33 protein-coding genes and 1 pseudogene (2 of these 34 only partly in view) are annotated in these 57,671 nt (G+C 59.3%); 11 read left to right on the forward strand and 23 right to left on the reverse strand.

Annotated features, from left to right (window positions below; all coding sequences use genetic code 11):
- A protein-coding gene (locus tag CHR62_RS14120) for a bifunctional diguanylate cyclase/phosphodiesterase (protein ID WP_123661345.1) crosses the window boundary here: on the forward strand, window positions 1-1,634 show its 3' portion. It extends 904 nt beyond the left edge of the window; the window shows 1,634 of its 2,538 coding nt (coding positions 905-2,538); the start codon falls outside the window, past its left edge; its stop codon occupies window positions 1,632-1,634.
- 197 nt (window positions 1,635-1,831) lie between these two features.
- Here the strand turns inward: CHR62_RS14120 and ccsB are convergent, their stop codons facing one another.
- From ccsB to CHR62_RS14135, 3 genes are all read right to left on the reverse strand, one after another.
- The gene (ccsB, locus tag CHR62_RS14125; protein ID WP_123661346.1) at window positions 1,832-3,184 is read right to left on the reverse strand and encodes a c-type cytochrome biogenesis protein CcsB; all 1,353 of its coding nucleotides are present in this window, start codon (window positions 3,182-3,184) and stop codon (window positions 1,832-1,834) included.
- Window positions 3,185-3,194: 10 nt separating this feature from the next.
- The gene (locus tag CHR62_RS14130) at window positions 3,195-5,180 is read right to left on the reverse strand and encodes a cytochrome c biogenesis protein ResB (RefSeq protein ID WP_123661369.1); all 1,986 of its coding nucleotides are present in this window, start codon (window positions 5,178-5,180) and stop codon (window positions 3,195-3,197) included.
- A 151-nt stretch (window positions 5,181-5,331) separates the two neighbouring features.
- Window positions 5,332-6,030, reverse strand: a complete 699-nt coding sequence (locus CHR62_RS14135; RefSeq protein ID WP_199722960.1) for a c-type cytochrome — start codon at window positions 6,028-6,030, stop codon at window positions 5,332-5,334.
- A 97-nt stretch (window positions 6,031-6,127) separates the two neighbouring features.
- Here CHR62_RS14135 and yihA point away from each other — a divergent pair, with 97 nt between their 5' ends.
- On the forward strand, window positions 6,128-6,751 hold the full coding sequence (yihA, locus tag CHR62_RS14140; protein WP_093971097.1) for a ribosome biogenesis GTP-binding protein YihA/YsxC: 624 nt from the start codon (window positions 6,128-6,130) through the stop codon (window positions 6,749-6,751).
- A complete protein-coding gene (hemB, locus tag CHR62_RS14145) occupies window positions 6,748-7,764 on the forward strand; it encodes a porphobilinogen synthase (RefSeq protein WP_093971096.1) in 1,017 nt (338 codons plus the stop codon). Before yihA ends, hemB begins: the two co-directional genes overlap by 4 nt.
- Before the next feature lie 31 nt (window positions 7,765-7,795).
- Here the strand turns inward: hemB and CHR62_RS14150 are convergent, their stop codons facing one another.
- From CHR62_RS14150 to CHR62_RS14165, 4 genes are all read right to left on the reverse strand, one after another.
- A complete protein-coding gene (locus CHR62_RS14150; protein ID WP_123661347.1) occupies window positions 7,796-10,483 on the reverse strand; it encodes a DNA topoisomerase III in 2,688 nt (895 codons plus the stop codon).
- A 124-nt stretch (window positions 10,484-10,607) separates the two neighbouring features.
- Complete coding sequence (gene gluQRS, locus CHR62_RS14155; protein WP_093971094.1) at window positions 10,608-11,477, reverse strand: tRNA glutamyl-Q(34) synthetase GluQRS; 870 nt, start codon at window positions 11,475-11,477, stop codon at window positions 10,608-10,610.
- 14 nt (window positions 11,478-11,491) lie between these two features.
- A complete protein-coding gene (locus tag CHR62_RS14160; RefSeq protein WP_093971093.1) occupies window positions 11,492-11,953 on the reverse strand; it encodes a DUF494 family protein in 462 nt (153 codons plus the stop codon).
- Window positions 11,954-12,098: 145 nt separating this feature from the next.
- A complete protein-coding gene (locus tag CHR62_RS14165; protein WP_093971092.1) occupies window positions 12,099-13,280 on the reverse strand; it encodes an acetyl-CoA C-acyltransferase in 1,182 nt (393 codons plus the stop codon).
- Between the two features lie 176 nt (window positions 13,281-13,456).
- Between CHR62_RS14165 and CHR62_RS14170 the strand changes: the two genes are divergently transcribed.
- Window positions 13,457-14,530, forward strand: coding sequence for an MBL fold metallo-hydrolase (locus CHR62_RS14170; protein ID WP_093971091.1), 1,074 nt, complete (start codon window positions 13,457-13,459; stop codon window positions 14,528-14,530).
- 82 nt (window positions 14,531-14,612) lie between these two features.
- Here CHR62_RS14170 and CHR62_RS14175 read toward each other — a convergent pair whose 3' ends face one another.
- Window positions 14,613-15,242, reverse strand: coding sequence for a LysE family translocator (locus CHR62_RS14175; RefSeq protein WP_093971090.1), 630 nt, complete (start codon window positions 15,240-15,242; stop codon window positions 14,613-14,615).
- Between the two features lie 136 nt (window positions 15,243-15,378).
- On the opposite strand from CHR62_RS14175, the gene metC reads away from it, so the two are divergent.
- A complete protein-coding gene (metC, locus tag CHR62_RS14180) occupies window positions 15,379-16,575 on the forward strand; it encodes a cystathionine beta-lyase (protein ID WP_123661348.1) in 1,197 nt (398 codons plus the stop codon).
- A 120-nt stretch (window positions 16,576-16,695) separates the two neighbouring features.
- On the opposite strand, the gene CHR62_RS14185 is transcribed toward metC, so the two are convergent.
- The 4 genes from CHR62_RS14185 to CHR62_RS14200 all read right to left on the reverse strand — a co-directional run bounded on the left by CHR62_RS14185 (window position 16,696) and on the right by CHR62_RS14200 (window position 23,813).
- Window positions 16,696-17,325, reverse strand: a complete 630-nt coding sequence (locus tag CHR62_RS14185) for a thiol:disulfide interchange protein DsbA/DsbL (protein WP_093971088.1) — start codon at window positions 17,323-17,325, stop codon at window positions 16,696-16,698.
- A 45-nt stretch (window positions 17,326-17,370) separates the two neighbouring features.
- On the reverse strand, window positions 17,371-18,090 hold the full coding sequence (locus tag CHR62_RS14190; RefSeq protein WP_123661349.1) for an SPOR domain-containing protein: 720 nt from the start codon (window positions 18,088-18,090) through the stop codon (window positions 17,371-17,373).
- Between the two features lie 12 nt (window positions 18,091-18,102).
- A complete protein-coding gene (gene argS, locus CHR62_RS14195; protein ID WP_123661371.1) occupies window positions 18,103-19,788 on the reverse strand; it encodes an arginine--tRNA ligase in 1,686 nt (561 codons plus the stop codon).
- A gap of 80 nt (window positions 19,789-19,868) precedes the next feature.
- Entirely contained in the window at window positions 19,869-23,813 is a 3,945-nt protein-coding gene (locus tag CHR62_RS14200) for a phospholipase effector Tle1 domain-containing protein (protein ID WP_123661350.1), read from the reverse strand.
- A 92-nt stretch (window positions 23,814-23,905) separates the two neighbouring features.
- Here CHR62_RS14200 and CHR62_RS14205 point away from each other — a divergent pair, with 92 nt between their 5' ends.
- Window positions 23,906-24,250, forward strand: a complete 345-nt coding sequence (locus CHR62_RS14205) for a DUF1840 domain-containing protein (RefSeq protein WP_093971085.1) — start codon at window positions 23,906-23,908, stop codon at window positions 24,248-24,250.
- A 78-nt stretch (window positions 24,251-24,328) separates the two neighbouring features.
- Here the strand turns inward: CHR62_RS14205 and leuA are convergent, their stop codons facing one another.
- Window positions 24,329-26,023 carry a 2-isopropylmalate synthase gene (leuA, locus tag CHR62_RS14210; protein WP_093971084.1) on the reverse strand — a complete coding sequence of 565 codons (1,695 nt, stop codon included), beginning with the start codon at window positions 26,021-26,023 and terminating at the stop codon, window positions 24,329-24,331.
- 318 nt (window positions 26,024-26,341) lie between these two features.
- On the reverse strand, window positions 26,342-26,878 hold the full coding sequence (locus tag CHR62_RS14215; RefSeq protein WP_093971083.1) for a hypothetical protein: 537 nt from the start codon (window positions 26,876-26,878) through the stop codon (window positions 26,342-26,344).
- Between CHR62_RS14215 and rpoN the strand changes: the two genes are divergently transcribed.
- From rpoN to bfr, 3 genes are all read left to right on the forward strand, one after another.
- A complete protein-coding gene (gene rpoN / locus CHR62_RS14220; RefSeq protein ID WP_123661351.1) occupies window positions 26,877-28,298 on the forward strand; it encodes an RNA polymerase factor sigma-54 in 1,422 nt (473 codons plus the stop codon). The genes CHR62_RS14215 and rpoN overlap by 2 nt on opposite strands.
- Before the next feature lie 139 nt (window positions 28,299-28,437).
- Window positions 28,438-28,716, forward strand: a complete 279-nt coding sequence (locus CHR62_RS14225) for a (2Fe-2S)-binding protein (protein WP_370318066.1) — start codon at window positions 28,438-28,440, stop codon at window positions 28,714-28,716.
- Window positions 28,717-28,844: 128 nt separating this feature from the next.
- Window positions 28,845-29,324, forward strand: a complete 480-nt coding sequence (gene bfr / locus CHR62_RS14230; protein WP_093971081.1) for a bacterioferritin — start codon at window positions 28,845-28,847, stop codon at window positions 29,322-29,324.
- Between the two features lie 48 nt (window positions 29,325-29,372).
- Here bfr and CHR62_RS14235 read toward each other — a convergent pair whose 3' ends face one another.
- The 9 genes and pseudogenes from CHR62_RS14235 to CHR62_RS14270 all read right to left on the reverse strand — a co-directional run bounded on the left by CHR62_RS14235 (window position 29,373) and on the right by CHR62_RS14270 (window position 56,659).
- Window positions 29,373-30,044: a hypothetical protein gene (locus CHR62_RS14235; protein WP_123661352.1), complete on the reverse strand. Its 672-nt coding sequence runs from the start codon at window positions 30,042-30,044 to the stop codon at window positions 29,373-29,375.
- 100 nt (window positions 30,045-30,144) lie between these two features.
- Window positions 30,145-31,752 (reverse strand): peptide chain release factor 3, encoded by a 1,608-nt coding sequence (locus CHR62_RS14240; RefSeq protein ID WP_093971079.1) that lies wholly within the window; start codon window positions 31,750-31,752, stop codon window positions 30,145-30,147.
- A gap of 79 nt (window positions 31,753-31,831) precedes the next feature.
- A complete protein-coding gene (locus CHR62_RS14245; RefSeq protein ID WP_123661353.1) occupies window positions 31,832-33,325 on the reverse strand; it encodes an HlyD family type I secretion periplasmic adaptor subunit in 1,494 nt (497 codons plus the stop codon).
- Entirely contained in the window at window positions 33,322-34,989 is a 1,668-nt protein-coding gene (locus CHR62_RS14250) for an ATP-binding cassette domain-containing protein (protein WP_123661354.1), read from the reverse strand. The genes CHR62_RS14245 and CHR62_RS14250 overlap by 4 nt, the downstream gene beginning before the upstream one ends.
- Window positions 34,989-40,127: a Calx-beta domain-containing protein gene (locus CHR62_RS16015; RefSeq protein WP_370318067.1), complete on the reverse strand. Its 5,139-nt coding sequence runs from the start codon at window positions 40,125-40,127 to the stop codon at window positions 34,989-34,991. The genes CHR62_RS14250 and CHR62_RS16015 overlap by 1 nt, the downstream gene beginning before the upstream one ends.
- Before the next feature lie 195 nt (window positions 40,128-40,322).
- A pseudogene (locus tag CHR62_RS14255) lies at window positions 40,323-50,741 on the reverse strand (beta strand repeat-containing protein); the annotation flags it as partial.
- A 9-nt stretch (window positions 50,742-50,750) separates the two neighbouring features.
- A complete protein-coding gene (locus CHR62_RS14260; RefSeq protein WP_123661356.1) occupies window positions 50,751-52,115 on the reverse strand; it encodes a TolC family protein in 1,365 nt (454 codons plus the stop codon).
- Window positions 52,116-52,329: 214 nt separating this feature from the next.
- Window positions 52,330-55,065 carry a PAS domain S-box protein gene (locus CHR62_RS14265; RefSeq protein ID WP_199722961.1) on the reverse strand — a complete coding sequence of 912 codons (2,736 nt, stop codon included), beginning with the start codon at window positions 55,063-55,065 and terminating at the stop codon, window positions 52,330-52,332.
- A gap of 235 nt (window positions 55,066-55,300) precedes the next feature.
- A complete protein-coding gene (locus CHR62_RS14270; protein WP_370318068.1) occupies window positions 55,301-56,659 on the reverse strand; it encodes a DEAD/DEAH box helicase in 1,359 nt (452 codons plus the stop codon).
- A gap of 271 nt (window positions 56,660-56,930) precedes the next feature.
- Here CHR62_RS14270 and CHR62_RS14275 point away from each other — a divergent pair, with 271 nt between their 5' ends.
- Together CHR62_RS14275 and CHR62_RS14280 are read left to right on the forward strand one after the other, a co-directional pair.
- The gene (locus CHR62_RS14275) at window positions 56,931-57,551 is read left to right on the forward strand and encodes a LemA family protein (RefSeq protein ID WP_093971072.1); all 621 of its coding nucleotides are present in this window, start codon (window positions 56,931-56,933) and stop codon (window positions 57,549-57,551) included.
- An 8-nt stretch (window positions 57,552-57,559) separates the two neighbouring features.
- A protein-coding gene (locus CHR62_RS14280; RefSeq protein WP_233575020.1) for a YgcG family protein crosses the window boundary here: on the forward strand, window positions 57,560-57,671 show its 5' portion. Its footprint extends 827 nt past the window's final position; only the first 112 of its 939 coding nucleotides appear in the window; it begins with the start codon at window positions 57,560-57,562; its stop codon lies beyond the right edge, outside the window.

Below are 57,671 nucleotides of genomic sequence, written 5' to 3' on the forward strand. Positions count from 1 at the left end.
CGCTGTTGGCCATGCTGGGAGTAGCCAACCTCGAGGGCGAAAAGGCCTTATGGGAAAATCATTTCGGCCGCCAAGCCTGGATCAAGCTGGTTGATCATCTCGAGCGAGATGGCGAGGTTGAACTTGAAATGCAGAACCTGCGTCAGTCGCCCGACCAGAAGCGCAGCTCGTACCGGGTTAAAGCGGTTCTGGAAAATGACCAGATCGAAGGCTCACTGCAAGATATCACCGGCCATACCGATGCTATTTCGCAATTGCGTTTGCAGGCCAACCGCGACCCGCTTACCGACACCTTGAATCACCATGGCGTAGACGCCGAGCTGCGGGTCAGCCTTGAGCGCATGGCCGAGTGCGAGACGTACAAGTTGGGCTACCTTGAGCTGAACTCATTGAAAACCGTCAACAACCTGTACGGCAAAGCGGTGGGCGATGATGTGCTGAGGCAAATCTGCGATCGCGTTAAAGCAATATTAGGCCTGAACGGTCAAATGGGCCGGCTGACGGGCTCCGAGTTTTTGCTGTTTTTTACTAACGTTACCCTTGAGAGGGCCCGCGAACTGGCGCAGAAGATCATCGACGACCTTCTGGTTCGTCCGTTGATGATTGGCGGCGCGCCCTTCAAGTTCAAATGTTCTATGGGCTTGGTCGAGCTTGAGCATACTCAGCTCGAACCCGAAGATGCCATTGTGGTCGCCAAGCGTGCTGCCCGAATGGCGCGCAAGTCGCAAACCGGGCAGGTGCTGGTGCAGCGCCACGATGCCCGTCAATTGGCCGAGCAAGGCCAGGAGCTGCGGCTACTGCGCGAATTCAACAGTGGGTTTTCGTCCGATGGCCTGTCGCTGGTGATGCAGCCCATTATGTCGCTAAGCGACCCCTTTGGTTCGCTGAATTTTGAAGTCTTGCTGCGCAAGCACGACCGCAATGGCAAGCTGGTACCTACCGGAAAAATTATCGCGGCAGCCGAAGAAAGCGGCGTCATGAGTCAGATCGACCGCTGGGTGGTCAACACAACATTAAGCTGGCTTGACGAAAACTCAGGAAAACTCGACAACACTGCCTTTGTTTGCGTTAATTTAAGCGGCATGTCTCTTAACGACGAGCCCTTTGTTGAAGAGTTTTTTGCCACATTCGAGCGTTACGCCCATGTGGCCCGTAAGTTGCTGGTAGAAATTACAGAAACCGTAGCGTTGCACGATTTGGCCAGTACGCGCAGTTTTATTACGCGCTTGCAAAGCCTGGGGGCGCGTGTGGCACTAGACGACTTTGGCGCCGGTTACACGTCGTTTGCATACCTTAAGCAATTGCCGGCCAATGCCTTGAAGATCGATGGTGCGTTTATTCGCAGCATGAATGACCACCCTACCGATGTAGCCATCGTGCGCGCCATTGTGACCCTGGCGCAAAGCCTGAACATGTTCACCATTGCCGAATGGGCAGAAGATATCCCTACCTTGCGTACCCTGAAAGACTTGGGTGTCGACTACGTGCAGGGTTATGTCATTTCGCGGCCTCAGTCGCCCGACCTGATTCCTCATGCGTCCAGCAGCGCCGGCTTTATCGACGATCATAAAACGCGCCAGTTTGTGGGCTACTACGTACAGCCCAACACTGACGATTTCAGCCGAACGTTGTAGCGCTGGGTGACACGACCTGAGCGATAAAGCTACGTTCTATAAAGGCCGTGAAACACACGCGGTAGCAGTGCCACTACTCCGGTACGATATAAAGAGAAATAGCAACGCTAAGCCATAAAAAAGCCGGGGATACCCGGCCTTTTTGTTCATGCAAGTGGCGCGCCTGCGCCTGATGGAGCAGGCGCTTGATGGCGTGCTTACAGTTCGCCGTACGAGTGCAGCCCGGACAGGAACATGTTGACGCCCAGGAAGGCGAAGCTGGTAATGACCAGGCCCACCAGCGCCCAATAGGCAGCCATGGCGCCGCGCAGGCCTTTCATGAGCCGCATATGCAGCCAGGCCGCATAATTAAGCCACACAATAAGCGCCCAGGTTTCTTTAGGATCCCATTGCCAGTAAGTGCCCCAGGCGTCGGCAGCCCACAGTGCCCCCAAAATGGTGGCTACGGTAAAGAACGCAAAGCCAATCGCAATGGCCCGATACATGATGTCGTCGAGAATTTCGAGCGAGGGCAAGCTTTTGGCGATGGGGCCGCGAAACGCCAGAATAATGCCGACGATGACAGCACCCAAACCGAAGTAAAGCATCCAGGTGGCCGAAAGTTCGCGCGAACCGAACATGAGCGGCTCAGCGCACAGGATGGCGCCCAGCAAAAACAGTGGGATGAGCTTTTTACGCGACTTGGTTTCGCCGTGTTCTTTAACCAGGTAGGCAAAGCCCACCATGGCGGCCAGCGAGAAAGTGCCGTATCCGATGAAGTTAGCCGGTACGTGGATTTTCATCCACCAGCTTTTAAGTGCGGGTACCAACGGTTGTATTTCGAAGGCGTCGCGCGTGAAGGTGTACCACAGCAGGAAAATAACCGACGACGTGACCACCAGCAGCACGAAGCCCCCCAACGCGCGGGTGGCGTAGCGACGCTCGTAGTAGAGATAGAACAGTGCCGTGATAAGGGCGAACAGAACAAAGACTTCGTAGAGATTGCTGACCGGGATATGGCCGATATCGGGACCCAGCAAATGGCCTTCGCGCCAACGCACCAGCATGCCGGTAGTGCCCGCATAGACAGCGCCCCACGTTAAGGCCGTGCCCAGCCATGCTGCGGTTTTACTGAAGAACCCTGCCCAGTAGCAGACTGTGGCCAGCACGAACAGCGCACACATCCAGAGAATGGCGGACTGCGACGAAAACAGATACTTCAGGAAGAATACGGATTCGGCCCGCGTGATGTCGCCCTGGTCGATGGGCCCGCCGGCCGCATAAAGCCAGATGGCGAACAGTGCGCTGACCCCGGCAGCAATAAACAAGGTGCGCAACGGACGCCACAGCCACGCCATCCAGGCGACGCCGGGCACCGCGCCGACCAGAATGAACTTCTCGTAGATGTCCATGTTGTCGGGGAAGCGAACCAGCGCCCAGGCCGCGCCTGCGGCTAGCACCAGGAAAAACGCGATATCAGACCAGTCGGGTTTGCCGCGCAGCCCGCGGCCGTCGCCGCTGGCACTCATGGCGTCATCCCATGCAGGAGAAGAAACAGAAGTATCGGACATGGTGAGCCTCTTACGTAGACAGCTTTTTGATGGCTGCCTGGAATCGGTCGAATTCGTGGTTGAAATCGAGGTTACGGCGCTGGGATGTCATGGCGGCCAACCAGTGGCTGCCCGTACCCTGGGGTTGTACCCAGACCCAGATCCGGCGGTCGCGCACGTAGAACATTGAAAACACGCCAATAACCAGGAACAAACACCCTAAATATACGGTGTTTTTGCCCGGGCTGCGTGCCACCTGAAACACACTGGCTTCGATGTGGTTGAAGTTGGTGGGGGTAAGCAGTACGGGTGCGGGGTAGTCGGTCAGGTTAGCCAGGGCCAGCAAGGCTTGTTGCAGCCATTGGGTTTCGCGCGGGCCGTCGGTGCCTTCGTAGTCGATGGGCGCAAGCCCCCGTGCCGCGCGGTCGATATCGCGCAGTCGCGTGAGCGACAGCTGAATCATGGGGACGGCAAAGCTCAGGAAGCGTTCGCGTTCGGCGTCGGGTACACGCGCCAGAATGGCGTTGAAGCCGCCGGCAGCAAAGGCTTCGAGGGCGCCGGCCGCTGCGCTTTCCAGCAGCGCGCGTTGCTCGGGGTTGCTGGAATTTTCGGCGGCAAATGCCACCGCAGCTTCGTTGCGAAGCGCCGGATCGTTCAGGGCAGCGCGCAAGTCCATAAAGGCATTGAGCGAACTGTTGGTGTCGGCCGGAATGCGGATGTACTGGTAGTTGTCGGACGCGTTGCGACGCACTCCTGCCAGAAATACCGGCCCGCCATCGAGCACCATGGGCATCATGTAATTGTTGTATTCGTATGACTGGCCATCGGCACCAATAAGACGGTACTGGACGCTGGGCCCGACGTTGCGCAGGTTTTCTTGTCGGGTGCTGGTGGCGCTGCCCGTGACCGAAGCTACGTGCTCGAGCACGGCGCGGGGTTGCGGGTCGGCATTGACCTGCAGGTTTTCGACGTTGATGACGCGCAAGCCGGAGACTTCGAGGCGCAATGGCGTGGGCTGGGTGCTGGCATTAAGGGTGATGTCGGCGCGCTCGCCAACGGTTGACGATACGTCGAAGGTGTCGCGTGCCGTGCCGGTAAGCGGGAAAGCTTTGAAGTCGACGGAACTGCCGCCGTCGTCGAAGCTGGACTGATACACCGTGACGCCCTTGTAACGCAACGGTTCATTGACTTCGATTACACGTTCGAAACGCTCGTCGGTCTCGGGGTCGTGGACTTCGACGTAGCTTTTGAAGCTGCTGGGCATGCCCGTGGAGTAGTACTCGACATCGAACTTGGCCAGTTTGATGGAGAACGGCAGCGGCTGAACAAGAACGCCCTCGCCTGTTGACACGATGCCGTGACTGCTTTGGCCGCCTTCGGGGACCAACATGTTGGCCCGATAGCTGGGGTTGGCTGCCGATAGGCGCCCTGACTCGGGGACATCGGCAATGAGCATGTTTTCGGTGATGGGGGCCTTGCCGCCGAGCCAGACTTGCAGGCGGACCGGAAGCTCGCTGTCGAGAATACCGCCGACACAAATGACGACGATGGAGGCATGGGCAAAAATGTAGCCCAGTTTATTGGAGCTGCCTTTTTTGGCGGCGATCAGGCGGCTGTCGCCGTCGGTGCGTACTTTGACCTTGTAGCCTTGTTTTTCGAGCAGTTGCCGCACGCGACCCGTGCTTGCTTCGACCGCTTGCTGACTGTCGGTCTCGATCTTGTGATGAAAGGCGCGCAGGCTGCTGCCACGGACATGCTCGCGAAACGAGCGCATGTCTTTGACCATTTTTGGCGCATTACGCAGCAGGCAAAGTGATGTCGACACGACCAGAAAGGCCATGATCAGCAAAAACCACCAGCTGTTGTACACGTGCCAGATGGCAAAGACGTCGAAGAGCGAGTACCAGAATGGCCCGAACTGATCGATGTAGGTTGCCGAGACCTGGTTTTGCGGCAACACCGTGCCGATAATGCTGGCCACGCAAATGAACATGAGCAGGCTGACGGCAAAGCGCATCGAGCCCAGGAGTTCGAAGAGGTCGGTGCCCCACTGGCGCAAGGAGGAAGCTTGATTCACGGGATGCAATTCATAAAAAAAGGGGGCGCCGGTAAGAGCCCCCCCTATGTGACCGTTTAATGCAGAATTAGTTCTGCATAAAGCGGTTCAGTTAGCGCAGACCAGCCGCGTAGTCGGCAACGGCCGAAATGTCGGAGTCGGACATGCGGTCGGCGATGTCGTGCATCATGGGGCTGTTAGCGCGGTCGTTGCTACGGAAGAGTTTGAGCTGGTCTTCGAGGTAGGTGGGGTATTGACCTGCCAGACGGGGGAACTGGCTGGGAATGCCCATGCCGTTAGGCGAGTGACATGCCGCACAGGCGGGTACGCCACGCTCCATCAAGCCGCCGCGCCAGATGTGCTGACCGCGCTCCATCGAGCCTTCTTTAGTGGCTGTGGCCGCTTTTTCGAAGTCGAGTTTTTGCAGCGACAGGTAGTAGGCAACGTTTTTGATGTCGTCTTCGGACAGCGGTGTGGCGATGGCTGTCATGACCGAATTGGCACCGCCAGCGGCGCGACGTGTGGGTTGGGCGCCATCTATGCCTTGGAAGTCGCGCAGTTGCTTGGCGATGTATTCGTGGGCCTGGCCAGCCAGGTTGGGGTTGACGGGCAATGTGCTGTTGCCGGCTGCACCGTGGCACGAAGCACAGGCAAGAATGCCGCGCGAAGCGTCGCCGTTGGCGTAAAGCTGTTCGCCCTTGGCGGCGTCGGGTTTTGAGACGATAACGTCAGCCGCGTGGCTGACGCCAAGAAGGGAAGAGCCCAGCAATAAACCACTGGCCACAAGCATTTTGGAAAGCGTACGCTTCATGAAGACCTCGATGGATCGCGATTTAAAAATAGCCGCAACAGTTTCAAACCTGCAATTATACAATAGCGTTTAAATTAAACCTGATCAGGTACCGCCATTGTCTATTCTCCATCGTGCCGCGTTCACCACGTCGGCTGCACGCCTCGACCAACTCCCCGAGCCGGGCGCCCCCGAAGTTTGTTTCGTCGGGCGCTCAAATTGCGGCAAGTCGTCGGCCATTAATGTGCTCACCAACCAGCGTCGACTGGCCTTTTCCAGCAAAACACCGGGGCGCACGCGCCTTATCAATATGTTCGGCATCCCCGACCCCATCACGCAGGGCGAAGCCCTGGGATACTTGGTCGACTTGCCGGGCTACGGTTATGCCGCCATTGGCCGCGAGGCGCGCGAAGAGTGGGCCGACGTACTAGGCGGTTACCTGCACGAGCGCCAGTCGCTGGCCGGCGTTGTGTTGTTGCTCGACATCCGTCGCGGCCTGACCGAACTCGACCGACGGCTGGCGCGCTGGATCGCCCCTACGGGGCGTCCGGTACTGGTCTTGCTGACCAAGGCCGATAAATTCCCGTACGGGCAGCGTATCAAGGCTGTACATGCCATTAAAAAAGAGTTGGCCGATATCGGTACACTCAAGGCGATTCCGTTCTCTTCCACCCACCGCATCGGGCTCGAAGAGGCGGCCGCCCATATCGAAAACTGGATTTCTCCGCAGGTGGTGCCATGACCTCATTTCTTGTTAATGCCGATTTCCCCGCACATCGTCCGCGCCGCAATCGCCGCGACGATTTTTCGCGCCGTCTGGTACGCGAAAATGTCCTGACAACCAACGACCTTATTTACCCGGTTTTTGTTATGGAGGGCCAGGGCGTGCGCCAGCCCGTGCCGTCCATGCCCGGTGTGGTGCGCTACTCACCCGACACGCTGCTCGAGGCTGCACAGGCTTGTGTTGACCTGGGCGTACCCGTGCTGGCTATTTTTCCCGTCATCGACAGCGCCCTGAAGACCCCCGACGGTATCGAGGCGACCAACCCTGACGGACTGGTGCCGCGCGTAGTGGCCGAGCTTAAAAAACGGTTTCCGGAATTGGGTGTGTTGACCGACGTCGCGCTCGACCCTTACACCAGCCACGGGCAAGACGGCGTGATTGATGATGCCGGTTACGTGCTGAACGAGCCGACAGTTGAGATCTTGACACGGCAGGCCCTGGTACAGGCTCAGGCTGGTGTCGATATCGTGGCGCCTAGCGACATGATGGATGGCCGCATTGGCGCAATCCGCCGCGCACTCGAGTCGCATCAGTTGATTTACACCCGCATCATGGCCTATTCGGCCAAGTACGCCAGTGCATTTTATGGCCCCTTCCGCGACGCAGTCGGCTCGGCGGCTAATCTGGGTAAATCGAACAAAGCCACGTATCAAATGGACCCGGCCAATCGCGATGAGGCCTTGCGCGAAGTTGCCGCCGATATCCGCGAAGGCGCCGATATGGTCATGGTCAAGCCCGGCATGCCGTATTTAGATGTGCTGCGCGATGTTAAGCAGGCATTTGGCATGCCCACCTACGCCTACCAGGTCAGCGGCGAATACGCCATGATCAAGGCGGCAGCGGCCAATGGCTGGCTCGATCATGACAAGGTCATGATGGAGTCGCTATTGGCCTTCAAGCGCGCCGGTGGTGACGGCATTCTGACGTACTTTGCACTGGATGCCGCACGCTTGCTGCGTGAGCAGCAATAAGGGGCGCCGCCGGAGCGGCGGTGCCTCTTAATTAAAACGGTGGGTCGTCGTCATCGGCCGTTGCGGCTACCGCCTTTGTCGCTTTTTTGACGGCAGTTTTTTTGGCTGCCGTTTTGCTTGCTTTGGTAGCGGCCTTCTTGGCTGCTGTCTTTTTGGCCGCGGCTTTCTTTACGGCAGACGTTGTCGTGCTGGCATCTTCGGCCGCAGTCGCAGCAGCGGTTTTGCTTGCTGTTTTCTTCGCGGCGGTCTTTTTGGCACCGGCTTTTTCGGGCCGAGCTTCAAATTCGAAGCCGATTTTGCCGTTAGCCTGTTTAACTAAAAACGCCTTGAACTTGCGGTTGGTGCGGCTGGAGACAAAGCCGTCCAGCAAGTCGGTTTTGCCATCAGCCAGCAGCTTTTGCATTTGAGCAGCGGCAATTTCTTGCTGCAAAATGACTTTGCCCGATCGGAAATCGCACGACTTTTCGGGGCCGATGGATTTTTCGCACACGTAGTTCATGCCATGTTCGAACACTTGGCTACCGCATTTGGGGCAAGCCCCCAGCGGGGTGTGGCCGGAAAAGTCCACCGCTTCTTCGTTCTCGGCATCGTTCTGGCCGAAATCGAACTCAAGCTTGTAGTCGTCGGTAATGCGCAAAAGCGCGGCAAAAGGCCGCCCCATTTTGCTGATGAAGCCAGACAGCGGGCCCAGTGTGCGCTCTTTAAGCAGTGCTTCGACTTCAGGCACCTCGAAGGTGCGGCCACCCGGATGCTTGCCGATAGAAAAGTCGCAGGCGGTGCAGGCGTACCGACGATAGTTTTCTTTAACTACCCCACCGCATTTCGGGCACGGTGTGCTTAGCGTAGCGTAGTCGCCGGGCACGGTATCGCGTTCGTACTCTTTGGCGCGCTTGACGATGATTTGCGTGATTTGCGCAATTTCGCGCATGAATTCATCGCGGTCGAGCTGGCGTTGCTCGATTTGTTTCAGGCGTTGTTCCCATTCGCCGGTCAGTTCGGGCGATGTCAGTTCGCTAACGCCAAGGCCCGACAACAGCGTCATGAGCTGGCGTGCTTTGGCGCTGGGCACCATTTCGCGCCCTTCGCGGCGCAAATAGCCTTCGTTCAATAAACCTTCGATAATGGCTGCGCGGGTGGCTGGCGTGCCCAGTCCGCGCTCGGACATGGCCTCGCGCAGCGCCTCGTCATCGATCAGCTTACCGGCCCCTTCCATAGCCGACAGCAGCGTGGCCTCGGTAAAGCGGGCGGGTGGCTTGGTGACCAGGTCGCGGGCTTCGATCTCGTCGGTTTTGACTGTTTCGTTTTGGGCAACGGCCACCAGGTTGGTGTCGTCACCTTGGGCGTCGCGGCCATAAATGGCCAGCCAGCCAGGCGACACCAGCACCTTACCCTCGGTTTTGAAGTGGTGTCCCGATACCTCGGTAATGCGCGTGGTGACGCGGAACTCGGCCGCCGGGAAAAACACCGCCATGAAACGGCGCGTGACCATTTCGTAAATTTTGCTTTCGGCCTCGCTGAGGTCTTTGGGAACCTGCAGCGTTGGAATGATGGCAAAGTGGTCTGACACCTTCTTGTTATCGAAGATGCGTTTGTTGGGTTTGATCCAGCCCGACTTGTGCAACTGCTTGGCAAACGGCTGCATGCCGGCCGCTACATTGGACTGGGCTTCAGCCAGCGCTGCTACGGTGTCTTTGACCGTGGGCAGGTAGTCTTCGGGCAGATAACGCGAATCGGTACGAGGATAGGTAAGCGCTTTATGACGTTCGTACAAGGTTTGTGCCAGAGCCAGCGTGGCCTTGGCCGAAAACCCGAAGCGCGAGTTAGCCTCGCGTTGCAGCGACGTCAGGTCGAACAGTGCCGGCGACATCTGCGTGGTGGGCTTGGACTCTTCGGTGACTTTGCCCGGTTGGTTGCGGCAGGCCGCCACAATGGTTTGTGCGGCAGTTTTAGACCACAGGCGCGAGTCGCGCTGTTCGGGGTCTTGTTCGTTTTTGACGAATTTAGGGTCGAACCAGCGGCCGGGGTAAAACCCTGCAGCGGCCACAAATGTGGCGTGCACTTCCCAGTAATCGCGCGACTGAAACTTGCGAATACGTTCTTCGCGCTCCATGACGATGGCCAGGGTGGGCGTTTGCACCCGCCCCACCGGTGTTTTAAAGAAGCCGCCGTCTTTACTGTTGAAGGCGGTCATGGCCCGTGTGCCATTGATGCCCACCAGCCAGTCGGCTTCGGCGCGCGAGCGTGCAGCAGCCTCGAGGGGCTTGAGATCGTCGTCGTCGCGCAGCTTTTCGAAGGCCTCTCGAATGGCCGATTGCGTCATGGATTGCAGCCAAAGCCGCTTGATGGGCTTGTTGACGCCCGCGTATTGCACGATATAACGGAAAATCAGTTCGCCTTCGCGCCCCGCGTCGCAGGCATTAATGATGGCCCCGACATCTTTGCGCTTGAGCAGCTTGACCAGCAGTTTCAGGCGCTCGCTGGAGCGCTTGTCGGCCGGGCCCAGTTCGAATTGCGACGGGATGACCGGTAAATGGGCAAAGCTCCATTTGCCGCGCACCGGATCGTTGGGCGCGACCAGGCTCAGCAGGTGGCCGATGCTGGACGCCAGCACATATTGATCATTTTCGAAGTAATCCCCCTCGCGCGTAAACCCGCCAAGGGCGCGCGAAATATCAAGGGCTACCGAGGGCTTCTCGGCAATAATCAGCGTTTTAGTCATTGTGTTCCAGTAACTGCGGGTTGGCAGCAATAGCGCGGATCATACGAGGGGTGGCGGGCCCCGTGCAAGTGAAGATGCCGCGAATGGGCCAATTTTGCCACGCCGTGGCAGGCCGCGAATGGGCTCAATATATCAAATGTTGAAATCTGGCTCGCCAGTGTTGGGTGGCTTTGGCCCAGAAATCGGCCGTGCTGGTGGCGTCATTCAGGCTGTCAAAGCCCAGCCGGACCCAAGCCCGGTTCAGTGTGCGCAACGGGTTGTCGCAATCGAAAGGCTCGGCATGGTTTTGCTTCGATAGCTTTAAGCCGTGAGCGTCGAGCACCAGTGGGACATGCATGACGCGAGGGGGGGTGACCCCCAGTGCACGGGCCAGCAGTATTTGGCGAGCGGTAGAGTCAAGCAGGTCTGCCCCGCGCACAATGTCGGTCACGCCTTGGAAGGCGTCGTCGACCACGACGACAAACTGGTAAGCCCACAAGCCGTCGGCGCGCCGGATAATCACGTCCCCAACGTCGTGGGCCACATTTTGCTGTTGCGGCCCCAGCCAGCGGTCGTTGAAGGGCACCACGCCCGGCTCGACCCGAAAGCGCCATGCCCGAACCTGGCCGCCAAAAGGAATGCCGTTTCGGCACGTGCCCGGGTAAGGGCCTTTACCTACTTGCTGACGGGTGCAGCCGCAGCCAAATACCCGGCCTTGGGCCTTGAGGGTTTCGAAAGCCGCTTGATAGGCAGGCAACCGCTGTGATTGCCATACGGGTTCGCCATCCCAGTGCATGCCCAGGGCCTGCAACTGGCCCATGATGACCTGGTCGGCACCGGGTACAACGCGCGGCGTATCGATGTCTTCGATGCGTAAGAGCCATTGCCCGTTATGCGCTTGGGCATCGAGGTAGCTGGCCATGGCCGCTACCAGGGAGCCGTCGTGCAGCGGGCCGCTGGGGCTAGGCGCAAACCGGCCGATGTAGCCGGTTGGCACGGAAGGTACTGCCGCCATGCAGGTAGCGCCGCTTAGTGCGACAGCCGGGTGTGCTCGTCGGTGAGCAGTTCTTCGAGCACCAGGTGATCGACCTCGGCTTCCTGGCTCCAGAGCACCATGAGGGTGAGGATCTTGAGCTTTTCGAGGGGAATGGGCGATTCGGCCGCAGCTTCGGCGCGCTCGATGAGGATTTCGCGCAGCGCGGCCGGCAAAACCCCCGAGCCTTCGAGGAAGCTGATAAAGCCGATGGCTTCGGTGCCCAGACTTTGGTATTCGTGGTCGGTGTAGACGCGGGTGCTGTTGCTTTGAGGCACCTGTGATAACTGAACGCAGTGCTCGGTTGTTTGTGCCAACCCGTAGAGCCACCCCAGGGCTTCGTCGATGTCTTCGTGCTCGAACCCGGCGGCAGCCAGCTTGTGCGCCAGAACGTCGGCATCGGGGCAGGCTTGTGGGGTGTAGTAGTTTTCGAAAAGGTAGACGAGGATATCGTACATAAGGTGCGGCTTAGAGGAAAAATCGGTAATACCGGAATTCACTGTACGCGGTTTTTACGACCGCTGCAAGCCGGGAAAAAGACTGTAGGCAATACGCTGCGGGCGCGTTAGAGGCGGCACCCGCAGCGTGGATGTGGCTAGGCGATCAGACCATTTCGATAGCCATGGCGACGGCTTCGCCGCCGCCGATACATAGCGTAGCAATACCGCGCTTGCCGCCGGTTTTGCGCAGCGCGCCGACCAGCGTGGTGACCAGGCGTGCGCCCGATGCCCCAATGGGGTGGCCCAGAGCGGTGGCGCCGCCATGAACATTGACCTTGGCGTGATCCAGATTCAGTTCGCGCATGGCGGCCATGGTGACGACGGCGAAGGCTTCGTTGATTTCGTAGAGATCAACGTCGTTCGCGCTCCAGCCGGTTTTGGCCAAGAGGTTTTTCAGTGCGCCGACAGGTGCTGTGGTGAACCACTCGGGAGCTTGCGAGTGCTGGGCATGCGCAACCACGCGGGCCAGGGGTGTAGCGCCCAGTTTTTTAGCCGTCGATTCGCGCATCATTACCATGGCGGCGGCGCCGTCGGAAATGGATGACGCGTTCGCAGCTGTGACTGTGCCGTCTTTTTTGAAGGCTGGTTTAAGCGCGGGAATTTTTTCGGGCATGGCTTTGGCGGGGCCTTCGTCAGCATCGATGACAGTGTCGCCTTTGCGGCCGGCGACGGTCACTGGTGCGATTTCCCATTTGAAGCTGCCGTCTTCGGTGGCAGCGCGGGCACGGCGCAGCGATTCGAGCGCATACGCGTCTTGTTCTTCGCGTGTGAAGCTGTATTTGTCGGCGCAGGCTTCGGCAAATACGCCCATGGCAGTACCCCGCTGGTAGGCGTCTTCGAGGCCGTCAAGGGCCATGTGGTCGTACACGGTAGAGTGGCCGTAACGGTAGCCTTGGCGACCGCGCAGCAGCAGGTAGGGGGCGTTGCTCATGCTTTCTTGGCCGCCCGCAACGACGACGTCGGCGCTGCCGGCGACCAGCAGGTCGTGCCCGAACATGGCAGCTTTAAGCCCCGAACCGCAGACTTTGTGGATGGTCGTGCAGCCAACGCCCTGGGGCAAACCGGCGCCCAGCGCGGCTTGGCGAGCAGGCGCCTGGCCCTGGCCGGCTTGCAGTACGTTACCCATGATGACTTCGTTGACGGCGTCGCCGGAAACGCCCGCACGCTCGAGGGCGGCTTTAATGGCAATGGCGCCCAGTTCGTGAGCAGCCAACCCGGACAGGCTGCCCATCATGCCGCCCATGGGCGTACGGGCTACCGAGACGAGGACGATGGGGTCAGACATGGTTGTGCTCCTTGGTAATAAGGTAAGAGGTATGGACAGAATACTTTAGGTTTTAAATGTTTATTTAAGTGTTTATTCTAGCGAAACCTGAAAATTTTAGTGTTAACACTGAGTTAAGATAAATCCAAACATCAGATCAAAGTGAAATTTTTTACGTTGTACCGGAGACACCCAGTATGAACCCAAACGAACAAAAACTCAGCTATCCCATGGGCAACACGATGCCCGATCCTGGTCACGCGCTGGCCGTGGCCGATGGGGTGCGCTGGGTTCGCATGCCTTTGCCTTTTGCGCTCGACCATATCAATTTATGGCTGATGCGCGACCAGATCGACGGACGTGAGGGTTGGACCATAGTCGATACCGGGGTGTCTCGCGAACCGGTAAAGGCACTGTGGGAAGACATTTTCAATACCCAGCTTGAAGGTCTGCCGGTGCTGCGCGTGATTGTGACGCACATGCACCCCGACCACGTGGGCCTGGCGCATTGGTTGTGCGAACGGTGGGGCGTGCAATTATGGATGTCGATGACTGATTTTGCGATTGCCCGGTTGTGGTCACGCCCGGCGGCGCCGGGTGATGCTGGTGCGGGTGGCGGAACAGGCGGTCACATTGCGCTGCAGCACTTCTTGCGTCATGGCTTGCAAGACCCGCAAGCCCAGGAAAAAATCCGCGAGCGCGGCAAGTATTACCCCAGTCATGTACCCGATATGCCCGCCTCGTTTATTCGCATCATGAACGATGACCGTCTGCAAATCGGGGGGCGGGAGTGGCGCGTCATTATGGGTTATGGTCATGCGCCCGAGCATGTTTCGCTGTATTGCGACACCTTGAAGGTCCTTATTTCGGGCGACATGGTATTACCGCGTATTTCAACCAACGTCAGTGTGTTCGACTTCGAGCCCGAGTCCAACCCCCTGCCCTTGTATTTGAAGTCGCTGCGCGATTACGACGAATTACCCCACGACACGCTGGTCTTGCCTTCGCATGGTCGCCCGTTTGTGGGCCTGCACGAGCGTATCGCCCAGCAATGCGCCCACCACGCCGATCGGCTCGAAGAAGTGTATGCAGCCTGTGCCCGCCCTACCACGGCCGGCGAAATCGTTCCCATGATGTTCAAACGAGAGCTCGACCCGCACCAGTTGTCGTTTGCCATTGGCGAGGCGCTGGCGCACCTGCATGCGTTGTGGTTTGAAGGCAAGTTGAAACGGGTCTTTGAAGACGGCGTTTACAGGTTCAGTCACGCGTGATGCATGCTGCATGCAAGCTGGCGCAGCAGGTACTGCGCCGCTGCTGCGCGTTTTGGCGCGCCTAGGGGCGTTGCCCGGGTGCTTATTGCCGCCCTGCCATCAGCAGCCTGATGGCCAGGCCGACAAACACCAGGGCCGAGCCCCGGTTGATCAGCCGTTGCGTGGTGGCCGATTTTTGCAAATGCTGGCTGAACCAGCCGGAAAACAGCGCAATGCAGGCAAACACCACAAATGCGGCCAACATGAACAAGGCCCCCAAGCTAACCGTTTGCAACGCCACCGAACCGCGTGCCGGCGACGTAAATTGCGGCAAGAAGGCCAAAAAGAACAAGGACACTTTCGGGTTGGTCAGATTCATGAAAATGCCCCGCCGGTACAAGGCACCGTACGATAGTTGCGGCGGACGGGCATCGGCGCGGGTGCTGACGGGGGCACGCCAGGCCCCCCAGGCCAAATACAGCAGGTAGGCGGCGCCAGCCAGTTTTAATGCGGTGAATGCAGCTTCAGAGGCGGCAAATACGGCCGCCAGGCCGACCGCGACGGCCAGCGTATGACCGACCAGGCCAGTGCACAGGCCCAGCACCACCATCATGCCCGACGTGCGCCCCCACAACGCCGATTGCATAAGCACGAACAGGTTATCGGGCCCCGGGCTCAGCGCCAGCAGTACGGCGATGCCGAAAAAAGACAGAGCAAGATCGAAGGTCAGCATAAGGCGATCCGGGTCGGGGTGAGGTAGTATTGAACCGGCCGATGTTAAATCATTTCTGAGTCGCCAATGTCGTTCTGCCGACGGTTGTTTGCGCAATCGTTTGTTTGCCGGGCGCCAGCGACCGTTCTACATACTCATGAGCGCTTCAAAAAACCATCATCTCGATACCCTATTAATGCACACGGGCATGGCGCCTTTCGATCCGGCAACGGGCGCTGCGCCGGTAGCCCTGCCTTCTGTGCGTACCAGCACGGTACGCTTTGAAAGCCTTGATGCCCTGGCTAAAGCCCGTGCTACCCAACTGGCTGGCGACCGTGGCGTGACATATGGCCGCATTGGCATGCAAACCCACGAAGCCCTCGAGTCTGTGGTGTGTGCGCTTGAAAGCGCCGAGCGTTGCTTTCTGGCGCCGTCGGGCTTGTCGGCCATGACATTGTCGGTCATGGCGCTGCTGGGGGCCGGCGATCATATGCTGGTGTCCGACAGTGTGTATGGGCCTATGCGTTATCTGGATAAAACCGTCCTGAAGCGCATGAATATCGATGTAACCTACAGCCGCGCTACGGTCGCTGACCTCGAGCCATTACTGCGTCCGGAAACCCGTGTGCTGTATGTCGAGTCGCCCGGTTCGCTGCTGTTCGAGATGCTCGATATTCCGGCGCTGGCCAAGTTTGCGCAGCAGCATGATTTGCTGCTGGTGACTGACAACACCTGGGGGTCGGGCTACCTGTATCGTCCGCTGGAGCTGGGCGCCCATGTGTCCGTCATGGCGGGCACCAAGTACATTGGGGGTCATTCTGATCTGATGTTGGGGGCGGTGGCGGCCAACGACGCCGACGTTATTGCGCGGCTGAACCAGACGCACTATGCCATGGGGTATTCGATCAGCGCTGACGATGCCTGGCTGGCCTTGCGAGGGGTGCGCACCCTGCCCATCCGCTTGCGTCAGCATGCGCAAAATGCGCTGCAGGTGTGCCAATATTTGGCCGGCCGCGATGACGTCGTCAATATTTTCCACCCCGCCTGGCCGGGCGACCCAGGCCATGCGCTATGGCAGCGCGATTGCCATGGCTCAAACGGCATGATGGCGGTCGAGCTTAAGCTGACGCCCACCCAGGCCGAAACGTTTGTTAACGCCCTGACCTTGTTTGGTATTGGGTTTTCGTGGGGTGGCTACGAAAGCCTGGTGCAGTTGGTCGAGCCTGGCGCTATTGCCGTACACAGCTATTGGTCGAAATCAGAGAACGCCATTGTGCGTCTGCATATTGGGCTGGAAGATCCTGCCGATTTAATTGCAGACATTCAGCAGGCGTTGGCCGTTGCCGGGAAGTGACTTTTAATCTGGGGCGGCGCTGTTGCTCGTGTCGAATTGTTTATGGCATGAAAAAAAGGGCGCCGACCGGCGCCCTTTTTATTTGCGGGGTGCACGCCCATGCAGCCCCGCCAATACTGCTTATTTTGCCTGCAGCACTTCGTCCAGAAGCTTCTGGGCCTGGGTGATAGTGCCTTCGTAGCTGCCAGTCATGCTAGGCGAAGTGGTGTATTTGCCGCCAACGCCTAGGGTGGGTGTGCCCTGGATATCGTAGGCTTTTTCAAGCTCTTTAGCGCGTGCGACCTTGGAGGTTACGCCAAACGAGCGAGCGGCTTCTTCGTATTGCTTGGGCTCAATACCCTGGGTGGACAGCCACTGCGCAATGGCCCCGCTGTCATAAATACGCTTGCGTTCGGTGTGCAGTGCCTTGAAAACTTTGGGATGAAGGTCAAGACGGTCAAGGCTTTCAAGCACGTAGTACAGGCGTTGCAGGTCGACCATCCCGGCATTGAACGCAACGGGTACGCGGCGCAGGACGACGTTCTCGGGCAATGTCTTTTCCCATTTCTCGACCATGGGCTCCATGGTGGCGCAATGTGGGCAGGCATAGGAAAAGAATTCGAGCACTTCGACTTTGCCGGGCGTGTCGGACGGTTGTTCGGGCGTGACTTTGGTGAAGGCGCCTTGTGCGCTTGCCGAAAGGGGCAGCAACGCTGCCAGGCCTAGTGCGGCGGCAGAAAGCAGACGGGAAACAAAGGTGTTCAATGCCATGAGTAGTCCTGTTCAAAAGTAAATAAAGGCCAAGTGGTGGCGGGTTTAGGGCTTGACCACAGTGGTGTCGATTTTGGCGTTGGACAACGTAACGCGCGATCGGTTCATGTCGTCGATGCCTTTGTAAGGGCCGACCCGAACGCGGTACAGGGTGGTGCCATTGATTTGTGCCGGCTGCACTTGCGCCTGTTCGCCCAGCAACAAGATGCGCGCACGCATGGCCTGGGCGTCTGCCTCGGCCCTGAATGCGCCGGCTTGCAGATAGTAGGTGGTTTGTGTGCCGGGTGCCGGTTTTGCCGCAGGTGCCTTGTTGCTGCCAGCTGCTGCTGCGGGCGCTGTCGGGCGTGCGGTGTTTGCGGCTGGCGCTGGGGGCGACGTAGCGGCGTCGGGTGCCGCACGGGGTGCGGCAGGGCTGGCGGCTGGTGCACCCAGTGTGGTCAGCAACGCCCCGATATCGTCTTGCAGCGTAACCCCGGGTGCGCTGCCCGGTAACGCCTGCGGCGGTGTAACCGCAGCGGCGTCGGCCGGTGCACCCGCGCCACCTCGGCCCATGAGGGCTTGGTTGGGATCGGGGGCGTCGCGTACGTCGGGCAACTGTGTAGTGGGTGCAGAACGACTGAACTTGTCGGTAAATGGCATGGGCACCTGGGTAACAAACCAGGCGACCCCGGCCGCAATGGCCAGGCCCAGAATCAGCCCGAACAGCAGCGTGAACAGCGAGCTGCCTTTGAACATTGATGCGTTGGATTTGCGACTTTTTGCCATAGGTGCCGGTAATTACATCTTTTCGGGGGCCGAAACGCCCAGCAGCGCCAGGCCGTTGGCCAGCACCTGTTGCGTACCCCGGGCCAAGCGCAGGCGCGCCATCTTCAGGGCGTCGTCGTCGACCAGGACACGTTCGGCGTTATACCAGGCGTGGAAGTCGGCGGCACAGTCGCGCAGCCAGAACGCAATGTGGTGAGGCGCCAGTTCGTTGGCGGCCAGCGTGATGGCCGCAGGGAATTCGGCCAGGCGCTGCAGCAGTGCGAACTCGGTGGGCGCGACCAGGCGGCTGATATCGGCCGAGGCCAGCTGTGCGGCAGTAGGCGCCGATTGCGCGAGCATGGAGCAAATGCGCGCATGCGCGTATTGGATGTAGTAGACCGGGTTCTCTTCGCTTTTTGAGAGCGCCAGGTCGATATCGAAGACGAATTCGGAGTCGGCGCGACGCTGGGCCAGGAAGAATCGCACGGCGTCTTGCCCCACCCATTCAATCAGGTCGCGCAGGGTAACGTAGCTGCCGGCCCGCTTGGAAATTTTGACTTCGGCGCCGCCCCGCATCACCTTGACCATTTTGTGCAGGATGTATTCGGGGAAGGTTTTGGGAATGCCCATTTCCAGGCCTTGCAGGCCCGCCCGCACGCGTGCGATGGTGCCGTGGTGGTCGCTGCCCTGAATATTGATGGCGCGATGGTAGCCGCGTTCCCATTTGGCGACGTGGTAGGCCACGTCGGGCACAAAATAGGTATAGCCACCTTCTGACTTGCGCATGACACGATCTTTGTCGTCGCCGGTGCCGAGCTCGGTAGTGCGCAGCCAGAGTGCGCCTTCGTTTTCGTAGGTGTGACCGTTGTCGATCAGCGTTTGGACGGCTTTCTCGACGCGCCCGGAAGTATAGAGTGAGCTTTCGAGATAGAAGTTGTCGAACTTCAGGCCAAAGGCTTGCAGGTCGAGGTCTTGCTCGCGGCGCAGGTACGCGACGGCAAAGTGGCGAATGTCGTCGAGGCTGTCAAGGTTGCCGGTGGCTGTGACCTCGTCGCCATCGGCTGCCTTGACGGTTTTGCGCGCGATGAAGTCGTTGGCAATATCAAGAATGTAATCACCCTTGTAGCCGTCGGCGGGAAACTCGGGCGCGTCGGGGGCGATACCGCGTGCGCGCGCCTGTACGCTGATGGCCAGGTTATCGATTTGGTTGCCGGCGTCGTTGTAATAGAACTCGCGGGTAACGTCGTAGCCTTGGGCGGTGAACAGGCGGCATAACGAGTCGCCTAGCGCGGCCTGGCGTGCATGGCCGACGTGCAGCGGCCCTGTGGGGTTGGCCGAAACAAATTCGACCAGAACCTTCTGATGATTGGCGGGCTGGCTGCCGTAGCGTTCGCCTTCGTCTTGCAGCACCTGCAGGACGGCCTGACGCGCAGCAGCGGTCAGTCGGAAATTAATGAACCCGGGGCCGGCGATTTCGGCTGTCTCGATGAGCGCAGCGGTTTCGGGCTGCCCCATCAGCGCGTCGACAATCTGCTGGGCCAGTTCGCGTGGATTGCGGCGGGCCGGCTTGGCCAGCTGCATGGCGATATTTGTGGCTATGTCGCCGTGTGCGGCGATTTTCGGGCGTTCGAGCGTGACCGCAGGGGTGGCGTCGGGGACGACTTGCGAGACGGCGCGCGTAATAAGCGCGATAAGGGTATGTTGTTGCCCGGGAAGCATAAATAAGACGTGATGGTGAAAAGAAAAAGCAAGTTTGAATGATAGCGTGATTTGCCCGGCGCTGTCGTGGCGGTCGTCGGTCAGGGATTGTCTGGCGGGGGCCATGCCATTACCGTTTCTAGCCAGCGGGTATAGGCCGCCATGTCAACGGTAGCCACTTCTTTGCCGGCGCTGCGGCGCCAGTTGTCGTAGCGGTCGATAAAGGCTTCGGCGGCCGCCCGGCTGTCGTGGCCCAGGCGCGCATGCTGGTCTTGGTAGGTGTGCCACAGCGTGCCTGCAGCGCGGTCAAGGCGCCGGTCGCTGTCTTGAAGGCTGCGCAAGGTGGCGCTGCGTTCGTCGTGCAGGTAGGGAGCGGTGACTGCCGTGTCCTCAGGGCTGTCAGCCAGCACTATCCCGGCGGCACGGGCCTGCCACAGCATCCAGTTCAAGGCAACGTTGTGCAGGTCGCCCCGGCGGCTGGGTTGGCCCTGGCTGTCGTACAGTACGCCACCACCAATATCGGCATGGGCCCCGACAAAAGGGGCTTCGACCACGTTGCCGGGTTGCGTGTCGGCGGCGCTGGCCAGCGGGAACAGTGCGCGCCGTTCGTGTAGGGCGATGGCATGCGCTACCCACTGCCATCCGGCGTTCACGGTCAGGTCGTAGGCGGCGTTGTGCTGGCCGTTCAGGCCGAACTGGGCCACCGTGTCGAACAAGCCCATAAAGCGCAGGTCGACGCAAGCTGTGACTAGGCCGCGTTGAAGATCATGAAAAGAAAACAGCCCCTGGTTGACGTACTGACTGATCTGATTGCCGAAATGCCGGGCCATGGCTGCGCCGCGCGAATAGCCAATAATGTCGATGGGTATGACTGCGTCGGGCGAAGCGGGCGCTGCGGCAAGGGTATTCAGCAACGATTGCCACTGGGCCTCAATAATGCGGGGTGCACTGTAGGCGGTGACCGCATCCCAATCGGTATTGTGCGGGTTGCCGGGGCCCGGCTGGTAAAACACGGCATCTTCGGTATAGCGTTGGCTCAGGCGCCAGACGTTGGTGTGGGTGCTCATGTCGTTGCGGGTGCCGTCAAACGCAAACAGCATGAGGCCCAGAGGGTCAACGTAGCGGCGGGGTTGCCCACCCGCGTACCCCAGAGCCGAGTTGCCCGGTACCGGCCCCAGAGGGTCAGGCTCGAGATAATGGCCGAATTCGGCGTCGTAGGTACGTAGCAGGTTGTCGTGCCAACCGGTCGTGTCGTCAAAGTATTGGCCGGGTGCGCGCAGGTTGAACGACAAGCTTGGCGTTGCGGTTGCTGGGCGGTTAACGATAACGGCTCTGCCCCATGGTTCGTAGCGGGCTTCCCAAATAATTTCTTGCTGCGCGTTGGTGACCCAGCGCGGCGTGCCTGTCAGGTCGGCTTGTACGTAAAACAATGCACCGTCGGGGTTGGCCGCCTGGTAATCGATGAAGCCAATCGGGACGTGGTGAGCATAGATATAACGCCGGGAAACAGGCGTCTTCGGGGCCATAGCATGCGAGCCATGGGCACTGTTAGTGGGTGTGGGCACGGCGGCGCTTGCTTTGGCTGGCCAGGTTTCTGCAGCCAGACGGCGGTCAAGAAACCAATAATGCGTGGTGCCTGCCGGGCCGCTGCGCCGTATGCGCTGGCCGAAGGCGTTGTGGGCGTAGCGCACGTCAAGCCCTTTGTCATCTTGTACTGCTTTCAGACGTCGGTCTGGGCCGTAAGTTAGCTTTCGGTCGCCAATGGTTGCAGGCAGGCCATCGGCGTTGCGGGTGATGCGGGGGTACTGCGTTTTGGGCAGGGCCGGCGTGTGTATGGCAGCGGTAGCGCCATTGTCGTCATGGGCATACCAAAATAGCTGGGCGGGCGTGGCGGTTGCCGGGCGTAAGTGCCCAGGATGCGCAGACCGTGGCGTTTGTGGCGCGTACAGCGCTGCGGCAATCAATTGTGAGGCCCGGTCGTACGCGTAGATATATCGCGTAAAGGGGGCGTGGCCCGCTGCTGGCGCGTTGCCCGCTGGCTGAAAAATGTCTTCTATGACCACCCTGCCTTGCGCGTCGTGCCGGTAGTGATGCGCCCGCAATATTTTTCGGGTTTCAGCACCCCCCGACATCAACAACCAGCTTTCGTTGGCCCGAAGCACAGTCAGGATATGGACCCCATTGCCAAATGAGTACCCTTTGGCTTGCTTCGCATTGCTCGTGTCTTTGGCGTTGGCGATAACTGCGTGCCGCTGACCAGAGCGCGTTTCCCAGGTAACAGTTAAAAGCTGCTGCCCCCAACCCCATGCGTAGTGCAATGCGCCACCTTCGGCCAGGTCATGACGAATCAGTCGGTGTTGTGTGTCGTACGCAAAGCGCTCTGTGAATGATTCGGGCCCGTGATCTGAACGGGTGAGCGTCCGTGCCGCCAGTCGGCCTTGCGCATCGTATTGACGGCTGTCGGTCTCGTTTGGGTGGCGCACCAGAGTCAAGTGCCTGCCCTGCCATTGCAGGTGCGTCTCGATGGCGGGTGTCTGCGCGTCTTTCTGGGCCAGTAGACGTGTGGGCCGTCCCTGGGCATTGTGGGTGTATTGCCAATAGCTGCCGCCGGCGAACCGGCGTTGCAGCGGTAGCCCGTGCGCGTCGTATACCAGGGATTCGGTACCCGTCAGGCTAGAAAGCCAAGTGTGGCGCTGCCCCTGGGCGTTGTATTTCAATGCCAGCCCGGCCCAACCCGCATGAGCGGGGGCAATTGCGCGTAAGCGTTGTCGGGCATCGCGTTGCAGCTTGGTGCCGTTAACCTGTGCCAGTTGCCCCAAACGGTCGTAGCTAGCTCGCGTACCGGGAGCGGGGCAACCCGGGCAGCCCGCCCCCGTAACGGCTGTCAGCCTGGCGATTTGCCCCTGCACATCAAAGTGGATTTGGGTGGTGCTTTCGGACGGATCAGCCCGCCAGGCCGGCGGTGAGCGCGCAGGGGGCGAGGTACTGATGCGCTGCACTTGTGTACGTTGCTGTCCAGGGCGTGTCTTGAAGTAGGTGACGGCGTAGGTATCGTTTTGATCGGTGTACCGGACAACCTGCCCACTGGCGTTATAAGCCCAGCGACCGCCCCGGTGGCGGGCGCCCAGGGGCGGCGCGCCGATATTGTCGATGCCGGTTAGCGCATAGGCGTTGCCCGCTTGTTGGGCCGGGTCGTAGTGATATTGCCGCCGCGATCCGTCGGGCCGCTGCATGGAAGTCAGCCGAAGATGAGGTTCGTCGCCTGCACGTTCGTAGTCATAAACAAACCGTCCGACCGGGCTATCGACCGTATGCAAATAGGCCCGGCCTTCGTGAAGGCGGTATGCGAAATGTAGGGTGGTGTCGCGTGGTGCGGCGTTGGGCCGACCTTGGGCTGGCGCGGTTGGGCTTGTGACGGTGACGCTTTTGATGGCCTGAAGGAGTGGCCCGGCGGTGGCGTGTCGTGCAATGTGCAGGGTGATGCCGTTGAGCTGTGTGATGTGGGTTAGCCAGCCGGCAGCATTAAAGCGTAGTTGTTGCTGGTTGGGCCACACCCACAGCCAGCCGTGGGCCTGCATGTGCAGTTTTCCATGGGCGGGTGCGGTAAAGCCGCCGCCCTTACGCACCAGGCGTAGCCGGGCGCCGCTGGCCTGGGTAATGATGGCAATATGGCCAAATGACTGTACACGGATGTCGTAGTCAAGGTGCCAGCCTTGGCCCATGAACGACCGGCGACGGTCATTGGCACTGTAGTGGCGCGTAAGTGCCGGCTGGGGGCGACCAAACCCGGGCAGCCAGTCGGTTTCATATTGATATTTATTGCCGCTGGCCAGGTCGATGGGGTTGCCTGCGCTGGCATTGACACCCGGTTCGACGGTGGGTGGGCTGATGCTGCCCGGCGCCGCACAGGGGGTGGCGTTGGTGGGCGTGCTGCAGGTGCCGTCATGCCCTTGCGCCAGACTTGTCCCGGCCACCCAAAGAAACACGAGTGCCACGGGCAGATAATGCAGGCGCCGCAACCCCGTGGCGATGAAAAATTGCCGCATATCCGCCCCTTGTGATTGGTTCGGTTATTGTGCGGCTTGGCAACCCGAAAGACTTGGGGTAGTGTATGAATATAGCCATGAGGAGAACTACCATGCTCGTTGTATTTCGTGCAAAGCCGGCCGCTGAGGTCTTGATGTTTGCCCAGCATGCCCGCGACATTCTCTCTGCCGCAGGGCGCCACTACGATACGCTACCCGAACGTGGCGTACTGACCGCCGCTCAGCTCGACGACCTGATTAAGGGGCTCGAGCACGCCATTTCTCATGACACCGCTTCGCCGTTTCAAGACGAAGACGACGAAGAAAACGATGTCAAAGAACACCCCATATCGCGGCCGGTCACGTTTCGTCAGCGCGCGTTTCCGTTAATGGCCATGATGAAAATGTGTCGAGACCAGAACGCCGATATCACCTGGGAGCCGGCGCCGGTCTGGTAACCCGCCTTTTAATTTGAGCCCCCAAAAAACAAACCCCGCTGCAAAAGCAGCGGGGTTTGTTTTTATGCGTAAGCTTTTTTAAGCAGCAACCTTGGCGGCCTGAGCTGCCATGGCGGCGTTGCGGTTGACCGCGCTTAAGATGGCCAGGAATGACGCGGTGACGATGTCGGCGTGAACACCTACACCAAAGCCCGGGCCGGCTTCGCCGACGCGCACTTCGACGTACGATGCCGCGCGGGTATCGGTGCCGATGCCAATGGCGTGTTCGTGGTAGTCGAGGATGCTGACATCCATGCCCAATGCATTGACGAAGGCCGAAATGGCGCCGTCGCCCTGCCCCTTAAGGTGGCATACCTTGCCATTGTGTTCGAGCTCGACTTCGATGGCAAAGTGATGACCAGCTTGGGCGCTGGGGTCGCCGGTAATACGGTGACGTACCAGTTTCCAGGGTCGTTCGAGGTCAAGGTATTCAGAGCGGAACAACTCGTAGACGTCGTCGGCGGTGACTTCGCGGCCGGTTTCGTCGGTCACGCGTTGAATGGCGCGGCTGAATTCGATTTGGAGGCGACGAGGCAAGACCAAGCCGTGTTCTTGTTCGAGCAGGTACGACACACCGCCTTTGCCCGATTGGCTATTGACGCGGATGACCGCATCGTAGCTGCGGCCCACGTCGGCCGGGTCGATAGGCAAGTAGGGGACTTCCCAGAGGGCGTCGGCCTGTTGCTGTGCAAAGCCTTTTTTGATGGCGTCTTGGTGCGAGCCCGAAAACGCGGTAAAGACCAGATCGCCTGCATACGGGTGACGCGGGTGTACCGGCAACTGGTTGCAGTACTCGACGCAACGACGCACTTCGTCGATATCGGAGAAATCGAGGCCGGGATGCACGCCCTGGGTGTACAAGTTAAGCGCCAAGGTGACCAGACATACGTTGCCGGTGCGTTCGCCGTTACCAAACAAGCAACCTTCGACACGGTCGGCGCCGGCCATGACGGCCAATTCGGCGGCTGCAACCGCAGTGCCGCGATCGTTGTGCGGGTGAACGCTCAGCACAATGCTGTCGCGGTTTTTAAGACGCTTGCTGATCCATTCGATTTGATCGGCATACAAGTTGGGCGTTGTAGCCTCGATGGTGGCCGGGCAGTTCAGGATGATTTTGGATGCGGGGGTTGGGCCCCAGGCCTCGACCACGGCATCGCACACTTCAAGCGCAAACTCGGGTTCGGTGGTGCTGAAGACTTCAGGCGAATATTCGTAGCGCCAGGAGGTTTCAGGGTGTTTGCCTGTGTAGGCCTTGACCAACTGCGTACCTTTTACCGCCAAGGCGCGCACTTCGTCTTTGGTCATGTTGAACACAATTTTGCGGAATGCAGGCGCGCAGGCGTTGTACAAGTGCACAATGGCTTGCTTGGCGCCGGCGGCCGCTTCAACGGTGCGTTCGATCAGGTCTTCGCGCGATTGCGTCAGCACAATAATGGTGACGTCGTCGGGGATACGGTTTTCGTCGACGAGCTTGCGGACAAAATCAAAATCGGTCTGCGAAGCGGATGGAAAGCCAACTTCGATTTCTTTGAAACCGATTTTGATCAATTGTTCGAAGAAGCGCAGCTTGCGCTCGACGCTCATGGGCTCGATGAGCGATTGGTTGCCATCGCGAAGGTCGGTGCTCATCCAGATGGGGGGCGCCGTGATGGTTTTGTTGGGCCAGGTTCGTTCAGAAAATTCGTGCGCGAACGGCACGAACGGACGGTATTTGTCGGAGGGGTTCGAGAGCATATTGCACCTGTTTCACTAAGTTTGTTGCTGCGCGTTACCCGTAAACATCGAATGAAGATTCGGCATCAACCCAAGGTTGGTAAATAACGGATAACGAAATACGGAATGGGGGCGTGGCTGAACGGCTGCCGGACTGCCACATGACGCTAGGCCCGGCAACCGATCGGTAGCAGCAGCGATAGCGAGAGAAGGGAGAGTGTGCTAGCCGTACCCGCAACCAAGCCGGCAACGGGGTTGCCGGTAGTGTTAAGAGGGGTAAAGGCCTGGGTGTTCATACCCCATAGTCAACCATATTTGCGCCAAATTGGCAAGTGTGGGCTAGGGGCCGTTGCGTGACAGCAGGGCGGCATGTTCTCGCGAAAGCTGGATTTTCGCGGCTCTGCCGCTGCGCAGCTCGGTGGCGGTTTGTTGCAGGTCTCCAACAGTAATGGGGAAGCGCGGGTCTTCCCAAACCCAGCGCAGCACAGTCAGGGCGGGTTCGGACAGCTGCGCGGCCAACCCGGCAATGACGTTGGCGTTGACCATGCGGGCATCGACCCGGCGCCTGCTGCTGCGCACAAAAGACACCAGAAAATAGGCCATAATAAGTGTGCACAGCGCTGCCAGCGCCCACCAGAAGAACGGGTTATAGCGCTTTAGCATTTGCGTAACCGGCCCGCCCAAGGCTTCAAGCCCCGAATAATCAATACCTCGGCCAAAAGCCACTAGGCGTGTCAGTAGTTCGAACCACAGCACGGCCACGACGACCACCACCACGGTACACACGATTTTGTGCGTTGCGGTAAGTTTGAGCAAGGTTTGACGTAGCGCGGCATGGTCGCGGGCGGTGGGCTGGTAGGCTGGATCTGTTTTCATGCGGGCTATTTTACCTATGCAATCGCGACATTCGTTAGAACTGCGGCAACACCAGAACCTGGCCCTGACGCCGCAGCTGCAGCAGTCGATCAGGTTTCTGCAGTTGTCGGCCCAAGACCTGGAGCAAGAAGTGGCCCAGGCGCTTGCTGACAACCCCCTGCTGGAGCGCGAGGGGGAGTACGACGCCGATGATAGCGAAGCCCGGGCCGATGCGCCATCGGATGAATACGTAGACGACAGCCCGCTGACGGCAGGTGTTTCGGGAACAGGGCGTGGCGATTTCGACGATGATGGCGGCCCGGAAATAGGGCAGGCGGTCACGTTGCGAGACCATTTGGTGCAGCAGCTGCGCCTCACGCGGGCAGGCAGGCGGGACCAGGCTCTGGTAGAGCTTTTAATCGAAGAGCTGGACGAGAACGGTTTGCTGGCGGTGTCTCTGGACGACGTGCGGGGGGTGTTGCCCGACGAGTTGGAGGTAGACGAAGATGAGTTGCTCGCCGCCTTGCGCTTGTTGCAGTCGTTTGATCCGGCAGGTGTGGGTGCCCGCTCAACGGCAGAGTGTCTGGTTTTGCAGTTGCGTCAGCGCGCTGCGTACGACCCGGAGGTGATGGCGTGCGCGATGGCGCTGGTTACGCAGCACCTGGATTTGCTGGCTCAGGGCAATGCCGCCCGTCTGGTGGCTGCTTTGGGATGTTCGCCCGACATCTTGCGCCAAGCCCATCAGCTTATTCTCACGCTCGACCCAAAGCCTGGGCGGGCCTGGTCGCAAAGTGTGGCGGACTATATCGTCCCTGAGCTGGTGGTCATCAAGAGCAAAAAGGGCTGGGAAGCGCGCTTGAACGGCGCGGCTGTGCCGCGTTTGCGCGTGAATCCGGTCTACGAGCAATGGGTGCGCGAAGACCGGAGCGGAGCAGACCGTTCAGAGATACAGGCGCAATTGCAGCAGGCGCATGGTCTGGTTAAAAGTGTCGCGCAGCGGTTTGAAACCGTCTTACGTGTGGGGCAATTTATTGTTCAGCACCAGCAGGCGTTTTTCGACAAAGGTGTACAGGCCATGCGGCCCTTGGTGTTGCGCGATATTGCCGAAGCCCTCGAATTGCACGAGTCCACGGTATCGCGGACGACACGGCAAAAGTACATGCAAACGCCCTGGGGCGTGTTCGAGCTGAAGTACTTTTTGGGTACCGCCCTGGGCGGTGAGGGGCTGGCGCCGGCGACGTCGGCCACGGCTGTGCGGGCCATGATCCGCGAGATGGTGCGCGCCGAGCCGCCCGCCAAGCCGTTGTCTGACGCCAAAATTGCCGATAAGCTCGCCGAGAAAGGCGTCGACGTTGCTCGTCGAACAGTGGCTAAATACCGCGAACTAGACGGCATCGAGCCGGCATCGGTGCGTAAGGCGCGAGCCAGTATGTCGGTCTGACCTGGGCCGGGGCTTTTGCCTGACTGTCGTGCTGCATGGGCGGCTGACGGGTTGTGTCTGCCCGCACGTCAGGGCATAACGGGTTACAAAATTATCGGTTTTTGTCGCATTCAGGGTATTGCACGCACAAAGAAACTAGATGATAATTGTTCTCATGTTCATTTGTATCTGTAACGCTATCACCGAGCGACAAGTCAAGGCAGCCGTTGCCGCTGGCGCTCACAGCATGTCCGACCTGCAAGCGCAGCTTGGGGTGGCGTCATGTTGTGGCTGCTGCGCAGACACTGCAGCCGAATACTTGCCAGGGGGCCGTCAGGCGTCGCATCAAACGGTTCATCCGTTGGGCGATCTGGTCGAACCCGCCGCCAACGACGCGGCACCCGCAGTATTCGTCGAAGTCATTGCCTGCCGGGCCTGACCCAGCGCCGCGCTCAATGTAACAGTCCCCGGGCGGTATGCGTCCCGGTGGTTGTTTTCTTCGCGTCTTTAATGAAATTCTCATCATGGCGTGGTAGCCTTTAGGTCTGCCCCCTCCAGGAGAAAAACATGAAAGGCGACGCCACCGTAATCCAGTTTCTAAACAAGCAGCTCAAAAACGAGCTGACCGCCATCAACCAGTATTTTTTGCATGCCCGTATGCTCAATCATTGGGGCTTCGATAAACTGGGCAAGCACGAATACGATGAATCTATCGGCGAAATGAAGCACGCCGACCGCCTGATCGAACGCATTTTCATGCTCGACGGCCTGCCCAATCTGCAAGATCTGCACAAACTGCTTATTGGCGAAGACGTTCCCGAATTGCTGGCCTGCGACCTCAAACTTGAGTCGGGCGCACAAGAGACCGTTAAAGAAGCCATTGCGTATTGCGAGTCAGTGCGCGATTACGTCTCGCGCGATCTGTTTCAAGACATTCTCGACGACACCGAAGAGCACATCGACTGGCTTGAAACCCAGATCGAACTGATCGACAAAGTCGGCCTGCAAAACTATCTGCAGTCGCAAATGAGTCACGACGCGTCGTAATTACGTGTCATGCCAATAAAAAAGCCGCCTAACCGGGCGGCTTTTTTGTTAAAAGTTTTTGGCTGGGCAATCTTCGACTTTGCCCCAGGCATTATTGGGGGTGCAGTACTTGTTGCGGGCTGCCCAGGCGCAACTGGGGCGGTCGAAGAAGCTTTGCGCATTGCATGCCTGCAGGTCGGATCGCAACTGCGCCAGCCAGGCCGAGGGGTGGCTTCCTTGCTGGGCAGGCAAGCTGCCGGTATTGTCGAGCGCAGGAGCGGGCGGTTGGTCGGGCATCTCGACGGGCTGTAGCGGTGTCCCCGATTGCCCGCCTTGTTTGCCAATAGAAGAAATCAGGTCGCCGACATCGGCGATGCCCATCAGACGCCCGCTTTCAAGGGCGGCAATTTGCTCGGCCTCGGCCATTGTGATGCGCGTTGTGGCAATAGAAATAACGTTGGACGCCAGCAGGTTGGTGGGGTTCTCGTTGACGACTTCCCAGGCGACCGATTCGAACGGCTCGGGGATGGCCAGACGCCCGCTGACCAGAGGCTGCGGGGGTTGAGCCGAAAACGGCCGGCCATCGGCGTCGAGTACGGGAACCGGGGCGATTTCAGGGCGACCGGGTGCCGCAGATGCCATGGGGCCGTTGGCCACCAGCCATTCGCCCAGGCGCAATCCGCCCCAGGCCGAGGCAGCCATAAAAAGGGCCAAAATGGCAAAAATGAAACGCCAGGACATCCTAAACCTTGGTAGCTGAGTTATCCGAAGTATAAAACGTTCGCTTCTAACCGAACGTGAACACATCTATTCAAACGTAAAAACAGGCTGAAAATTTGAACTACTTTGTAAACACCTGGCCACCATGTTCGCGCATGGTATGGAAGGTAATGTCGGGGTAAAGCTCTTGTACCACCCGCAGCTGCGCTTGCGATGATGCCAGAAATGCGGGCGCTTCGACCACGTCGTAGGCAATATTGCCCGCGTTGTTGTCGATGAATTTCTGCAACGTTTTGGCATCGCTGGCGGTTATCCAGCGCGCCAGACTGTAGCGCGACGACATCATCCGGGCTTCAACGCCATACTCGGTTTTGAGCCGATGGGCCACGACCTCGAACTGCAATTGGCCCACTGCACCCAACAGCAAGGCGCCGCCGGCGGCAATGGGCCGGAACACCTGAATGGCGCCTTCTTCGCCCAGTTGCGTCAGGCCGGTACGCAATTGCTTGGTACGTAAAGGATCTTTGACTTCAACGGCTTGAAAGAGTTCGGGGGCAAAGAAGGGCAGCCCGGTAAACTGCAGGTTTTCGCCTTCGGTCAGGACGTCGCCCAGGTGCAGTACGCCGTGGTTGGGGATACCGATAACGTCGCCGGCATAGGCCTGTTCCACCAGTTCGCGTCGTTGCGACAAGAATGACACCACGTTGTTGGGGCGAATTTCTTTGCCGGTGCGCGAAACCTTGAGCCGCATCCCCCGGTTGAATTCCCCCGAGCTGACGCGCACAAACGCCACGCGGTCGCGGTGGGCCGGGTCCATATTGGCTTGTACCTTGAACACGACACCGCTGAATTTGGGCTCATCGGGTTGCACTTGACGCTGTACGGCTTGGCGCGGGCCAGGTTGCGGCGCCAGGTCGACCAGGGCATCCAGCACTTCTTGTACGCCGAAATTGTTAATGGCTGACCCGAAGAAGACCGGGGTCTGCTTGCCGGCCAAAAAGGCGGCATGGTCGAACTCGGGGGCCGCGGCCTCAATCAGTTCGATTTCGTCGTTGGCTTTGGCAAAGGCATCACCAAAACGTTGGGCGATTTCAGGGTTATTGCGCCCTTCGATCAGGTCATCGTCGTCGTTGCGGCGCTCTTGCCCGGCGCGAAACACGCGCATGCGGTCGCGGCGGATGTCGAACACCCCCCCGAACGAACGACCCATGCCCACCGGCCACGAGAACGGCACGGCATCCATACCCAGGTGCGCTTCGATTTCGGACAGCAGATTCAATGGCTCTTGGACTTCGCGATCGAGCTTGTTGATGAACGTGATGATGGGGGTGTTGCGCGCGCGGCAAACCTGCAGCAGGCGGATCGTTTGGGGTTCGACGCCGTTAGCGGCGTCAATGACCATTAGCGCCGCGTCAACGGCCGTCAGCACCCGGTAGGTGTCTTCCGAGAAGTCTTGGTGCCCCGGGGTGTCGAGCAGGTTGATCACGCAATCGCGGTATTCCATTTGCATGACCGACGACGCGACCGAAATACCCCGCTGCTTTTCAATTTCCATCCAGTCGGATGAGGCATGACGGCTGGCTTTGCGTGCCTTGACGCTGCCGGCGATTTGAATCGCGCCTGCGAATAGCAGCAGTTTCTCGGTGAGCGTGGTTTTACCCGCGTCGGGGTGGGAAATAATCGCAAAGGTGCGCCGACGGGCGACTTCGTTGGCAATAAGGGATGACATGAATGAGTGAGTGCGGTTGAGCGCCGTCGCGCCAGGCGACGGCATGGGCAAAGCAAGCCCCCATTGTAGCCGGGGTTTGTCAGGGCTCAGTAAAGGCCTGGCTTATGCCCTCTAGCAAGGGGCTGGCCAAATAAGAGAACAGCGAGCGTTCCCCAGTGAGTATGGCCACGCTGACGGGTACGCCGGGCAGCAGCGGGTAGCGTAGTGCATGGTTTTCGAACGCTAGCGCTGCGGGCCTGATGCGTACCCGATAGTACGGTGTCTTCTGCTCGTCCATGACCGAGTCTGGGCTGATGTCGACGACCTCGCCTTGCATGGGGGTGTAGCCGCGGGCCACAGACGACATCAACTGGATGCGCGCGGGCTGGCCTTCGTGCACCATGCCCACGTCGCCCACGGGCAGACGCGCCTCGATGAGTACGGGCTCGTCGGCGGGGACCAGCGTCATCAGGGTGCCCCCGGGTTGCAGTACGCCGCCCTGGGTCACAATATTCAGCGTCAGGACGACACCGTCTATGGGGGCCCGCACTACCGAACGCGCCTGGCTATCGGTAAACTTGCGCTGACGCTCCTGCAGCTCTGTGCGTTGACGCTGCACATCGGCCAGCTCTTTCTGTAAGCCCTCGGTATCGCCCGACCCCAGTGTTTCAAGCGCCGCACGTTCTTGTCCAAGCGCGGCCTCAACGCGTCGCAGCGACGCTTCGATTTCGAGCAGGCTTCCGCGCGCCTGCTCTTCCTCTTTTAGCAGGTTAAGGTGTTCGTAGCGGTTGGCCAACCCTTCCCGCATCAGTCGGTTGCTGATACCGATCTGTTCGCGTAATAGTTTGAGTCGAGAGGCGGTGCTGGCTTGTCGGCTCTTCAATTCGGCCTGCTCGGCCAAGCGCTGTTCTATTTTTTGTTTTTGCTCTTCAGAAGAAGAGCCCAGCCGCGACTTCTGCGCCTTGAACAAGGCGCGCGCTAGTTCGACCTGTTCCGGAAAGCGGGTGGTCAGGTCGTCGGGGACCGCGAAGTCGTCGGCGTCGGCCAGTTGTGCCTCTAGCCGCAAGGCGCGAATTTGCAGCCCGGCGATGGCGGCTTCCAGCTCTCGCATTTCGGCATCGTTTGCGACGCGTTCGATTTCGGCCAGAGGCTGATTAGCCGTCACACGTTCGCCCTCGCGCACCAGAATGCGCCGGACAATACCGCCCTCGAGGTGCTGTACGGTTTTGGTTTGACCGGCATTAATCACCTCGCCAGTCGAGTGACTGGCAATGTCCAGCGTGAACAATAAAGACCAGATCAGCAGAACGAGCAGAAACAGACCCGTGAATCGAATGGTCATCCGACTGGACACAATTTCGTCGGTTGGCAAAGCCGGGTCGTCGCTGCGGGGAAGCAACAGGCGTCCCAACCACTGCGTTAGCCGGCTTTTCGACAGGCGCTCAAGCACAGGATGGGGTTTGGGCCCGGTCTGTGTGGCCGATTGCAGTTGCGCGAGCGTTTCAAGGGCGTCTTCGTTGCTACCGACTGTGTCGGTGCCTGCCGCCGCGCTCAGATCGGCGTGTTTTGTTGTGTCGGGGCGATTGGATGTCATGTCGCCGCTCCGTCCAGCGTGCTGCGTAGCGTTTTGGGTGTGGGCTTGGCGCCCAGGTCAACGACGGTTTGTGCGGCCGACACAATGAAAGATTCGTTACTCATGATCAGCAGAGTCCTGCCTTCGCGGGACAGGCGGTTCAGCAGGGCTGCCAGGGCTTTGCATCCCTCGGCGTCTACACCTTCAGAAGGGTCGTCAAGAATGACCAGTTGCCCTTGACCCAGCAGCGCACGCACCAGCGCCAGACGGCGTCGTATACCCACCGGAATGGTCGCGCCAGCGTTTCGCACAGGCATGTCCAGCCCTTCCGAGCCGGCTTCGATAAACCGGCCAATGGCCAGTTCGCGGCACAAAGCCAGAATGTCGTCATCGGTGGCGTCGGGCGCCAATACCACCAGATTCTCGCGCAGTGTGCCGTCGAAGAAGGCGGGTTCTTGTGGCAAGTAGGCAATTTGGTGGCGCCACCAGTCGGGCGCTGCTTGTCGCAGGTCCATGCGGTCGGCCAGAAGACGGCCGCGCGACGGCTCGAGCAGGCCAGCGAACAACCGGGCCAGTGTCGTCTTGCCGCTCCCGTTGGCGCCGCTGAATACCGTGACATGGCCGGCCGGTATATTCAGCCAGAAGTGTTCGAATATGGGGGTAGGTTGTCGGGGGTAGGCAAAGGCAAGATCTTCAAGGGCCATTGCGCCGTTGTACGTCGATAGCCGCATGCCGTCAGCGCGTTCTTTGGGAATGCTGCACAGTTGCCGGATCAGGCTGAGCGCCCGTTCGCCGCGGCCAATCTGCTCGCCCAGCCCAAGGGCGCGGGTCAGCGCGGCTAACGCGCGGCTGGCCAGAATATTGGCTCCGATCAGGGTGCCCACGTCAAGGTGTCCGGCCATGACCAGCTTCGCGCCCAGCCCCATGACCAGCATACTCATTAGCAAAGTGCCGGCGTAGGCGGCGTTTTGCATGATGTTCTGCAAGCGGTTGGTTTCTGCCCGTACTGCTGTCAACTCTTCGACCAAGGTGTCCCATTTTTGGGCCAGCGGTGTTGCGGCCGAAAACACCCGAACCATTTCGCCGTGTGTGGTCAGCGCATGCTGATGGCCGGCCAGTTGAATGCTGGCCTTGCTTTGGGCCTGCATGGGGTCGCCAAGCCGTTGCTGCGCCATGAGCGAAACCACGGCCACGGCGGCCATCAGCAACAGCGCCAGTACCGCCAGCACCGGGCTGATCAGCGCCAGCACGCACAAAAAGACCAATGCAAAAGGTGCGTCGAGCAGGGTAACCAGATTCGGCGCGCCATACACTTGTTGCAGAGTAGATTGCCCAGCGATGATTTCGCGCCGGGCTGCGGCGGGGAGCTGATCCAGCAAGCCATACTGCCCGCGCGCGGCACTGTCGAAAATCTCGACGGATAAGTCGCGGTCGGCCCGCGCGCACAGCCATTGCGCGATTTTTAATCGTGCCCCGCGCAATACCAGCTCGAAAACAACGGCAATCAGTGCGCCCAGGGTCAGGCTGATCAGGGTGGCGTCGACACCCAGGGCCAGATAGCGATTCAGTACCTGAATACTGTAAAGCGAACTGGCCAGCCCAAGTAGGTTGATCAATAGAGACGACACCAGCAGTTCGTTGCGTAACTGCCGGTGCCGTGAAAGACGCTTGAGAAACTCCTGCATTACGTACTTTGCGGTTGAATAGTGTCTTCGGGAAGGGTGTGCGCCGTCGGCTGGTTGGCCATTTCGGCCAGGGCCACCATTTGACTGCCATCGACGCCTGCAGCGGTGTCCGCGTCGTAATACAGTCGCGTAACATCACCGTCGGAAATCAGGAAGAAGGCCGCGCCGGTGTGATTGCCCCCGGTAATCGCCGCTTCCAGTTCGTCGAGCTCACCGTTGTCGCCGGTGCCGAACCGGAACTGGCCGGGTGCAAAACTGATGCGATAAACATCGGCATCGGCTTGGGCGGCCAGTTGGTTGAGCGTGGTGAGCACGTCGGTGTCGTAACCCTGAGAGATGGACGACAGCGAGGTCAGCCCGCCGAAATTGCTTGGGTTGAAGGTGATGGCATCGACCCCGGCCTCGAAGTCGAGAATCGAGTCCATACCCTCGGTGGGCGATTCGTAGTGGAAGCGGTCAGCACCTGCACCGCCTGTCAACACATCGGCCCCCATGCCGCCGGTCAGCACGTCGTTGCCCGCGCCGCCCAGCAACGTGTCAGACCCGTTACCGCCGAATAGTTGATCGTTGCCGCCCAGCCCTTGCAGGGTGTCGTCACTGGCCGTGCCTCGCAAGACATCATCGCCATTGCCGGCCACATCGTCATTAACCAGGGTTGTGGTGGTCGATACCAGTGCGGTGGTGGCGTCGGCCGTACGGGTGACAACAATGTTCAGCGACTCGTTGGCTTCGACCCAGTTGTCGCCTTGCACCGTAATGCTGAACGTGAGTTCGGTGGCGTTTGGTGCGAACGTCAGCACGCCGGACGGCAAAGTCCCGCCAGCCAGGTCATCGCCGTCAGCCCCTTGGTTGGCGCCCGAAAGCGCCTTCCAGTAGAAGGTTTCAGATTGGTCTGACGGGTTGCGCGTAAGGGTGTAAGTCAGCACTTGGGTGGTGGCTGCCGCGCCTTCGGTGACACTGGCCGGGCCGGTCAGGGCCAGCCCCAGATCGTCATCGCCAATAACGCCGCCGATGCTGCTGCTGCCGCCCGCCAGGGCCGGGTGCGTGAACGTAATGTCAAAGGCTTCGTTGCCTTCGCGTTCGGTATCGCCCCTGATAGGCAGGCTGAACAGCATTTCGGACACGCCTGCGGCCAGCGTAATGGTGCCGGTTAGCGGGATACCGAAATCGCCGGCGTTTACGGCGCCCGAAATAGCGTAGTTGATGGTGATGGCCTGGTTGTCGGGGCCGGCGCGCAAGATGCGATAGCTTAAGGCATTGTTGTCGCCGGGCTGGCCTTCAGGTCGCTCGCTGTCCAGCGCAATAATGGTCAGGTCGACATCGTCGCCGACAATGGTGGCCCGTGCGGTACCTTGCAGCGGGTTCACAATGGTGCCGGGTGCGGTGGCGTTTAACGTCACCGTGAACTGTTCGTTGGCTTCGCCGATGTCATCGCCGTAAACCTCGATCTCGATGGTTTTGCTGGTTTCGTTGGCGGCAAAAGACAGCGTGCCGCCAGGCAATACGCCACCTACGAAATCGGCTGCATTGGCCGGTTCTGCCCCCGTGCCGCCAACCGACCAACTGATGTCGGCGGGCAGGTCGGTAGCCCCGCTGCGCGTAATAGTGAAGCGGAATACGGTTGTGACGCCGTTGCTGCCTTCGTCTAGTGCGCTGTCAACCGCAACCACCGAGAACTGACTGTCGTCATTCAGTATGGTGCCGCTGGCGTTGGGGGTAATGATGGTGATGTCGACCGGGTTGTACAGCACCACATCAAAGGTCTGATCAGCGCCCAGCGTGCTGTCACCGGCGACCTGAACCACGATGTCTTTGTAGGTTTCGCCCGCAGCAAACGTGAGCGTGCTGCCGGGGTAGGCGCCGCCCACGAAGTCGCCGGCATTAGCGGGGTAGGTGCCCGTGCCTTCAACGCGCCATTGCACCGAAGCGGCGCTACTGGCATCGCCCACACGCTCTACCCGGAAGGTGTATTCGGTGGTCTGGCCGTCATTGCCTTCGTGTTTGTCAACGTTGCCCAGCGGCGTAATCACCAGGCCGGTGTCGTCGTTTTGAATGACGGTTTCGGCCTGGCCTTCAAGAATGGTGGCGCCTTGGGCGTCGGACAGTTGCACCGAGAAGGTTTCATCGCGTTCGCCGTCACCGTCCTGAGTGACGTAAATCGTGATGGTCTTCGATGTTTCGCCTACCCCGAAGGCCACGACCCCTGATGGGTAGAACCCCCCGAAGTCTTCGGCATTGGCGACAACGCTGCCCGAGGGGATGACCTCCCAGCGCACGCTGGACGTCACGCCGGTGTTTCCGCTTCGGGTGACTGTAAAGGTGTAGGGCGTGCCGTCTTCGTTGATACCGGCGCTGCCTTCGGCGATGCCGCTGGGGTGGTCGGCACGAATGAACAGGACGGGGTCGTCGTTACGTACAACAGCATCCACACGCCCGCCATTGACGCTGGTGTCGATGGTTGAGCCAAAGCTGGGGTTGGTCAGCCAGACCTGGAAGCCTTCGTCATATTCGCCCAGAACGTCGCCGCGGACTTCGACGGTAATTTCTTTGAAAGTCTCGCCATCGGCGAATGTGACGGTGCCCGTGGCATTGACCAGCTCGTCGGCAGACAAGGCATGACTGCTGCTACCGGCGGCGTTCCACTGAACGCTGGCTTCGCCGGTGGCGCTGCCCACACGATCAATACGGAATGTAAATTGGGTCGTGCCCACGTCGCCTTCGGGTTGGTCGGCAACCACGGCCACCAGTTTCAGCAGGTCATCGTCGTCGGTGATGGTGCCGGTGGCATTGTTGTTGACGACATCGGCATTGGCGGTTGCGTTCGATAACTGCAGAGTGAAGTTTTCGTTGCCTTCGTAGCTGCCGTCACCGTTAAGGTCGATGTAGATGTCTTTGACGGTTTCGTTGGCGGCGAAAGTCAGTTGACCCGACGGCAGTACATTGCCGGCAAAGTCGGTGGCGGTGGCCGTGCCGGCGATAACCGCCCAGTCGACCGTGGTTTCGCCCGACAGGTCGCCGGTACGCGTGACGGTGTAATGCAGGCGGCCGGCGCCGGCGTTGTCACCCTCAACGATATTGCCCACAACAGCGGTAACGGTCAGGTCGACATCATCGTTACGAATCGTGCCTGTGGCCGTGGTGGCGTCGGGGTTGAGGGTACTGCCAGCACCCGGGTTGTACAGTTCGACCGTGAAGTCTTCGTCCAGTTCGACGGTGCGATCACCGGCGGGCCGTATCGTAATGACTTTGGTGCTTTCCCCATCGGCAAACGTAACCGTGCCGGTATTGGCAACAAAGTCGTCGGCATCGGTCGTGCCGTGCACAATACGCCAGTCAACAGTAGACGTGCCGGCCAGGCTGCCGGTACGCGTGACGGTGAAGGTCAGTTCGCCTGCCGTACCCGAGCCTTCGGCCCCGTCGGGGGCCGTAGCCGTAATGGCCAAAATGTCGTCGTCATTGGCAATGATCGCATCAACACTGGTGTTGGCAAATGTGTGGTGCAAGCCATCGTTGGCGTCGTCGGGTACCGAGATGTTCACGGCAAAGCCCTGGTCGGCTTCCAGTACGCTGTCGCCCGAGACCCAGACGGTAATGGTTTGGGTCATTTGGCCCTGGGCGAAGCTGACCACTCCTGACGGGAAGGCCTCGCCCGCGAAGTCGTCGGCATCGGCCGGGTGATCCCCTTGCGGGGACACCGTCCAGGTCAGGCTGGTGGGCCCTTGGCCCCCCGTGCGGGTGATCGTGAAGGTATAAGCAGTGGCGCCGTTGTCGCCTTCGACCGGTGTCGAGGCCGGTGTCAATGTCCATTCAACATCGTCGCTAACGACCGTGCCTGTTGCCGAGCCCGTCACAATCTGTGAGCCCGTCGAAGCGTTGCTCAGGTTGATGCTGAAGCTTTCGTCGGGCTCGACGTCGCGATCGCCCAGTACGGTAATGGTGATGGTTTGGCTGCTGGCCCCGTCGGTAAACGACAGCTGGCCCGCAAGTGTCTGGCCGGCCTTAAGGTCGTCGTTTGTCAGTGCGCCTGGGTTAAATGCCCAGTCGACAGTGCTGTTCAGCGCCAGGTTGCCGGTGCGCGTCACGGTAAAGGTGTAAACGGTTTCGATGCCGTCATGGCTTTCAATGTGCCGGGCGTCGGTCGCGACGATGGCCAGCGCCACGTCGTCGTTCACGATGGTGGCGTCGGCCGTGGCGGTTTCAAACACGACGCTGTCTGGGCCGGTCAGCGTCAGGCGGAAGCCTTCGTTGCTCTCGGCCTGGTAATCGCCCTTGACCTGTACCCGGACTTCGGCGGTTTGTTGGCCGGGAGTGAAGGTGACTATGCCGGTTGTAGCGGCAAAGTCGTCTGCATTGGCCGGGTGGTCACCCACACCTGCGACCGACCAGTTAAGGATTTGGTTGCCGTTTAAATTGCCGGTACGTGTCACGATAAAGACAAATTCGGTCGTCCCGGTACCGCCTTCGTCTAGCGCCGGCTGTGTCGGGGCAGCCACGTTAAAGACAACGTCGTCGGCCCGAATGGTGCCGCTGGCGGTGGCCTGGTCGATCGTCACGCCGCTGGCGGGGTTGCTAAGGGTAACGGTAAAGCCCTCGTCGGCCTCGCCCAGCAGATCGCCGCTTACATCAACAGTAAGGGTCACGCTGGCTTGCCCGGCCGGCAAGGTAAGCGTGCCAGAGGGGAACGAACCGCCGAAGTCATCGGCGTCGGCGGCGTGTAGCCCCGACCCGGTAATGGCCCAGTTGACGGTTTGGGCGCTGGTCAGGTCGCCGCTACGTGTCACCGTAAAGGTAAAGGGTGTTGTGCCGCTGTTGCCCTCGGCCTTGTCGGCCGAGGCGGCGGTAATACTGATGGTCGAATCGTCGTTGACAATGGTGCTGCTGGCCGTGCCTGAACCGGCCAGAATTTGTCCGCCAGAGGGGCTTTCCAGCGTAATGCTGAAGGGCTCATCGGCTTCTTGGGTGCTGTCGCCGTTGACGTAAATGGTGATGGTTTTGCTGGTTTCGTTGGCGGCGAAACTGACCGTACCGCTGGGCAGGCCGTTGTTGTTAGATAAAGCGTCCAGCGGCGTCTGCCCATCGACGCTATTGAAGTCGGTCGCATTAACGGCGCTCAACGCCGAGCTCAGCTTCCAGTTCACACTGCCGCTGCCGCTGGTATCGCCGGTACGCGTAACGGTAAACGTAAACGCCGTCGGGTTCGCGCTGCCTTCGGCCTTGTCGCTCTGGCCCGCACTGATGGCAAAGGCCGCATCGTCGTTGACAATCACGCCCGTGGCCGTGTCGGTGGTTATGATGTCGCCGGTCGTACCAGTACCCAGTGTGATCTTGACAGAATATGTTTCGTCGGCTTCGGCGGTGTTGTCGTTGTTGGGCGTAACGGTAATGGTTTTGGTCAGTTCGCCCGGCGCAAAGGTGACGCTGCCCGATGTGGTTTGCCCGGTGAAATCGCTGGCGTTGGCCGTCCCGTCGAATACCAGCGACCAGTTGATGGTTTGCGACTGTACGGTGTCGTGGGTGCGGGTAATCGTAAACGTACGCGACCCGCTTTCGGTGGTGCTGCTGTTGTCGGCGGCAATCGAAAAACTGCTGTCGTCGTTGCTGATCGTACCCGTGGCTGATGTATCAATGCGTTCGGTGATATCCGAGCTGAATTCACTCAGTTCGATGTGGAACGTTTCCAGTTGCTCGGGTGTTACGTCGCCGGCAATGGTGATTGAAATGGTTTTTGTCGTCTCGTTGGCACCGAATGACAGCGTGCCGCTCGTTGCGCCAACGAAGTCGTTCACGTCGGTGGTACCGTTGAGCAACGTCCAGTTCATGGTCGATGTACCGGTGGTCACGCCCGACCGGGTCACCGTGAAGTTCATTGTTTGGTTGCCGTCGGTTTCCGTGATGGTCGCGTCGGCAATGCTGATGCCGGTGTCGTCGTTAACGGCGGTAAGTGTGGCGCTGTTGACGCTGATATCGCGCGTTTCGTTTGGGCCGTCCAAGTGTTCTTGTACAAGTACTACCCTGAAAGTTTCGTTAGGCTCAACAACGCCATCGCCACGCACGGTGAAGTTCAGGCTGCCGCTCATGACGCCATTACTGAAATAGACGGTGCCTGACGGCAAGCTGCCGCCGAAGTCGGCTGCCTCGGCTGGGTTGACTCCTATGCCCTCGACCTGCCACTTGACCCAACCTGTACCCGTATAGCCGCTGCGGGTGATATTAACCGTGTAGGTTTGTGTTTGACCGGTATCGCTTTCGTTTTGGCTGGCGGCAACCGGGCTAAGCGCATAGCTGGTACTCGACTCTAATATACGCCCGGTGAACGTAACACTGGTATTGGTGCTGGCCAACGTGCTGTCGATACCGAAGCGCACGGAAGAGCCATCGACATCACCCGGTGCAGTCAAAATGATATTGAAGTTTTCAATGGCCGAAGCGTCAATGCCGTCTCGCGCCAGAATGTCGCTAAGTGATACGTTGTACCAGCTAGAGCCGCCCGCGAGCGTGAAGCTGCCGGTCATTTTGCCGGCGGTAAAGTCGGCGTTTTGTGTTGTGATGTTGGTCAGGGTGTAGTTGATGACCAGGTCGTGATCAAGTCGGCCAGCGCGTACCATGGTGAAGTTAATGGGTTTGCCTTCGTAGGCATCAATGGTGGGCAGCGAATTGTTAAATGATCCCACCCAAAGGCGCACGTCGTCGTTTTTGTAGGTGACCGATACGCTGTTGTTGCTCGGGTCGGCATTGCCTGGGCCGTAGCCGTCTGACCCCAAGAACTCGGTATAAGCCTGAGAGGCAGGCAACACGCTAAAGTTCAGGGTGTTGTTTTGGGTTTCGATAATGGTGTCACCTGCCAAAGTGACCGTCACCGTTTTGGTAGTTTGGCCGGCTTCGAAGCGTACTTCGCCGTAGGTAGTGTTGTAATAGCGCTCAGTGACATTGATCGCATCGCCGCCGTACGACTGCACCTCTGCCCCGCCATACCCACCTGACCAGTTGATATTGTCGCCGGTCAGCTTCCACACCACCGTGGTGGGGTAGTCCAGCGCTCCGTCACGGCCGTCAACTTCGGCGCGTGTTAGGGTGAAGGTGATGGTTTTTGTGCTTTCAGTGCCTTCATACAGTTCGGTCGTGTCGCTGGTCACCGAAACTAAAGGTTCAGGCTCATTATCGTAAACCGTGCCGGTCGCTGAACCCGCAACAGTGCTGACGGCCGCGGTTTCACCATCGTGATTAGTTTCGTCGTCGTTGATGTTGTTGGCGTCGCTCAGCGTTAGGGTGACCGCCTCCCGCCAGGCTTCCGTCCAGGCGTCGTTCAGGGTGTGCAGGGTAACGGTATGACTGGTTTCGCCATCAACAAACGTGAACAGGCCGCTGAATGTGCGTGAGTCCGGATCCCAGGTGTAGCCGCCGTTGCTTGCGCTAAGTGGCGTGTCTGCATCTAAGTCGGAGCGGTCGAGCTTGTACCACGAGCTCGGGTCGGTATTTCCGCCGTTGTTATCTTCTGTGCCGGGCAGCGTAATCGTCCATCTGACCGTGTCGGTACCTCGCTGGTCGCCATCACGGGTAATCGTAAAGGTCAGGTTATCGCCTTCGGTGACCGTGCCTGTTGTGACGTCGAAGCGGGTGTCGTCGTTGTTCAGAACGACGTAATGGCCGGTGTACCCTGTGCCTGAGCCCACCTGGATGCTGCTGCCTGGGCTGGCCTGCGTTAATTGCAGGGCGAATGACTCATCGTCTTCGCCGATATCGTCGACTTTGGTGTAAACCGTGATTGTTTTGCTGTTTTCGCCATCGGCGAACTGCAGCCTGCCGTACGGAATACCATTGCCATTCAGCATAACGCCGTTGGGTTGGGTACCGAAAAAGTCATCTGCGTTAACTGCAGTGAAGCCACTCCCGCCCGGGGAGATTTGCCAGTCGACCCACGCGTTACCTGCTGAAGAAATTGTACGAACAACAGTAAAGGTGTGGGCGATATAGCCGTCGGCGATACCGGTGTCTGGCTGGTCCGTTATAGTGTCGCCTTCGTTTCGCGTAGCGCCGCCTGTGCTGATGTAGAACTCGGCTTCGTCGCGCAGGATGCTGCCGTCAAGGGTAACCGAGGACGTGCTGCGGTCGATAGAGGACGTGCGCAGTTCGTCTATGTTGCTGGGGTTCGAGAAAGTGACGCGGAATGACTCATTGTTCTCGATGGTGTTGTCGCCGGGAACGGTGAAGGTCACGGTAGCGGTTGAACTGCCACTGGCAAAAGTGGCAATGCCGGAAGGGAATGTGCCGCCAAAGTCGGTACTGTCTGCCGTGTATACATAACCGGTTCCACCTACGGCCCAGTTGACTGTCGATACTTTATTCAAGTCGCCGGTACGGGTTAAAACCAGCGTGTAGGTCGTGCTCTCGCCCGCGATTTTTTCGGCTTGCGAGGCGTTGCTTTGCCAGGCGACGGTTACCATCGTGTCGTCATTGACGATGGTGCTGCTGTAACTGCCGTTGGCGCCTATCGAACTGCCGGCGCTGGGGTTGCGCAAGACGACCTGAAACGCTTCGTCGGACTCTATGCTGCCGCGGTAAATGCCATCTGCCAAATCCAGGCCAGTGTCGCCATAGGCCTTGACGGTAATGGTTTTGGACGTTTCATTAGCTGCAAAACTCAGTGTGCCGCTGGGCAGTAACCGTCCCGATCCATCGTAAAAATCATAGCCATCAACGGCGCCGCTGGGTACGTACCAGTCAACGGTAGAGCTGCGGCTGGTGTTGCCGGTGCGCGTAACGGTATAGGTAAATGATGGGCCGCTAGTACCAGCGTCGCCCTCGACTTGCGACGAGGTGCCCGCGGTAATGTTGTACTCAACATCATCGTTCTGCACGACGCCCGTCGCGCTGGCCGTACCCAATTCGGCGCCGCTCGACGGGTTCTCGAGAACAACCTTGAGGTTCTCGTTGCTTTCAAGCGTACTGTCGTTTTTGATGCGTAGCGTAATGGTTTGGCTAGTTTGGCCGTTGGTGAACGTTAGCGTGCCCGAGGGCAGGTCGGTGCCATTGAAGCTGACGCCACCGGGTTGTGTAGCGTAAAAGTCGTCTGCAGAGACCGAGGAGGCGACCGTGGGGTCAACACGCCACTGCACGGTGTTGGTTTGCGCTGTAAAGTCGGCCCGGTTTACCGTGAAGGTGTATTCGGTGTAACCGTTGGGCGTGTCGCCTTCGGCTTTGCTGGCCGATTGCGCCGCAATACTGAACGTGGCGTCGTCGTTGGTAATGGTGGTGCTGGCGCTGGCCGTGCTTATGGTGCTGTTGGCCGGTGGGTTTGACAGCGTGACCGTGATGTTGCCGTCGGTCTCGACGGTCGAGTCGCCCTTGAGCCAAATGGTAATTTGGGCGGTCGAGTCGCCTGCCGCAAAGTTGACGGTGCCGGTCGTGGCTTGCCAGTCGTTCAGGTCAGAGGCGTCGATGCCGCCGCTGCCGGTAAAGGTCCAGTTCAGAGAGCGTGCGTCGCCGGTGTAGCCGCTGCGGGTAACGGTAAATGTGACTTCTTTGTCGCCGGTGTTGCCTTCGGCGGTGGTGGCGACGTCGGCGGCAATGCTGAAGACGGCGTCGTCGTTCAGTACTTGCGTGGTGGCACTGCCCTGGCCGGCTTCGATGGTACCGATGCTGGGGTTGGACAGGTTAATGCGCAGGTTTTCGGCGCTTTCGATAGTGGTGTCGCCATTAACGCGAACGACAATGGTTTTGCTGCCTTCGCCGGCACCGAAGCTGACTGTACCCTGGGGGATGCCGCCCACCAGCGTAACGCCGCCTGGCTGGGTGCCGTAAAAATCGCCGTTCGATAGGCTGCTGGCCACACTGGTATCTACGGCCCAATTCACCGTGCTGGGTGCGGTTGTGACCCCGCTGCGCGTAACGGTAAAGGTAAATTCGGTATACGCTCCGGTCGTACCTTCGAATGCGGCTACGGGGGCTGAAATGGCGTAGTTGGTGTCGTCGTTGGTAATGGTGGTGGTGGCACTACCCGCACCCTCGGCGATGATGCCGGCGCTGGGGTTGCTTAGCGTCAGCGTGATGGTTTCGTTGCCTTCGACAGCCGTGTCGCCCTTGACGGTGACCGTCACGGTTTGTTCGGTCTGACCCGCAGCGAACGATAGCGTGCTTGCGGGCAGGCCGTTTATCACGTCGTCCATGTCAAGGCCGGCGCCGCCGGTGACCTGGTAAGCCACGGTTGCGGCGGCGCTGGTATCGCCGCTGCGGGTAACGGTAAACGTCAGGGTTTGGCTGCCCGAATTACCTTCAGTCAGCGTGGTCGGTGCCGAAACGGCAAAGCTTTGATCATCGTTTTTAATGGTGCCTTGCGCGGTACTGTCGATAATGGTGATGGTGCCGCCGCCCGCAAGCTGCCCGTTCGACAGCACAACGTTAAAGGTTTCGTCGCCTTCAACCACCGTGTCGCCGTTGACGTAAACCGTTACGGTCTGGCTGGCCACATCTTCGCCAAAACTTACCGTGCCCGATATTGCGTCAAAGTCGCCGGCCAAGTCCTCGCCAACCGGGATGCTCCAGTCAACCGTGGCGGCTGATTCAAGATTACCCGCCCTTGTCACCGTAAACGTAAACGCGGTTAACCCTGACTGCCCTTCAGCCTTGACAGCGTCAAGCGCAGCAATCGAAAAGCCCAGGTCATCATTCAAAATGACGCCGTTGACTGAGCCGTGCACCAGTTGGGTGTTGGCCGGCGCGTTGATCAGATTGACGGTAAATACTTCGTCCAGCTCGATGGAGCCGTCTCCGGCGACTTGCACTGTGATGACGGCAGTGGTTTGGTTTTCGGCAAACGTAACCGAGCCCGAAGGCAGGCCGTTGTTGTTGCCCAGCGCGTCTTGACCGGTGGCGAAGTCTGCCAACGAGGCAGCAGCACCGCTGCCGGGCAAGCTAACCTGCCAGTCGATGCTGCCGGCGGTCAATTCGCCGGTTCGGGTAATGGTGAAGGTGTAGCTGGTGGTGCCGGTGTGCCCCTCATTCTGACTGACCGGCGTCGTGCCTAATGACAACCCGGTGTCGTCGTTGGTGACCGTGGTGGTTGCCGTGGCCTGGGTGATGTGGGTCTGTGCCTTTGCCGGGTTGCTGTCGGGGTTGGTCAGGGTAACGGTCAGGGTTTCGGTGTCTTCGACCGTGACGTCGCCTTTTAGCGTGAACTCAAGCGTTTTGGTGGTTTCGCCGCTGCTAAACACCAGGTCGCTGGTCAAAGGGGTGCCGTCGATAAAGTCGTCGGGCTGCAAGCCTGTGGCTGCCCAGCGAATGGTCGCGGCGCTGTTGGTGTCGCCGCTGCGGGTTATGGTAAAGCGCAACACTTGCGTGGTGTTTGCATCGCCTTCGGTCACGCTGGTCTGTTCGGCGGTAACCGCAAAGCCAATGTCATCGGCCACAATGCTGCCGTTGACCGTACCCACCTGAATGTCGGCACTATTGCTGGCGTTGCCTAATGCAATGTAGAACGCCTCGGTGTTTTCGATGCTGGTATCGCCCTTTGTGCGCACTTCGATGACTTTGCTGGTCTCGTCGGGTGCGAAGGTGATCGTGCCCGAGGGCAAGCCGCTGGCATTATTCAGGCCGTTCTGGCCCGCAACGAAGTCATCGGCATCCAGGCCCAGGCTTTGCGCATACAGCGTCCAGTCGACAGTGGTGGTGCCGGTAAGTACGCCGCTTCGGGTCACCGTAAATTGGTGAACGACCTCGCCACTGTCGCCTTCGGCCAAATTGCTGCTGGTCAGCGCAATGCGCAAACCGGTATCGTCGTTTTGCACAACGACGTCGGCCGTGCCTGTGCCAATGGTCGAACCTGTCGATGGGTCGTACAGTTCGAGACGCAAGGTCTCGTCGCTTTCCATGAAGGTATCGGCGCGGACATTGACGGTAACAGTCTGGCTGTCTTCGTTCTCGGCAAAGGTTACAACACCGCCAGGCAAGGCGCCGCCGGCAAAGTCTTCGCCGTTTACGGGGTTTTCGCCGGTACCCACAATACGCCAATGGACGTCGCTTTCGCCGCCCAGGTAACCGGACCGCGTAATGGTGAAGCTGACGGGCGTGTCGGTGCCGTTGCCCTCGATGACAGTGCCTGCGTTGGCCACAACCGAGAACACGCTGTCGTCGTTCAGAATTTGCCCGGTGACGGAGCCATTTGAAACGGTTGCGCCGTTGTTGGGGGCGCCCAGGGTAATGACAAAGTTTTCATCGGGCTCGAAGTTTGAGTCGCCGGCGATAGTGAAGGTGATGTAAGCGGTATCTTCGCCGCCATAAAAGACTAACGTGCCCGAGGGCAGGACGCCGCCTACAAAATCGGTGGCGTCTACCCCTTGTGTGGCGCCAGGCGTCAGGCTCCAGCCGATAAGGTCTTCTCCGGAAAGGTCGCCTGTGCGCTGTACGGTGTAAGTGACGGTGCGAGCGCCGTGTGTTTCCAACACGTCGGGGGTGTCGACAAGGTTGAAAACGACATCGTCGTTGGTGATCTTCCCGCTGGTGCTGGCCGACACGATCTGTGCGCCGGCGTTCGCGTTGCTAAGCACAACGCGGAAATCTTTGTCGGCTTCGAGTAGGCTGTTTGGGCTCAGCTGCAGCGTAACGGCTTTACTGGTTTCGCCGGGGCCAAACGACAACGAGCCGCTAAAGGCGGTGCCATCGACAAAGTCGGCGGCACTGGCCGGGTTGCCGCCCTCGAACAGCAAGGCCCAGTCAACCGTCGTGTTGTGGCCCAGGTCGCCGGCGCGTTCGACGCGCAAGATGATCGACTTTGGCGCGTTGGCATCGCCTTCGGGGCCGGTCAGTGCTGCGGCATCGACTGTCAGCGAGACGTCGTCGTTGCGTATCACGCCGTCGGCGCTGTTTTGCGTAATGGTCAGGCCAGGCGTGCTGGACGTAATAACAACCTGAAGCCCTTCATCGAATTCGTAGGTGCTGTCTGGGGTAGGGCTGAACGTGATGGTGGCTGTGGCTTGCCCGGCTGCAAACTGCACGACGCCGGACGGCAGCGTGCCGCCGAAGTCGGCGGCGTCGACCGGGCGTCCGGTACGGCCGGCCACCTGCCATTCAACCGTGGCCGGAATCGATAATTCGCCGGTTCGGGTGAGCGTAAAAACAAGCGGTGTCCCCGTACCGTTGCCTTCGCGAACGACGGCGCTGGTGGCGGTGATGCTGACAGCCTGGTCGTCGTTATTGATAGCGACGACCGCAATGCCGACATCGACCTGCGCGTTGGCGCTACCGGGCACCAGGCGCATCGACCAGGTTTCCGAGCCTTCGATGGTGGTGTCTCCGTTCAAGCGGACTTGCACGGTTTTACTGGACTCGCCTGCCGCAAAGCTAACGGTGCCGTTGAGCAACTGGCCACTGGCAAAGTCGGCGGCGTCGGCGGGCAATTCGCCCTGGCCTTCAATGACAAAGTCAATGCTGCTGGCTGCACTGGTATTGCCAGTGCGGCTGATGATGAACTCTTGAATGCCATCGGCGCCGTTGCCTTCGGCAGTAGAGGCGGTGACAGCCCGGATGCTGTAGACCGATTCGTCGGTGCGAATCGTGCCGTAGGCTTCGCCATTAATGATTTGTGCGCTGTTTGTGGCATTGAACAACACAATGCCAGAGGTTTCGTCGCTTTCGGCGATATTGTCGCCTTGTACTTGAACGGTAATGGTCTTTGTGTATTCGCCGTCGTTAAAAAATACCCGGCCGCTGGGCATGCCGTCGGACAACGACAAGCCGTTTTGGCCATTGGCAAAATCGCTGGCGTCGGCGGCGTGGGTGCCTACGCGTACAAAACGCCAGTCGACGCCCGATTCGCCCATCATCTCGGCCGAGCGCGTGACGGTAAACGTGACGTTGGTGGTCGTACCGGTAGCGCCCTCGATGACATCGGTGGTGACGCCGCTTAGGCTAACGCCGAAGTCGTCGTTGGTAATGACGGTGCTAGCGGTGGCGGTGTCGATGCGCATATTGCCTTGCGCATTGGTCAGCGTCACGGTGGCGGTTTCGTCGGGCTCGATGTCGCGGTCGCCCCGCAACTGCAAAACAATGTCTTGCGTGTCGGTGCCGGCAGGGAACGACAGCGTGCCACTCAGTGCGCTGCCATCGACCAGGTCGGCCGCATTAATACCGCTCACTGCCCAGTCGACGGTGCTCTCGCCGCTGTCGTTGGTGCGGGTAACCGTAAATTTAAGCGTCTTGACACTGCCGGTATCGCCTTCAAGTACAGCCGCTTGCTGGCTTTGTACCGAGACCCAGCCGTCGTCGTTGGTAATGATTGTGTTGGCGCTGGCCTGCCCCAGCGTCAGGCTGGCGCTGGGGTTGCTGAGCGTAACGGTAAGTGTCTCGTCGGGTTCGACGGTGCGGTCACCGGCAATGCTGATGGTGATGGTTTTACTTTGTTCGCCATTGGCAAACGTGACGGTGCCCGAGGGCACGGTGCCGCCGAAATCGGCAGCATCGAGGCCGCTGGCGGCCCAGTTGACGCTGCCCGTGCCATGCGGGGTGCTGCGCGTGATGGTAAAGGTGACATCGCGAGTTTGCCCCGCATCGCCTTCGAGTACGGCGGATGCAGACGGGCTGATGCTGACGGTACCGTCGTCGTCGATAATGCGCGTTTGGGCTTGCGCCGTGCCCAGGACGTGATTGGTGGATGGGTTGCTGAGAGTGACCCCCAGCGTCTGGTCGCCGTTGATTTGGTAGTTACCGTTAAGCGTCACTTGCACCGTGGCTATTAACTGCCCGGCAGAAAACTGTACGACCCCGCCAGGCAGGCTGCCGCCAAAGTAGTCGGCCGACACGCCGCTCACGGCCCAACTAACCTGCCCGTCGCGCACGGCAACGGATCGGCTGACGGTGAACAACAGCGTGGTGGTAGCGCCGGTAGGCCCTTCGAGGACACTGCTTTGTACGGCGCTGATATTGACGGTGGCCGTGGGCGGTGTATTGTTGGCTGGAGGCGCTGGCGGGGTTGGTGTGAATGCTGGAATAAGGTTGGCGTTGTTGATGAAGTTATTGAAAACGCCAATATTGCCGCCGCCTACGCCGCCGGTGCCCAGGTTGCCCAGGCCGTTGCCAATGCCCGATGTGTTGCCCGGCAGCAGCCCAGAAGCGCCGTCGGCGGTCAGTGAGGCCAGCTCGACAGGCGTGCCTGGGGGCAGAGAGCCCGCGCCGGTGCTGTCTCCGGTAAGGGCAGTGCGCTCGGGCGCCGGTGCCTGGTGGGTAAACGACGGGCGGTTATTGAGCGTCAGCCCCGTAATTTCGGGGCGGACGGTGCTGTTAAACGGGTTGGCAAAGCCAGGGCTCGATGCATTCGAGCCGGTACCCACGGTCGTAATGGGGCTGATCGGCCCACTGAAAATGTCGCTGACGTTTGAGGTTGGCCCGGTGTTTCCCGAGGTGCTGTCACCCGTTCCAGAGGCCGCCACTGTGGTGTCGGCGTTGAACTGGTTGGTTTGCCCGAGGCCCGGTTGGCTGGTGTTGCCTGGCAGATTGCCGAATACACCGCCGGCGGCCAATGACTGTGCCGCATTGAGCGCCGCCGCCGGGTTAAATGCGTTTTGGCTGATCAAACTATTGAACTGCTGCAGGGTTTGCTGCGCCTGGTCGGCCGGCAGGCCGGCAGCGGTCAAAATGGCCTGCGCTGCATTGAGCGCGTCGGCCTGACTGCTAATGCCGTCTGGTGGTGTGCCGTTTAAAAAACTGTTAAGCAGTTCGGCCGCGCGTACAACGGCGTCGGCTTGGGAAGTAGTAAGTTCAGCCATGATTCAAACTCAGCCGTTGGGCAATGCAGCAGTTAACAAAGATTCAGCAGGAACAACAATGCCGGGTTCGCGCAAAATGTTCGGCGACAGTCGGCCCACGGCGCGCAGCAAGCGGTAAGCCGCAATGACTTCGTCGATGCGCGCAACGGTCGCATCGCTTTGCGCATTCAACAGCGATACCTCGCCGTTCAGGATGTCGAGCAGCGAGCGGCGACCCATTTCGCGCTCTTTGCGGGCCAGGTCAAGGAAGTTGCCGGCAATATTGACCTGATTGATCAGGTGTTCGGAACGCAAACGCGAGGTTTGCCATTCGGACCACGCGTTCAGCGCCTCTTCACGGGCCTGAACACGCACGTAATCGGCCTTTTGTTTTGAAGACACAATGGCCTGGTCGGCAGAGCGGCTGACGTGGATGGCACGCATGCCCAGATCAAATTGCCATTCAAGGTTAATCATGGCGCGCGTGTCGTCGCGGCGGCCGCGCGACCCGTCGTAGTCGTGGTTGCGTGCCCGACGGACATCCAGGCTAAGACGCGGCATCAGCTCGTTTTTGCGGGCGACATCACGTTCGGCCAGCGTAACGTTGGTGCGTTGAATGGCGGCCAGCACATCGGGGTTTTGCATCGCAATACCTTCGATGATTTGCTGTTGCGATGTTGGCATCAAGGCGACAGGAATATGGATGGCCTGAAGCGTTTTGATGTTGACGGGCGCAGTGCCGAACACCGTTTCGTAGCGGTGCAGTGCCAGGCTGAGCATGCGCTCGGCGCCGACACGGCGAGCCTCGGCGCCGGCCAACTGGGCTTTGGCCTGAAGCACGTCGGTGGCGTAGCCCCGGCCGGCCTCCATACGGGCGTTCTCAAGTGATGTCTGCTCTTTGATACGGGCTTCGGAGGCCTTGGCAAAATTTAGGGCTTGCGAGGCCTGAATCAGCTGAAGCTGGGCTTCGATGGCGGCCAGTGTCAGGTTCTGTCGTTGCAGTTCGCGTTCCGCTTCTTCTTTGAGGACGACCGCACGCGCCGCATCGACGCGGGCATTGGTGTATCCAAAGTCGGTAATAAGCTGGTTAAGACCCACACTCGTTTCGGTGGGGTCGTAGTGCCCGCTTTCACCTTCTTGGCGCTTTAAATGCTGCTTGCCGGCGCCGGCACGCAGGGTAAGTTTGGGGTAGTAGCCGGAGCGTTCGACCTTGACCTGCTCTTGGGCGGTGGCCACGTCGGCGTCAACCATTTGTATAAGCTGGTGCTGCTTAAGAACGCGGTCGAGTTCGTCGGCCAGTGCTTGAGCATTGACCTTGCCCGTGTGGGCCAACAGCGGAGAGACAAATAGCAACGCCGCACCAAGTTTTTTTAGCGCAAAAATTTTTTTGGTCATATTAGGCAGGCCGGCCAGGCCGAGAGAGAAAATAGAGACAGAAAGACAAACTTTGAAATAATTCTGGGTCAATTTACCTAGGCCGACAAGCACAAAATAAACTCCTCTCAAAATCTGTTGTGTGCCGCCAAAATCCTCTCAAAATCGCTATGATTTGTATGACATAAGCAACAAAAAACGCGCCAATTTGGTGCGTTTTTTTAGGGTTGTGTGTTTACTGTTCTAGCGCTTTACGCAGCTTCGAGGCTAGTTCGCTACGCCTGTAGGGCTTGGCCAAAAGGTGTACGCCCTGGTCCAAACGGCCGTGGTGAACAATGGCGTTTTCGGTGTAACCCGAGGTATACAGCACCTTAAGCGCCGGACGCAGCGCCATGGCCTGGTCGGCTAATTGGCGGCCATTGATGCCGCCAGGCATGACTACGTCGGTGAACAGTAGGTCGATGTCGCTATGCCGTTTAATAATGTCTAGTGCGGCCTGTCCGCTAATGGCTTCGGTGACCCGGTAACCTAGGCCTTTTAGTTGGGTGACCACATGGGTGCGGACCAGGTCGTCGTCTTCGACTACCAAAATGTGTTCGTTGCCGGGTACTACCTTGCGGGCAGGTTCGAAGGTGTCGTCGATGCCCGTCGGGTTGGCGCGGGGGAAGTACAACCGTATCGTCGTGCCTTCGCCGATTTCCGAATAAATTTTGATGTGTCCACCCGACTGCTTCACAAACCCATACACCATCGACAGCCCCAACCCGCTGCCTTTGCCGGCGGGCTTGGTTGTGTAGAACGGCTCGAAGGCCCTGGCGATAACGTCGGCTGGCATGCCCGTACCTGTGTCCGATACGGAAATCATCACATACTGGCCGGGTTTGACGTCCGGATGGGCTTCGGCGTAAGCATCGTCAAGGCGGGCATTGGCAGTTTCGATGGTCAGCTTGCCGCCATCGGGCATGGCATCGCGTGCATTGATAGCCATGTTTAATAGCGCTGACTCGAGCTGGCTGGGGTCAACTTCGGCCGGCCATACGCCGCCACCTCGCACGAGCTCAATATCTATGTCTTCGTTCAGGGCGCGTCGAAGCAGCCCTTCGATGCCGCAGACCAGCTTGTTGGTGTCGATGACCTTGGGCTCTAGCGCCTGGCGCCGCGCAAAGGCCAGTAGCCGGTTTGTCAGCTCGGCGCCGCGTTCGGCCGCACTGGCCGACATTTCGGCAAACAGCCGCAACGACGGCTGGTCGTCGAGCGACTCTTTAAGTAGCTCGGCGTTACCCAGAATAACGGTCAGCAAATTGTTGAAGTCGTGAGCAACGCCACCGGTCAGTTGCCCAATAGCCTCCATTTTTTGCGACTGGTTCAGGCGTTCGGCCAGTTCGCGTCGTTCGGTGATGTCGCGAAAGTACACCGCCAGCCCCTCGGAACTAGGGTAGGCGTTGATTTCGAACCAGGTTTTCAGGGGGGCAAAATACAGCGAAAATTCGACGGCCGTATTGTCGGCAATAGCTCTTTCGTATTCAGTTCTGATAATGGACTCGGCCGCCTCGGGGAAGGCTTCCCAGACATTGCGCCCGATCAGGTCATCGTACTTGCGATGCAGCAGGCGTTCGCCCTCGGCGTTGATATAAGAAAAACACCATTGCTTGTCGAGCAAGTAAAACGCATCGCTCATGCTGTCGAGGGTTTGGGCCAGGCGCTGGGCCAGCATAAGTGATTGCTGGCGCGCCTGGATGTCGGCCGTGATGTCTTGCACCACACCGTTGAGCAGTCGACCATCGGGCGTTGTGGTCAGTTCGGCAATGCCGCGTATGTAAATGATTTTGCCGTCGGGCCGCACGATGCGATGGTTGAGTTCGAACGTGGGAGCCGGATTATCGAGATATTCTGCGACATAGGCGTCGAAGGCGGCGCGGTCGTCAGGGTGAACGAGCGCAATGTATGTCTCGATTGAGTGACCAAACTCGGTGGGCGTTTGCCCGAACATCGTGTAGATGTCGTCGGACCAGACGATCTCATTTGTATCGATATTCAATCGCCAAATGCCTAGCCCCAGCAGGCGCTGAGCCATACGCAAATTGGCTTCGTACTCTGAAAGGCGTGCGTTGGTTTCTTTAAGTTCGCGGGATCGCACCAGAATGTCGGTGGCCAGCTGCTTACTGTGACTTTCGATTAAATGAACGTTTGCGGATTCGGCGTCTTCATCGTTAGGACTTTCGGCCAGCCGCACAAAATCGGTGACGTCTTCAACCCGGTGAATGATGTAGGCCACATTGCCTTCGTAACCGAAAATGGGGCTGTTGACGACACTCCAGAACCGTTCTTCAAAGTCGCCGCCCTGTTCGGGTGGGCGTGGGATGGGGTAACGCTGCACCGCCATGCTGTCGGCCTGACGGCTTTCTATGACGCGGGTCAAAGAGCGCTGAAGGGTGGTCACGCCGTCTTGGTCGGCGTCGTTCGGGTCGGCCGGGAAGGCGTCGAACAAGTGTCGGCCTTTGATGTCTTCGCGCTTGCGCATGGTGGTCGCAAGATACTCGTCGCTGGCCGATACTATCGTCAGGTCGTTGGCGTCGAGAACCATGAACTTGCCGGGCAGGGCTTCGACAAAGGCTTGAAGATGCGTGCTGGCTGTGACGTTGCGAATGACGACCAGTCGCGCGTGCGCGCCATGGTAGGCCAGAGGCTGCGACAAGACGTCGGCGTATATGATTTTGCCTGCCTTGGTGCGGTGGCGCCACATATTGCCTGCGCCCCGTTGCCCTGCAACTTGTTTGACGATGGCCAGCAGGCGGGGCACGTCTTCAGGCGGCCTCATGGCCGCAATGGTCATGTTCAGGAATTCTTCGTTCGTGTAGCCATAGACCTCGGAGGCAGCGCGATTGGCTGCGAGGATGCGCAGGCTATTGGGCTCGTAAACGAGCATGGGGTCGGGGTGGTTCTCGAAAAAGAAACCGATTTCTTCAGGCATGCTGCGGCCCCGGTGAAGGACAGAATATGAAAACAGGTGTTACCGATTCTATCACCGGCTCTTGCGCCGTAAAGCGCTTATAGATTGGGTGTTTCCCTAGATTTTTGGTGTCATGCAAAAAGGGCGCATTAGGCAGTGCGTATGGCTTGCCTAATGCGCCCTTCAGGGTTTGGACGCTATTGATGCTTCTGTTGACCGCAGACGATGGCGGCTAAGCGTGCATCGTGACCGAGTGTTAGCTGCCCGAGCGGGCGGTGTTGAACCCAGCGTCGCCGGAACGTTGCGAACGGCCAGTGTTGGATCGGTTCCCGCCATTGCCGGCCGGCCTGCCCGCGCCGCTGCGGGCGTTGGCGCCGGGGCGCCCACTGCCAGGTCGCCCGTTGCCCGAGCGATCGCCGCCAGGCCGACCGCTGCCTTCAGCGCGGCCACCGGTGTGTCGCCGGCCTTGTGCCGGGCGAGGTGGGCGTTCTGGGGTGGTGTCGGGCTTGACCATGCTGGGTGTCCAGCCCTCAATGGTCGTGCGTTCAATGGGGCGGCGGATCAGTTTTTCAATGGCTGTCAGCAATTTGATTTCGGTCTTGTCGACCAGTGACAGTGCGGAGCCTTCGCTGCCTGCCCGGCCGGTTCGGCCAATGCGGTGAACGTAGTCTTCGGGCACATTGGGGAGCTCAAAGTTGACTACATGCGGCAGGTTGTCGATATCGATACCGCGCGCGGCGATATCGGTGGCTACCAGCACGGCGACTTTACCGTCTTTGAAACCAGCCAGCGCGCGGGTGCGTGCGGCCTGACTTTTGTTGCCATGAATAGCGGCAGCCGATAGCCCGTCTTTGACCAGTTTTTCGGCCAAGCGGTTGGCGCCGTGTTTGGTGCGCGTAAATACCAGCACCTGGTGCCAGCCGCTTTCGCGGATGATGTGGCTAAGCAGGTCGCGCTTGTGTGATTGCTCGGTAATGACGACGCTTTGATCCACCAATTCAGACGCGGTATTACGGCGCGCGACGGAAATTTCCTGGGGGTCGTTCAGCACGCCTTTGGCCAATTCGCGGATTTCGTCAGAGAACGTGGCCGAGAAAAGCAGGTTCTGGCGTGTTTTAGGCAGCAATGCCAGAACACGGCGAATGTCGCGAATGAAGCCCATGTCGAGCATGCGGTCGGCTTCGTCCAGGACCAGAATTTCAACACCGGAAAGATCGATGGTTTTTTGCTGAGCGTGGTCCAGCAGGCGGCCGGGTGTGGCCACCAGAATATCAACCGGCTTGCGCAATGCTGAAATTTGCGGGTTGATGTTCACACCGCCGAACATCACCATAGAGCGCAGCGCGGTGTGTTTGCCGTAGACCTGTACCGACTCTTCAACCTGGGCGGTAAGCTCGCGGGTTGGGGTAAGAATCAGGCAACGGGGGCGCCCGGCCTTCATGTTGGTCAAGGGCGTGTTTAACAGACGGTGCAATATGGGCAGGGTAAAGCCGGCGGTTTTGCCGGTACCGGTTTGCGCGGCAGCCAGCAAGTCACCGCCTTTAATCACTTGCGGTATGGCTTGAGCTTGAATAGGGGTGGGTGCGGTATAACCAGTATCGTTAACGGCACGCAAAAGGGGTTCAGCCAACCCAAGGTCGGCGAAATTTACAGTGGTAGACAAAAGAAGGGCTCCGGCGACAGCCTGTCGTGAACGACACCAGTCTGGGCGGACGAGAAAACGGCCTGCAAAGGCGGCCGATAAATGAGCACCAGACCGGCTGGCCGGGTGCGGCGGGCATGTTTTGCCTCGCAACCTGCACGGTGACTGGCTCGTCGTGCAGGCCAGTATTGTAGCCCATATATGGGTTAAGCTTTTATTTTTGCAGTATTTTAGGACGTCACCGATGAAACGCGCACTGCTTTGGTTATTCATGCCCTTTATTACGCTGCTGCTGTCTGGCTGCGGTTACAACGAAATCCAGCGCCTCGACGAGCAGGTCAAGGCAGCCTGGTCGCAAACGCTTAACCAATACGAGCGCCGGGCCGAGTTGGTGCCCAAGCTGGTTAGTTCGGTCAATGCTTATATGGTGAACGAGCGTACGGTGCTAACCGACGTTACCGAAGCGCGTGCACAAGTCGGCAAGGTTCAAGTCACAGTCAACGACCTGTCGAACCCCGCCGTCATGCAACAGTTCGAGCAGGCTCAGGCGCAATTGTCGTCGGCCCTGTCGCGCCTGATTGCAGTGTCAGAAAACTACCCCCAGCTAAAAAGCGACGGCTTGTTCCGCGACCTGATGACTCAGCTTGAGGGCACCGAGAACCGCATTGCCGCCGAGCGCGGCCGCTACGTGCGTGCCGTGCAAGACTACAACGTCTACATCCGCCAATTCCCAACGTTGCTGACAGCCAAGTTATTTGGCTACGGTGTTAAAGAAAACTACGGGGTCGACCGCCAGGCCGACATCATGCGCAACCCCGAGGTCAAGTTCGACGTGCCTAGCGCGGCAGCGCCGGCAGGTAACTAAGCACTCCCATGATGGCGCAGGTTAATCGCCCGGGCGGCAGTGGTGGGTTTGGCCTCAGTCGTTGGCTGATATGGTTTGGGGCATTTATCTTGACGGTCGTGCTTGGCTTCCTGGCTTCCC

Origin of the sequence: Pusillimonas sp. NJUB218 (genome assembly GCF_003788685.1) — a bacterium.
In the GTDB taxonomy this organism is placed as follows: domain Bacteria; phylum Pseudomonadota; class Gammaproteobacteria; order Burkholderiales; family Burkholderiaceae_B; genus Neopusillimonas.

What these genes read in the sequence shown, in the direction of transcription:
- CHR62_RS14240 (WP_093971079.1), bottom strand. Translation starts at nt 31,752, where the DNA reads ATGTCATCCCTTATTGCCAACGAAGTCGCCCGTCGGCGCACCTTTGCG.
- CHR62_RS14185 (WP_093971088.1), bottom strand. Translation starts at nt 17,325, where the DNA reads ATGGCATTGAACACCTTTGTTTCCCGTCTGCTTTCTGCCGCCGCACTA.
- CHR62_RS14215 (WP_093971083.1), bottom strand. Translation starts at nt 26,878, where the DNA reads ATGAAAACAGATCCAGCCTACCAGCCCACCGCCCGCGACCATGCCGCG.
- CHR62_RS14165 (WP_093971092.1), bottom strand. Translation starts at nt 13,280, where the DNA reads ATGTCTGACCCCATCGTCCTCGTCTCGGTAGCCCGTACGCCCATGGGC.
- CHR62_RS14200 (WP_123661350.1), bottom strand. Translation starts at nt 23,813, where the DNA reads ATGCGGCAATTTTTCATCGCCACGGGGTTGCGGCGCCTGCATTATCTG.
- CHR62_RS14175 (WP_093971090.1), bottom strand. Translation starts at nt 15,242, where the DNA reads ATGCTGACCTTCGATCTTGCTCTGTCTTTTTTCGGCATCGCCGTACTG.
- CHR62_RS14190 (WP_123661349.1), bottom strand. Translation starts at nt 18,090, where the DNA reads ATGGCAAAAAGTCGCAAATCCAACGCATCAATGTTCAAAGGCAGCTCG.
- rpoN (WP_123661351.1), top strand. Translation starts at nt 26,877, where the DNA reads ATGCGGGCTATTTTACCTATGCAATCGCGACATTCGTTAGAACTGCGG.
- CHR62_RS14205 (WP_093971085.1), top strand. Translation starts at nt 23,906, where the DNA reads ATGCTCGTTGTATTTCGTGCAAAGCCGGCCGCTGAGGTCTTGATGTTT.
- argS (WP_123661371.1), bottom strand. Translation starts at nt 19,788, where the DNA reads ATGCTTCCCGGGCAACAACATACCCTTATCGCGCTTATTACGCGCGCC.
- CHR62_RS14130 (WP_123661369.1), bottom strand. Translation starts at nt 5,180, where the DNA reads ATGCGCTTTGCCGTCAGCCTGCTCATGTTCATTTGCGTGGCCAGCATT.
- leuA (WP_093971084.1), bottom strand. Translation starts at nt 26,023, where the DNA reads ATGCTCTCGAACCCCTCCGACAAATACCGTCCGTTCGTGCCGTTCGCG.
- CHR62_RS14225 (WP_370318066.1), top strand. Translation starts at nt 28,438, where the DNA reads ATGATAATTGTTCTCATGTTCATTTGTATCTGTAACGCTATCACCGAG.
- CHR62_RS14260 (WP_123661356.1), bottom strand. Translation starts at nt 52,115, where the DNA reads ATGACCAAAAAAATTTTTGCGCTAAAAAAACTTGGTGCGGCGTTGCTA.
- CHR62_RS14265 (WP_199722961.1), bottom strand. Translation starts at nt 55,065, where the DNA reads ATGCCTGAAGAAATCGGTTTCTTTTTCGAGAACCACCCCGACCCCATG.
- hemB (WP_093971096.1), top strand. Translation starts at nt 6,748, where the DNA reads ATGACCTCATTTCTTGTTAATGCCGATTTCCCCGCACATCGTCCGCGC.
- CHR62_RS14250 (WP_123661354.1), bottom strand. Translation starts at nt 34,989, where the DNA reads ATGCAGGAGTTTCTCAAGCGTCTTTCACGGCACCGGCAGTTACGCAAC.
- CHR62_RS14160 (WP_093971093.1), bottom strand. Translation starts at nt 11,953, where the DNA reads ATGTACGATATCCTCGTCTACCTTTTCGAAAACTACTACACCCCACAA.
- CHR62_RS14135 (WP_199722960.1), bottom strand. Translation starts at nt 6,030, where the DNA reads ATGAAGCGTACGCTTTCCAAAATGCTTGTGGCCAGTGGTTTATTGCTG.
- CHR62_RS14245 (WP_123661353.1), bottom strand. Translation starts at nt 33,325, where the DNA reads ATGACATCCAATCGCCCCGACACAACAAAACACGCCGATCTGAGCGCG.
- bfr (WP_093971081.1), top strand. Translation starts at nt 28,845, where the DNA reads ATGAAAGGCGACGCCACCGTAATCCAGTTTCTAAACAAGCAGCTCAAA.
- CHR62_RS14170 (WP_093971091.1), top strand. Translation starts at nt 13,457, where the DNA reads ATGAACCCAAACGAACAAAAACTCAGCTATCCCATGGGCAACACGATG.
- ccsB (WP_123661346.1), bottom strand. Translation starts at nt 3,184, where the DNA reads ATGTCCGATACTTCTGTTTCTTCTCCTGCATGGGATGACGCCATGAGT.
- metC (WP_123661348.1), top strand. Translation starts at nt 15,379, where the DNA reads ATGAGCGCTTCAAAAAACCATCATCTCGATACCCTATTAATGCACACG.
- CHR62_RS14150 (WP_123661347.1), bottom strand. Translation starts at nt 10,483, where the DNA reads ATGACTAAAACGCTGATTATTGCCGAGAAGCCCTCGGTAGCCCTTGAT.
- CHR62_RS14235 (WP_123661352.1), bottom strand. Translation starts at nt 30,044, where the DNA reads ATGTCCTGGCGTTTCATTTTTGCCATTTTGGCCCTTTTTATGGCTGCC.
- CHR62_RS14275 (WP_093971072.1), top strand. Translation starts at nt 56,931, where the DNA reads ATGAAACGCGCACTGCTTTGGTTATTCATGCCCTTTATTACGCTGCTG.
- gluQRS (WP_093971094.1), bottom strand. Translation starts at nt 11,477, where the DNA reads ATGGCGGCAGTACCTTCCGTGCCAACCGGCTACATCGGCCGGTTTGCG.